Genomic DNA, 44,163 nt, shown 5'->3' with positions numbered 1-44,163 from the left:
AGCTTCCAGGGTCTGCCGGCCCGTATCTGCTGGGTCGGCCTGGGCCTGCGCGCCAAGCTCGGTCTGGCGTTCAACGAAATGGTCCGCAGCGGCGAGCTGTCGGCACCGATCGTGATCGGTCGTGACCACCTCGACTCCGGCTCGGTCTCCAGCCCGAACCGCGAAACCGAATCGATGCAGGACGGCTCCGATGCCGTCTCCGACTGGCCACTGCTCAACGCCCTGCTGAACACCGCGAGCGGCGCGACCTGGGTGTCGCTGCACCACGGCGGTGGCGTGGGCATGGGTTTCTCCCAGCACTCGGGCATGGTGATTGTCTGCGACGGTACTGACGAAGCGGCCGAGCGTATTGCGCGCGTGCTGCACAACGACCCGGCCACCGGCGTCATGCGCCACGCCGATGCCGGTTACCAGATCGCCATCGACTGTGCCAAGGAGCAGGGCCTGAACCTGCCAATGATCACCGGTAAATAAACGCAAAAGTCGTGGGAATTGCTGTTGGTGGGAGTGGGCTTGCTCACGAATGCGTTGGATCAGTCAGCACATGTTTTGAATGTGTCGACCCCTTCGCGAGCAAGCCCGCTCCCACCAACAGCAGCCCGCGCAAGACGCTCAGTGAACTCGAATAACAATCCACAGAGGTTGAATCATGGCTGTTAACCCCGATCGTGCAGGCAACAAACCGTTGATCGAAAGGCGTTCGATCGACTACATCCCGGAAGCGGAAAGACACGGTCGTCTATTCAGTCAGTTCACCCTGTGGATGGGTGCCAACCTGCAAATCACCGCAATCGTCACCGGGGCCTTGGCCGTGGTGCTGGGCGGTGATGTGTTCTGGTCGCTGATCGGTCTGTTGATCGGTCAACTGCTGGGCGGCGGTGTCATGGCGCTGCACGCGGCACAAGGTCCGAAGCTGGGCCTGCCGCAGATGATCTCCAGCCGTGTGCAGTTCGGGGTTTATGGCGCAGCGATTCCGATCGTGCTGGTGTGCCTGATGTACCTGGGCTTCACCGCGACCGGCACCGTGCTGTCGGGTCAGGCGCTGGGCCAGTTGTTTGGTGTCAGCGACACTGTCGGCATTCTTCTTTTCGCCAGCGTCATCGTCGTGGTCACGGTGCTCGGCTATCGGGTGATCCACTGGATCGGCCGGATCGCCAGTGTCATTGGCGTGATCGCTTTTGTTTATCTGTTCAGTCGCTTGGTGAGTCAGGTGGACGTCGGCGCACTTCTGGAAATCCGTCACTTCAGCTGGAGCAGCTTCCTGCTGGCGGTGTCCCTGGCGGCGTCCTGGCAGATCGCCTTCGGCCCTTACGTGGCGGACTACTCACGCTACCTGCCGAGCAAGGTTTCCTCGGTGAAAACCTTTTTCGCCGCTGGTGCCGGTTCAGTGATCGGCGCGCAGGTGGCGATGATCCTCGGTGTGTTCGCGGCGGCTTCGGCCAACGGGCAATTTGCCGGCCATGAAGTGGCTTACATCGTCGGTCTGGGCGGCACCGGTGCCACCGCTGCGCTGCTGTATTTCAGCATCGCGTTCGGCAAGGTGACCATCTCCACCCTGAACTCCTACGGCAGCTTCATGTGCATTGCGACCATCATCAGCGGTTTCCGTGGTGACCTGAAAGTAACGCGCCTGCAGCGTCTGGTGTTCGTGCTGGTCATCGTCGGTGCGGCGACGCTGATGGCGCTGCTCGGCCAGCACTCGTTCCTCGGAGCGTTCAAGTCTTTCATCCTGTTCCTGCTGGCGTTCTTCACGCCATGGAGCGCGATCAACCTGGTGGACTACTACTGCATCACCCGTGAGCGCTATGACGTACCGGCGCTGGCCGACCCGAATGGTCGCTATGGCCGCTGGAACCTGCTCGGGATCAGCGTCTATGTGTTCGGCGTGCTGGTGCAGCTGCCGTTCATCTCCACCAAGTTCTATACCGGCCCGCTCGTAGCGGCCCTCGGTGACGTGGACATCTCCTGGATCATCGGTCTGGTGCTGCCTGCCGCCCTGTATTACGTGTGCGCAAAAAAATGGCACGGCTCGGTGCCCGATCAACTGATTCTGCCGGTCGAGCAGAACAGCGTTGTACAACCTAAAGCAAGTGGGGCCGGTCGCGCTGCGGCGCAGGCCTGATTGGACGTGGACAGGGCTGGATGCCTCTTGACTGCCGTAAGCCAACTCATGATTAGGAGCGTCACAACAATGAAATCGAACAAGACCCTGCTGACCACATTGCTGTCCATGGGCCTGCTGGCCAGTGCCGGTGCGACGCAAGCCGCCGGCTGGTGCGAATCGGGCAAACCGGTGAAATTCGCCGGGCTGAACTGGGAAAGCGGCATGCTGCTGACCGACGTGCTGCAAGTGGTGCTGGAGAAAGGTTACGACTGCAAGACCGACAGCCTGCCGGGCAACTCCATCACCATGGAGAACGCCCTCAGCAGCAACGATATTCAAGTGTTCGCCGAAGAATGGGTCGGCCGCAGCGAGGTCTGGAACAAGGCCGAGAAGGCCGGCAAGGTCGTCGGTGTCGGTGCGCCGATCGTCGGCGCGGTCGAAGGCTGGTACGTGCCGCGCTACGTGATCGAAGGTGATGCCAAACGCAAGCTTGAACCAAAAGCGCCGGACCTGAAAAACATCGCTGATCTGGGCAAATACGCAGCCATTTTCAAGGACGCTGAAGAGCCGTCCAAGGGCCGTTTCTACAACTGCCCGGCCGGCTGGACCTGTGAGCTGGACAACAGCGAAATGCTCAAAAGCTACGGCCTGGAAAATACCTACACCAACTTCCGTCCGGGCACCGGCCCGGCGCTGGATGCGGCGGTGCTGTCGAGCTACAAGCGTGGCGAGCCGATCCTGTTCTACTACTGGTCGCCAACCCCGCTGATGGGCCAGATCGACGCGGTCAAACTCGAAGAGAAACCAGGCGTCGACAAGACCGTGAGCATCAAGGTCGGCCTGTCGAAAACTTTCCACGAGCAAGCCCCGGAGCTGGTGGCCGTGCTGGAGAAGGTCAACCTGCCGATCGACCTGTTGAACCAGAACCTGGGACGCATGGCGAAGGAACGTATCGAGTCGCCAAAACTGGCGAAAATCTTCCTCAAGGAACATCCTGAAGTCTGGCACGCATGGGTGAGCGACGACGCAGCCAAGAAAATCGACGCGGCCTTGTAGGTTGAGCTTCTCCGGCTGTCGGCAACGGCAGCCGGGTGCTTGATCGCAACCCCTTGATTGAGAGTCTCTTATGTTTCCCGAAAGCTTTACCTTTTCCATCGCCGACTGGGTCAACGGTTGGGTCGATTCGCTGGTCACCAACTACGGTGATGTGTTCCGCCACATCTCGGACACCCTGCTATGGGCCATCGTCAACCTTGAGGGTTTGCTGCGTGCAGCGCCGTGGTGGTTGATGCTGGCGATCGTCGGCGTCGTTGCCTGGCACGCCACGCGCAAAGTAGTGACCACCGCCGTCATCGTCGGTCTGCTGTTCCTGGTGGGCGCTGTCGGCCTGTGGGACAAACTCATGCAGACGCTGGCGCTGATGATGGTCGCGACGATCATTTCGGTGTTGATCGGCATTCCGCTGGGGATTCTCTCGGCGCGCAGCAATCGCCTGCGTTCGGTGCTGATGCCGCTGCTCGACATCATGCAGACCATGCCCAGCTTCGTGTACCTGATCCCGGTGCTGATGCTGTTCGGCCTAGGCAAGGTCCCGGCGATTTTCGCCACCGTCATTTACGCCGCGCCACCGCTGATTCGCCTGACCGACCTGGGTATTCGCCAGGTCGACGGCGAAGTCATGGAAGCGATCAACGCGTTCGGTGCCAACCGCTGGCAGCAACTGTTCGGTGTGCAACTGCCGCTGGCCTTGCCAAGCATCATGGCCGGGATCAACCAGACCACCATGATGGCCCTGTCGATGGTGGTGATCGCCTCGATGATCGGCGCCCGCGGTCTGGGTGAAGATGTGTTGGTGGGGATTCAGACCCTCAACGTCGGGCGCGGCCTCGAAGCCGGTCTGGCGATCGTGATTCTCGCAGTGGTCATCGACCGCATTACTCAGGCGTACGGTCGGCCACGGCATGAGGTGAGCAAATGAGCAACGCAACCGTGAGCAAGATCGAAGTCAAAAACGTCTTCAAGATTTTCGGCAACCGCGCCAAGGACGCACTGGCGATGGTCGGCCAGGGCAAGACCAAGGATCAGGTGCTGAACGAGACCGGTTGCGTGGTGGGGGTCAACGACCTGTCGCTGAGCATCGGTACCGGTGAGATCTTCGTGATCATGGGCCTGTCCGGCTCCGGCAAATCGACCCTTGTGCGTCACTTCAATCGCCTGATCGACCCGACCAGCGGTGCGATCCTGGTCGATGGCGTGGACATCCTGCAATACGACATGGACGCCTTGCGCGAATTTCGCCGGCACAAGATCAGCATGGTGTTCCAGAGCTTCGGCCTGCTGCCGCACAAGACCGTGCAGGAGAACGTCGCCTATGGCCTGAAAGTGCGCGGCGAGAGCAAGCAGATGTGCGCCGAACGTGCGTTGCACTGGATCAACACCGTCGGCCTCAAGGGCTACGAAAACAAATACCCGCACCAGCTCTCCGGCGGCATGCGTCAGCGTGTGGGCCTGGCCCGGGCACTGGCGGCAGACACCGACATCATCCTGATGGACGAAGCGTTCAGTGCGTTGGATCCGCTGATCCGCGCCGAGATGCAGGACCAGTTGCTGGAGCTGCAAAAGACCCTGCACAAGACCATCGTCTTCATCACCCACGACCTCGACGAGGCCGTGCGCATCGGCAACCGCATCGCGATCCTCAAGGACGGCCGTCTGATTCAGGTCGGCACGCCGCGCGAGATCCTGCATTCGCCGGCGGATGAGTATGTCGACCGGTTCGTGCAGCGGCGGGCGGCGGTGGTTTAAGAGATTCGCGGCGTTTGTGCCGACCTTTTCGCGAGCAAGCCCGCTCCCACATTGGATAGTTGGTGTATTTAAAATTTGTGTTCGGCACAGATCCAATGTGGGAGCGGGCTTGCTCGCGAAGGCGTCGGCGGAGCTGCATCAATATTCGGGTAAGAGGTCAATGATGTCCCAGGCTGAAAAAATCGTTATCGCCGACGCCCCGATGCGTTGGCAGGATGTGGTCGCGGTAGCCCGTCACGGCGCGCAGCTCGAGCTGTCGGCCCAGACCTGGGCGCGCATCGAAAACGCTCAGGGCATCGTCCAGCGCATCGTCGAAAGCGGCGAGCGTGCTTATGGCGTCAACACCGGTCTGGGTGGTCTGTCCAACGTCTCGCTCAAAGACGAACAACTCAGCCAGTTGTCGCGCAACACCTTGCTCAGCCACGCCTGCGGCGTCGGCCCGGTGCTGCCCGATGAGCAGACCCGCGCGATCGTCTGCGCCGCGATCCACAACTACAGCCACGGCAAATCCGGCATTCATCGCCGCGTGGTCGAAGGGCTGCTGGCGTTGCTCAATCGCGGCATCACCCCGCAGGTTCCGTCGCAGGGCTCGGTGGGTTACCTGACCCACATGGCGCACATCGGCATCGCGTTGCTGGGTGTGGGTAATGTCAGCTATCGCGGACAAATCACCTCGGCGCAACAGGCGCTGGCCGAAGCGGGTCTGCAACCGGTGCAACTCGGTGCGAAAGATGGTTTGTGCCTGGTCAACGGCACACCGTGCATGACCGGCCTCAGCTGTCTGGCGATTGCCGATGCCACGCGGCTGGTGCAATGGGCCGATGTGATCGGCGCGATGAGCTTCGAAGCCCAGCGCGGTCAGATCGCCGCATTCGACGCCGAAATCATCGCGCTCAAACCGCATCCGGGCATGCAGCAGGTCGGCAGCAATCTGCGCGCGTTGCTCGATGGCAGTGAAGTGATCGCGGCGAGCAAAGGCATTCGCACTCAGGATGCGCTGAGCATCCGCTCGATCCCGCAGGTGCATGGCGCGGCGCGCGATCAACTGGATCACGCGATCAAGCAGGTCGAAGCCGAACTTAACGGCTGCACCGACAACCCGTTGCTGTTGGGTACGCCGGAGAGTTTCCGGGTGATGTCGCAAGCCAACCCGCACGGCCAATCCGTGGCGATGGCAGCGGACGTACTGGCGATTGCCATGGCTGAAATCGGCTCGATCGCCGAGCGTCGTCTCGACCGTCTGGTGAACCCGCATGTCAGCGGTCTGCCAGCTTTTCTGGTGGCCAACCCGGGGGTGAACTCGGGGATGATGATCGTGCAATACGTCGCCGCCTCGCTGTGTGCGGAAAACCGCCAGCTGGCGCAACCAGCCGTGCTCGACAACTACGTCACCTCGGGCCTGCAGGAAGACCACCTGAGCATGGGCACCAGCGCCGCGCTGAAGCTGCACCGTGCCCTGGAAAACTGCACGCAGATCCTCGCCATCGAGTACCTGCTGGCGGCGCAGGCCTTTGAATTCCTCAAGGAGCAGCGCTTTGGCGCGGGCACTGACCGGGCGTGGCGACTGCTGCGCGAAACCGTCCCGGCTTACGATCAGGATCGCTGGCTGGCGCCGGATATCGCCGCCGCCGCGAGCGTCTTGAAAGACTCGAATTCGCTGCACAACGTGTTACCGAATCTGCACTGACAATACCCATACCAGCGTGCCAAGGCGCGGATCGTCCACAAGACGAGAAGCGACGGATAACGGAATGCTCCGGAGCGACTGGTAGTTAATAACAATGCCTAAACAGGAGCATTTTAATGACTGCGCTGAACCTGATCCCCGGCCAACTGAGCCTGGCGCAACTGCGTGACGTCTACCAGCAACCGGTCAAGCTGAGCCTCGATAACAGCGCCGCCGCGCAGATCGAAGCCAGCGTCGCCTGCGTCGAGCAGATCCTTGCCGAGAACCGCACCGCCTACGGCATCAACACCGGTTTCGGCCTGCTGGCCTCGACCCGCATCGCCAGCGAAGACCTGGAAAACCTCCAGCGTTCGCTGGTGCTGTCCCATGCTGCCGGCGTCGGCCAGCCGATCAGCGATGAGTTGGTGCGTTTGATCATGGTGCTCAAGGTCAACAGCCTCAGCCGTGGTTTCTCCGGCATTCGTCGTGTGGTGATCGACGCGCTGATCGCCCTGATCAACGCCGAGGTTTACCCGCACATTCCGTTGAAAGGTTCGGTCGGCGCGTCCGGCGACCTCGCACCGCTGGCGCACATGTCGCTGGTGCTGCTGGGCGAAGGCAAGGCGCGTTACAAGGGCGAGTGGATGGAAGCGACCGAAGCGCTGAAAGTCGCCGGCCTGACCCCGCTGACCCTCGCGGCGAAAGAAGGTCTGGCGCTGCTCAACGGCACGCAGGTGTCCACCGCATTTGCGCTGCGCGGCCTGTTTGAAGGTGAAGACCTGTTTGCCGGCGCGCTGGCGCTGGGCGGCCTGACTGTTGAAGCCGTTTTGGGCTCGCGCTCGCCGTTCGACGCGCGCATCCACGCTGCCCGTGGTCAGAAAGGCCAGATCGACACCGCTGCTGCCTATCGCGATCTGCTGGGTGAGCGCAGCGAAGTCTCCGATTCGCACCAGAACTGCGAAAAGGTCCAGGACCCGTACTCGCTGCGCTGCCAGCCGCAAGTCATGGGCGCCTGCCTGACCCAGTTCCGTCAGGCCGCTGAAGTGCTGGTGATCGAAGCCAACGCCGTGTCGGATAACCCATTGGTGTTCGCCGCTGAAGGCGACGTGATTTCCGGCGGCAACTTCCACGCCGAACCGGTGGCCATGGCCGCTGACAACATGGCGCTGGCCATCGCCGAAATCGGCTCGCTGAGCGAACGCCGTATCTCGCTGATGATGGACAAGCACATGTCGCAACTGCCGCCGTTTCTGGTGGCCAATGGCGGCGTGAACTCCGGTTTCATGATTGCCCAGGTGACCGCGGCGGCACTGGCCAGCGAGAACAAGGCACTGTCCCATCCGCATTCGGTGGACAGCCTGCCGACCTCGGCCAACCAGGAAGACCACGTGTCGATGGCCCCGGCGGCCGGCAAGCGGCTGTGGGAAATGGCCGAAAACACCCGCGGGATTCTCGCGGTGGAATGGCTGGCGGCAGTGCAGGGCCTGGACCTGCGCAACGGTCTGAAGACCTCGACCAAACTGGAACAGGCCCGGGCGATTTTGCGTCGCGAAGTGCCGTTCTACGAGAAGGACCGCTTCTTTGCCCCGGACATCAATGCGGCGACCGAGTTGTTGGCTTCGCGGTGTCTGACCGAGCTGGTTCCAGGCAAGCTTTTGCCTAGCCTGTGATGGCCTCTTCGCGAGCAAGCCTGCTCCCACAGTTGGAATGCGTACCTCTGTGGGAACGAGCCTGCTCGCGAATCGATTTTGAACAAGACGAGGACTTGGGATGAAAACCCTCTGGCAACACTGCCACGTCGCAACCATGGCGCAGGGCGTCTACTCGATCATCGAGGATGCGGCCATCGTGACGTCCGGTGCACACATCGAGTGGATCGGCCCGCGTAATCAATTGCCCTCCGGCGAATACCCGGCGGTCAACGACCTGCAAGGCGCGTGGGTCACCCCCGGCCTGATCGACTGCCACACCCACACGGTGTTTGGCGGCAACCGCAGCGGCGAATTCGAGAAACGTCTGCAAGGCGTCAGCTACGCCGAGATCGCCGCGCAGGGCGGCGGCATCGCCAGCACGGTACGCGCCACCCGTGAAGCGACTGAAGACGAGCTGTTCGCCAGCGCCGCCAAGCGCCTGAAAAGCCTGATGCGCGACGGCGTGACCACGGTCGAAATGAAGTCCGGCTACGGTCTGGACCTGGCCAGCGAACGCAAGATCCTGCGGGTCATTCGTCGCCTTGCCAATGAGCTGCCGATCAGCGTGCGCAGCACCTGTCTGGCCGCCCACGCGTTGCCGCCGGAATACAAGGATCGCGCTGACGCTTACATCGATCACATCTGCGCTGAAATGCTCCCGTCGCTGGCTGCCGAAGGGCTGGTCGATGCCGTGGATGCGTTCTGCGAATACCTGGCGTTCTCGCCGGAACAGGTCGAGCGGGTGTTCATCACCGCGCAAAAACTCGGTCTGCCGGTGAAGCTGCACGCCGAGCAATTATCGTCACTGCATGGCTCCAGTCTTGCCGCGCGCTACAAGGCTTTGTCCGCCGATCATCTGGAGTTCATGGACGAAGACGACGCCATCGCCATGGCCAAATCCGACACCGTCGCCGTGCTGTTGCCGGGCGCGTTCTACTTCCTGCGCGAAACCCAGTTGCCGCCGATGGACGCCTTGCGCAAACACAAGGTGAAAATCGCCATCGCCAGCGACCTCAACCCTGGTACCTCACCGGCGCTGTCGTTGCGCCTGATGCTGAACATGGCCTGCACCTGTTTCCGCATGACTCCGGAAGAAGCCCTGGCCGGTGCAACCATTCATGCCGCGCAAGCGCTGGGCATGGCCGACACTCATGGCTCGCTGGAAGTCGGCAAGGTGGCGGATTTCGTCGCCTGGCACATCGATCGTCCGGCGGACCTGGCTTACTGGCTCGGTGGTGATCTGGACAAACGCGTCGTGCGTCACGGCGTTGAATCAAGTCTGTAGGAGAGCGGTTGTGGATAAGGTTCTGAGTTTTAAACAAGGTCGCGTGCCACTGCTGATCAGCATGCCGCATGCCGGCGTGCGCCTGACACCTGCGGTGGAGGCCGGGCTGATCCCGGACGCGAAAAGTTTGCCGGACACCGACTGGCACATACCGCAGCTCTACGATTTTGCCGAGGAACTGGGCGCCAGCACGTTGGCCGCCGAGTACTCGCGGTTCGTCATCGACCTGAACCGTCCGTCCGATGACAAGCCGTTGTACGTCGGCGCCACCACCGGCCTGTACCCGGCAACGCTGTTCGATGGCATTCCTCTGTTTCGCGAGGGACACGAGCCCTCGAAAGCAGAACGTGCGACCTATCTGGAACAGGTCTGGACGCCGTATCACCGCACCTTGCAGCAAGAGCTGGCGCGCTTGAAGGCTGAATTCGGTTACGCGCTGTTGTTCGACGCGCACTCGATTCGCTCGATCATCCCGCACCTGTTCGACGGCAAACTGCCGGACTTCAACCTCGGTACCTTCAACGGTGCCAGTTGCGATCCGCAGCTTGCGACGCAACTGGAAGCCATCTGCGCGCGCCACAGCAATTACAGCCACGTGCTCAACGGACGCTTCAAGGGCGGCCACATCACCCGCCATTACGGCAACCCGGCCGAGAACATCCACGCCGTGCAACTGGAGCTGGGCCAGTGCACCTACATGGAAGAGTTCGAACCGTTCCGCTACCGCGCCGATCTCGCGGAGCCGACGCGGGTGGTGTTGAAGGAGTTGTTGCAAGGGTTCCTCGCGTGGGGCAAATCCCGCTATACCGTCTAACCAATGGTGGCAGCGGGCTTGCTTGCGAAGGCGATGGGTCAGCCTCAAAGGGTGACTGACCCCTTCGCGAGCAAGCCCGCTCCCACAAGGGCTTGGGTTTTCACAGGATCCGCGTTCCAACAGGGTCGCCGCTGTGCAAGTCCCGGTCGCCACAGTTCATCTTTCCCTCTCGTCGCCTGCGTAATGTTGCGGCCACGGTGCACAGACACCGACCTGACAATAATCCGCTGCCGCACGAGAACTCCCGAATGAAAAAACTCTTCACTCGTTGTGCGTTAATCCTCACCGGCAGCGCGCTGCTGAGCGCCGGCGTCATGGCCAATGACGACGCGTCCTGCAAAACCGTGCGCATGGGCGTGGTCAACTGGACCGATGTGATCGCCACCAGCGGCATGGCCGACGTGTTGCTCAATGGCCTCGGCTATGAGAGCAAGCAGACCAGCGCGGTGCAGCAGATCATCTTTGCCGGCATTCGCGACAAGCGCCTGGACATCTTCCTCGGCTACTGGAAACCGGCGATGGACAACAACATCGCGCCGTTCGTCGCTGCCAACCAAGTCAAGGTTATGAACAAGCCGAGCCTTTCGGATGCTCAGGCGACGCTGGCGGTGCCGGATTACGTGGCGGCGGCCGGGCTGAAAACCTTTGCCGACATCGCGAAGTTCAAGGATCAGCTCGGCGGCAAGATTTACGGCATTGAACCGGGCAGCGGTGCCAACACCACCATCAAAACCATGATCGAGACCAACCACTTCGGCTTGAAGGACTTCAAGATCATCGAGTCCGGCGAGGCCGGCATGCTCGCCGCCGTGCAGCGCGCGGTGAACCGCAAGGAGTTCGTGGTGTTCGTTGGCTGGACCCCGCACCCGATGAACATCAACATGAAAATCACCTACCTGACCGGCAGTGAAGACGTCTACGGCCCCAACGAAGGCGCCGCAACCGTGTCCACCGTCACCGCGCCGGATTACGCCCAACGTTGCCCGAACGTGCATCGGCTGCTGGAAAACCTGACCTTCACCGCCGCCCAGGAAAGCCAGTTGATGGTGCCGATCATGGAGCGCAAGACCCCGCAGGAAGTGGCGAAGAACTGGCTGCGTGAACACCCCGAGGATCTGCAGCGCTGGCTGGCCGGAGTCAGCAGTTTCGAGGGCAAGGATGGCGCGGGCGCGGTTCAGGCCAGCCTGAAAAAATGATCAGTCGTTATCTGCTTTCTCCGGCGATGGCAGCCTTCGTCGCGAGAACTGAAGGCTACGCCAGTGATGACACTGGCCTTGCGGGACTGCGTCTCGCCTATGACGCCATGTGTCGGGCTTTCACGCCTGAGCGGCCGGCAGGGCTGGAGGTCGTCGACTTCCAGTTGCGCGGCGTACCCGTGCGCTCGTACCGTCCGCCGGTTACCCCACCGGCCAGCGGCTGGCCCTGCGTGCTGTACCTGCACGGCGGCGGTTGGATGGTCGGTGGGCTCGACTCCCACGACTTCATCTGTTTCGAACTGGCCATGGCGTTGGGCGCGATGGTGGTGGCGGTGGATTATCGGCTGGCGCCGGAGCATCCATACCCGGCCGGGTTCGAGGATTGCCTGAGTGTCTGGCGGGCGTTGCGCAGCGGGCCGTTCTGGTTTGACCCGCAGAAACTGTTGGTGGCCGGCGACAGCGCCGGTGGCAATCTCGCCGCCGCGTTGTGCCTGGCGTTGCGTGATGCCGGCGAGTCGATGCCGGCGGCCCAAGTGCTGATCTACCCGGGGTTGGGTGGTGGCGATCACTTGCCGTCGCGCAGCGAGTGCGCCGATGCGCCCTTGCTCGGCAGCACTGACGTTGAGTACTACCGCGCGCTGTACCTGCGTGGCAGCCATCAGCCGGACGCTTATGCCATGCCGCTGCTCGCTGACGATTTCAGCGGCTTGCCACCAGCCTGGCTCGCCGTGGCGCAATTCGATCCGCTGCGCGACGATGGCGTGCGCTACGTTGAGCAACTGTCCGCCGCCGGTACAGACGCCTCGCTTTATTACGGCGAAGGGCTGGTGCACGGTTGTTTGCGCGCGCGTGGCCAGGTCGCCGAGGTCGAGCGGCTCTACGAAAACCTGCTGAGGTTCATGGCTGACAAATTGTGACTGCGTACGAGCATGCTCATTGACGTAAATCGGGTTTATGATGCCGGACGGCAGAATAATAGAAGTCCCCCCAGGGATGACCTCGACCCCTTACGGAGCGCGCAATGCAGACATTGTTTCCGCAGATCAAACCCCATGCCCGGCACGATCTGGCTGTCGATGACACCCACACGCTGTACGTCGACGAAAGCGGTTCGCCGGAAGGCCTGCCGGTGGTGTTCATCCACGGTGGTCCCGGCGCCGGTTGCGACGCCCAGAGCCGTCGCTATTTCGACCCGAACCTGTATCGCATTGTCACCTTCGACCAGCGCGGCTGCGGACGCTCCACACCGCATGCCAGCCTGGAAAACAACACCACCTGGGATCTGGTCGCCGACCTTGAGCGCATCCGCAAGCACCTGGGCATCGACAAATGGGTGCTGTTCGGCGGCTCGTGGGGCTCGACCCTGGCGCTGGCTTATGCGCAAACCCACCCGGAGCGCGTGCACGGTCTGATCCTGCGCGGGATCTTTCTCTGCCGTGCGCAGGAAATCGAGTGGTTCTACCAGGCCGGTGCCAGCCGTCTGTTCCCCGATTACTGGCAGGACTACATTGCGCCGATCCCGCTGGATGAACGCGACGATCTGCTCAGCGCTTTCCACAAGCGCCTGGTGGGCAACGACCAGATCGCCCAGATGCACGCGGCCAAGGCCTGGTCGACATGGGAAGGGCGCACGGCGACGCTGCGCCCGAACCCGCTGGTGGTTGATCGCTTCTCCGAACCGCAGCGCGCACTGTCGATAGCGCGGATCGAATGTCACTACTTCACCAACAACGCGTTCCTGGAACCGAATCAACTGATCCGCGACATGGGCAAGATCGCCCATCTGCCAGGGGTGATTATTCATGGTCGCTACGACGTGATCTGTCCGCTGGACAATGCCTGGGAATTGCATCAAGCGTGGCCGAACAGCGAGCTGCAGGTGATCCGCGATGCCGGTCACGCCGCCTCCGAACCGGGTATCACCGATGCGCTGGTGCGTGCTGCGAGCAACATGGCCCGACGCCTGCTCGACCTGCCGCCCGAAGAAGCATGAAGGGGCTTTTACAGCGCGTGCGCGGAGCACGCGTCGAAGTCGCGGGAGAGACCGTCGGCGCGGTAGATCAAGGTTTGCTGGTGCTGGTGGCAGTCGAACCCGACGACACGCGTACCAGCGCCGACAAACTTCTGCATAAGCTGCTTAACTATCGGGTATTCAGTGACGCCGAGGGCAAGATGAATCTGTCCCTGGCGGATGTGGGCGGCGGGTTGCTGCTGGTCTCTCAGTTCACCCTGGCTGCCGACACCAAGAGCGGGTTGCGTCCGAGTTTCTCGAGCGCGGCCCCTCCGGCATTGGGCGAGGAATTGTTCGACTATCTATTAAGCAAAGCGAAACAGATGCATGGCACTGTGGCATCAGGTAGATTCGGCGCGGATATGCAGGTGCACCTGGTCAACGATGGCCCGGTAACCTTCCTGTTACAGACATGAAAGCCCTTGAAACATCTTTTCAAGGGCTTTTCGACTGAAAACAGGCGTTTTTCGCGATAAATACTTTGTTACCCCTGATGCGTTGTCACGCGGGCTACTAGATAATCGCGCGCTATGGGGATCAGCGTTCGTTGGTCCATTTTTGACTTAGGTAGAGACTTGTCTGGATCCGATTGGGGAATCATTTTGCCCCAGCGGAGTCGGAACAATGCTCGCCAACCTGGCATATAGATAGCTGGCCGTTGGTTTTTTGATCTGTTTTCGGCGAGGGTTGCTCGTGATTGTTAGTCCCTGTAATGCAGCAAAAATGTCTGCCAAACGCATGCGAAGTGCCCTGGTAGCGGGCTCGGCGCTCCTGTGCCTGCTTAGCGCCGGCCAGCTTTGGGCGTTCAATCTTGACGATGTATCGGCCAAGGCTAAAGAGCTGGCCGGGCAGAAGTTCGAAGCCCCGCGCAGCAACCTGCCGACAGAATTTCGTGAGATGAAATTCGCGGACTATCAGAAAATCCGCTTCCTCACCGAGAAGGCTGAGTGGGCTGATCAGAAGACCCCGTTCAAGCTGTCCTTCTATCACCAGGGTATGCACTTCGATACGCCGGTGAAAATCAACGAAATCACCGCGAACACCGTCGAAGAGATCAAATACGATCCGACCCGCTTTGATTTTGGCGACCTCAAGTTCGATCCGAAGGCCACTGAGCAACTGGGCTACGCCGGTTTCCGTGTGCTGTACCCGATCAACAAGGCCGACAAGCAAGACGAAATCATGACCATGCTCGGCGCGAGTTACTTCCGCGTTGTCGGCAAGGGCCACACCTACGGCCTCTCGGCGCGTGGTCTGGCGATTGATACCGCGCTGCCGTCGGGCGAAGAGTTCCCGCGTTTTCGCGAGTTCTGGATTCAACAGCCGAAGCCGGGTGACAAGCATCTGGTGATTTTCGCGCTGCTCGACTCGCCGCGTGCCACCGGTGCCTATCGTCTGATCCTGCGTCCGGGCAGCGACACCATTGTTGACGTCAAGGCGCAGGTGTTCCTGCGTGATAAGGTCGGCAAACTGGGCATCGCGCCGCTGACCAGCATGTTCCTGTTCGGTGCCAACCAGCCGTCGAAAGTTCTCAACTACCGTCGTGAACTGCACGACTCCAGCGGTCTGTCGATCCATGCCGGCAACGGCGAGTGGATCTGGCGTCCGCTGAACAACCCGAAACACCTGGCCGTGAGCAACTTCAGCGTCGAGAACCCGCGTGGTTTCGGTCTGCTGCAACGTGGCCGCGACTTCAGCCACTACGAAGACCTCGACGATCGCTACGACAAGCGTCCAAGCGCCTGGATCGAGCCGAAGGGCGAGTGGGGCAAGGGCACTGTTGATCTGGTAGAGATTCCGACCGCCGACGAAACCAACGACAACATCGTTGCGTTCTGGAGCCCGGAAACCATGCCAGAGCCAGGCAAGCCTCTGGACTTCGCCTACCGCCTGCACTGGACCATGGACGAAGCGGCGATTCACGCGCCGGACAGCGCCTGGGTTTCGCAGACACTGCGTTCGACCGGTGACGTCAAGCAATCGAACCTGATCCGTCAGCCGGATGGCAGCGTTGCCTACCTGGTCGACTTCGAAGGTCCATCGCTGGCCGCTCTGACCCCGGACGCCGACGTGCGCAGCCAGGTCAGTGTTGGCGACAACGCCGAACTGGTTGAGAACAGTGTGCGCTACAACCCTGAAACCAAGGGCTGGCGTTTGACTCTGCGGATGAAAATCAAAGACGCGAGCAAGTCGACCGAGATGCGTGCCGCGCTGGTACAGCCAGTCGTGACCGCTGATCTGGCGAAATCGGTGCCGGCGTCCAATTCGTCCGTCGCCAAGGCCGACAAGGTCGCTGCCAAGCAACAAGAGAAACTCGACAAGGAAGCCAAGGCCGCCGAGGCCAAACAGGCTGACGCCAAGCCTGTAGCTGATGCCAAGGACAAGGCCAACAAAGACGCCAAGCAGCCAGCGGCTGCGGACGCGGCCCCTGCCACACCGGAATCGGCACCGACTGAAGAAGTCCTGACCGAGACCTGGAGCTATCAGTTGCCTGCCGATGAGTAACTCTCAAGTACAGCCAGAGACTCTGTCCGAGTATCTGGCGCATCTGCCGATGACCGACGAGCAGCGCGCGGAACTCGCGGGCTGCCAGTCCTTCAGCGAACTGCACCAGCGCTTGTCGTCGCCGACGTTCGACGCCCCTGCCGAAGCCGCTCAGGCTTCGGTGGGCAAGCGCCTGACCCTGAGCACCGCCGAAGAGCTGGAAGATGCGGAAATGCTGGTGCTCGACGCCAGCGGCCGGGTCGCGATGAAGGCGACGCCGCCGATCCGTCGGACCAAAGTCGTGCCGGAACCATGGCGCACCAACATTCTGGTGCGTGGCTGGCGTCGTCTGACCGGGCGCACCAACCCGCCACAGCCGCCAAAGGACGAGAACGTGTTGCCGGCCGCGCGCTGGCGCACCGTCGGTTCGATCCGTCGCTACATCCTGTTGCTGCTGATGCTGGGTCAGACCATCGTCGCCGGCTGGTACATGAAAGGCATCATGCCGTACCAGGGCTGGTCGTTCGTCGATCTGGAAGAAGTCCTGCACCAGCCGCTGCTGCAAACCGCCACGCAAGTGCTGCCCTATGCGCTGCAAACCAGCATCCTGATCCTGTTCGGGATTCTGTTCTGCTGGGTCTCGGCCGGTTTCTGGACCGCGCTGATGGGCTTCCTCGAGTTGCTCACCGGCCACGACAAATACCGTATCTCCGGCAAAAGCGCCGGCAACGAGCCGATTGCCAAAGACGCACGCACTGCCCTGGTGATGCCGATCTGCAACGAAGACGTACCGCGCGTGTTTGCCGGTCTGCGGGCGACGTTCGAGTCGGTCGCAGCCACGGGTGATCTGGATCGCTTTGACTTCTTCGTTCTCAGCGACAGTAACGACACCGATATCTGCGTTGCTGAGCAACAGGCCTGGCTGGATGTTTGCCGCGAAGCCAAAGGCTTCGGCAAGATCTTCTATCGCCGTCGTCGCCGTCGTGTGAAACGTAAAAGCGGCAACCTCGACGACTTCTGCCGTCGCTGGGGCGGTGACTACAAGTACATGGTCGTGCTCGACGCCGACTCGGTAATGAGTGGCGAGTGCCTGACCAGTCTGGTGCGCTTGATGGAAGCCACGCCGGACGCCGGGATCATCCAGACCGCGCCGCGTGCGTCGGGCATGGACACTCTCTATGCGCGCATGCAGCAGTTTGCGACCCGCGTTTATGGCCCGCTGTTTACCGCCGGTCTGCACTTCTGGCAGTTGGGTGAGTCCCACTACTGGGGTCACAACGCGATCATCCGCATGAAGCCGTTTATCGACCACTGCGCCCTGGCGCCGTTGCCGGGTAAAGGTGCGTTCTCGGGTGCGATCCTGTCCCACGACTTTGTTGAAGCCGCGCTGATGCGCCGTGCCGGTTGGGGCGTGTGGATTGCCTACGACCTGCCGGGCAGCTACGAAGAACTGCCGCCGAACCTGCTCGACGAACTCAAGCGTGACCGTCGCTGGTGCCACGGCAACCTGATGAACTTCCGCCTGTTCCTGGTCAAAGGCATGCACCCGGTGCACCGCGCGGTGTTCCTGACCGGCGTGATGTCGTACCTGTCGGCGCCGCTGTGGTTCTTCTTCCTGGTGCTGTCGACCGCGCTGCTGGCGGTGAACACGTTGATGGAGCCGCAGTACTTCCTTGAACCGCGTCAGCTCTATCCGCTGTGGCCACAATGGCACCCGGACAAGGCGATCGCGCTGTTCTCGACGACCATCGTGCTGCTGTTCCTGCCGAAATTGTTGAGCATCATCCTGATCTGGGCCAAAGGCGCGAAAGAGTTCGGCGGCAAGTTCAAGGTGACCCTGTCGATGCTGCTGGAGATGCTGTTCTCCATGCTGCTGGCGCCGGTGCGGATGATTTTCCACACCCGTTTCGTGCTCGCCGCGTTCCTCGGCTGGGCCGCGACCTGGAACTCGCCGCAGCGTGACGACGACTCCACGCCATGGAGCGAGGCAGTCAAGCGCCATGGTCCGCAGACCCTGCTGGGCTTTTGCTGGGCGCTGCTGGTGATCTGGTTGAACCCGAGCTTCCTGTGGTGGCTGGTGCCGATCGTTGGTTCGCTGATGCTGTCGATCCCGGTCTCGGTGATTTCCAGCCGTGTCGGTCTGGGCCTCAAGTCCCGTGACGAGAGCCTGTTCCTCATCCCTGAGGAATACAATCCGCCGCAGGCATTGCTGGCGACCGACCAGTACACCCACGAGAACCGCTGGCACGCGCTGAACGACGGCTTCATTCGCGCCGTGGTCGATCCGCAGCAGAACGCCCTGGCGTGCTCGCTGGCGACGGCCCGTCACGGTCAGGCCGAGCCGATCGAGTGGCTGCGTCAGGAGCGTGTACGCCACGCCTTGAAGGCGGGTCCGGCGGCGCTGAGCAACCATGATCGCCTGCAACTGCTGAGCGATCCGGTAGCCCTGGCGCGTCTGCACGAACTGGTCTGGGCCGAAGGTCACAACGAGTGGCTGGATGCCTGGCGTGCGTCGGTGAAAGCCGATCCGCATGCGCCGTTACTGCCGCTGCGGCCGGTGAGCATGCAGGCTCAGCCGGCCTGAAAGAGAAGCCCCGCCCTCCAGCGGGGCTTTTTTATTGTTAAACAAATCGTCCATAACCCTTGTGCAAAAGAACGAGTGCGTTAGCATCCGTCCCCGAATTGGCGCACCCGGGCATTTTTGCCCATCACTGCTGGTTTTCGCGCCGCACATGCAATGGTTTTGGGGACTTGAAGATGAAGAAGTATCTGTCGATGCTGCTGGTCGGCGTCACGGCACTGGTTGCAGTCAATGCGGCGCACGCCGGTGCAATCGATGACGCGGTCAAACGCGGCACGCTGAAAGTCGGTATGGATCCGACCTACATGCCGTTCGAAATGACCAACAAGCGCGGCGAGATCATCGGCTTCGAAGTGGACATCCTCAAAGCCATGTCCAAGGCCATGGGCGTCAAGCTGGAGCTGGTCTCCACCGGTTACGACGGCATTATCCCGGCCTTGATGACGGACAAGTTCGACATGATCGGCAGCGGCATGACCCTGACCCAGGAGCGTAACCTGCGCCTGAACTTCAGCGAACCGTTCATCGTTGTCGGCCAGACCCTGCTGATCCGCAAGGAGCTGGAAGGCACCATCAAGTCCTATAAAGACCTGAACACCGCCGACTACCGCATCACCTCCAAGCTCGGTACCACTGGTGAAATGGTCGCCAAGAAGTTGATTGCCAGAGCCAAATACCACGGCTACGACAACGAGCAGGAAGCGGTGCTCGACGTGGTCAATGGCAAGGCTGACGCCTTCATCTACGACGCACCATACAACGTGGTCGCGGTGAGCAAGGTCGGCGCCGGCAAACTGGTGTTCCTCGACAAGCCGTTCACCTATGAGCCGCTGGCCTTCGGCCTGAAGAAGGGTGACTACGACAGCATCAACTTCATCAACAACTTCCTGCACCAGATCCACGAAGACGGCACCTACGATCGCATCCATGACAAGTGGTTCAAGAGCACCGATTGGCTCAAGGACATGGAATAACACTGGGTCAGTCAGACCGAGTCGCCCCATTTGCGAGCAAGCCCGCTCTCACAGGGATTGTGTGAACACCACAAATCCACTGTGGGAGCGGGCTTGCTCGCGAAGAGGGCCTCCAAGGCAACACAAAATCCGGAACCTGCAATGAAACAGAAAAAAGCCCAATGGCCCTGGCACGTCCTGACCGTGCTGGTGCTGGTCGGCCTGGCGGGCGCGTTGTATTACGCCACGTCGCTGATGTCCTACGAATGGCGCTGGAACCGCGTGCCGCAGTACTTCGCCTACCAGGCCGAAGAAACCCAGCGCGCGACCGATATCTCCACCGTCACCGAACTGATACGCAAGGGCGGCAGCGCGCAAGTCACCCTGCGCAACGACGCCGGTGACGAGCAACACCTGACCGTCGACGAGAACAGCCTGCAATTCGCTCAGGGCGACGATGTGGCCGAAGGCGACGTCGTGGGTGTGACCCGGCATTGGGCGGCAGGGCCGCTGTTGTGGGGGCTGTGGACCACGTTGTGGCTGTCGGTGGTGTCCGGCGTACTCGGTCTGCTGATCGGTCTGGTCACCGGGCTGTGCCGCCTGTCGAGCAATCCGACCCTGCGCGACCTGTCGAGCATCTACGTTGAGCTGGTGCGCGGCACGCCGCTGCTGGTGCAGATCTTCATTTTCTACTTCTTCATCGGCACGGTGATGAACCTGTCCCGGGAGTTCGCCGGGATCGCCGCGCTGTCGCTGTTCACGGGCGCTTATGTGGCCGAGATCATCCGTTCCGGCGTGCAGTCGATCGCCCGTGGGCAGAACGAAGCGGCGCGTTCGCTCGGTCTGAGCGCCGGCCAGTCGATGCGCCACGTGGTGCTGCCGCAAGCGTTAAAGCGTGTGCTGCCGCCGTTGGCCGGACAGTTCATCAGTCTGGTCAAGGACACCTCGCTGGTGTCGGTGATTGCGATTACCGAGTTGCTGAAAAGTGGCCGCGAAGTCATCACCACCTCGTTCTCGCCGTTCGAAATCCTGTTCTGCGTCGCCGGCCTGTACCTGTTGATCAACCTGCCGCTGTCGAAAATCGCCAGCCGGCTTGAGCGGAGGCTCGCGCAAAGTGATTGAAGTCCGCGATCTGGTAAAAGTCTTCGACACCCGTGGCCAGGTAGTACGGGCTGTGGATAACGTCACCACTTCCGTCGCCAAGGGCGAAGTGCTGGTGGTGATCGGCCCGTCCGGTTCCGGCAAGTCGACCTTCCTGCGTTGCCTCAATGGCCTGGAAGCGTTCGACTCGGGCTCGGTGAGCATCGACGGCCTGCAACTGGCCGATCCAAAAACCGACGTCAACGCCTACCGCCGCGAAGTCGGCATGGTGTTCCAGCATTTCAATCTGTTCCCGCACATGACCGTGCTGGAAAACCTCTGTCTGGCGCAGAAAGTCGTGCGCAAGCGCGGGCAGAAGGAAAGCGAGGCCAAGGCTCTGGCGTTGCTGGAGAAGGTCGGTATTGCGCAGAAGGCTCGCGAATATCCGTCGCGCCTGTCCGGCGGTCAGCAACAGCGCGTGGCGATTGCCCGGGCGCTGGCGATGGACCCGAAAGTGATGCTGTTCGACGAACCGACTTCGGCCCTCGACCCGGAAATGGTCGGTGAAGTGCTGGATGTGATGAAGAACCTGGCCGTGGAAGGCATGACCATGGTCTGCGTCACCCACGAAATGGGCTTCGCCCGGGAAGTGGCGGATCGGGTGCTGTTCTTCGATCACGGCAAACTGCTGGAAGATGCGTCGCCGGCGCAGTTCTTCGATGCACCGAAGGACCCGCGCGCTCAGGCCTTTCTGCGTCAGGTCCTGTAATTTCAGCGCCTGTCAGTAAGCCTTCGCGAGCAAGCCCGCTCCCACCGTTGGAATGCGTTCCCCTGTGGGAGCGGGCTTGCTCGCGAAAGCATCACCTCAGACTTTGAACCGCCCCACCAGCATCTGCAGATGCGTCCCCAACCGCGCCAGCTCAACACTCGACGCCGCCGTCTCTTCACTCGCGGCCGAGGTCTGATCCGACACATCCCGCACATTCAGCACGCTACGGTTGATCTCCTCGGCCACGGCACTCTGCTGCTCGGCTGCTGCGGCAATCTGCTGGTTCATCGCCTGAATCGCAGAGACCGTGCGTGTAATGCTTTCCAGCGAACCGCCAGCACGACGGGTCAGCTCCACACTGCTGTCGGTCAGGCTGCGGCTGTTGTCCATGATCGTCGCCACTTGCTGGGTGCCGTTCTGCAGGCCGACGATCAGCTCTTCGATCTCTTCGGTGGACTTCTGCGTGCGCTGGGCGAGGCTGCGCACTTCATCGGCGACCACCGCGAAACCACGTCCGGCCTCACCGGCACGCGCCGCTTCGATCGCCGCGTTGAGCGCCAGCAGGTTGGTTTGCTGGGCCACGGACTTGATCACGTCGAGCACGCTGCCGATCTTGTCGCTTTCGCGCTTGAGTTCGCCCATGGCCTCGGTGGAGTGGCCGACTTCGACCGCCAGACGCTCGATCTGCGCGATGGCTTCACCGACCACCTTGTCGCCTTCGCGGGCCTGCTGGTCGGCGGCCACGGCGGCTTCGGAAGCCTCCTCGGCGTTGCGCGCGACTTCCTGCACGGTGGCGGCCATTTCGTTCATGGCGGTGGCGACCTGATCGGTCTCGATCTTTTGATTGTTGACCCCGGCGCTGGTCTGTTCGGTGACCGCCGACAGTTCCTCGGCAGCGCTGGCGATCTGCGTGACGCCATCGCTGATGCCGCCGATCAGGTCGCGCAGGCCCTGAGTCATGCTCTGCATCGAGCGCTGTAACTGGCCCAGTTCGTCGCGGCGCTGCGACACCAGGTTGTGGGTCAGGTCGCCGGCGGCGACGCGCTCGGCAACTTTCAGGGTCTGGTTCAGCGGAATGATGATCTGCCGGGTGATCGCCCACGCAGCCAGCAAGCCGAAGGCCACGGCCAGCAGGGTGGCGATGATCAACTGGTTCTTGGCACTGGCGGCGTCGGTGTCGCGCACCACGGTCTGCGATTCGGTGAGTTGCCTGCTGACGTCGAGCAGGATGTCGCCCTGGGTCGACATGCGGGCCAGGGCCTTGGCACTGGCGACCTGCGAATCGCGGAACTGGCTGACCGCCGCGCGGTAGGCCTTGAGCGAGTCGGTGGCCTGCTGCAGGTTGGCGATGTGCTGCTCAGGCAGTTTGGCGGGCAGGGTGTCGAGGTTCTTCAGAGCATTGTCGATGGCGTCGAGCGCAGGCTGCTCGGCTTCGGTCTTGCCGCTGTAGGTGTAGCCGCGCACCTGGAAGCGCGCTTGCTGGATCAGTTTGCTCAGGTCGATCACTGCGTTGAACTGCGCAACGCTGTCGCCCTGGAGCATGGATTTCTCCACCTCGGCGACCTTGGCCACGGCGTTGTCGGCGGTGGCGCCGAGTTTGCTGCGGGCGTCTTCGCGGTTGGCGCCGGCCTGCACCATGTCGGCGAAAGCGCGCTTGTATTCGGCGACGGCGGCCAGTTGTTGGTCGACCTTCGCGGCGTCGGCCGGTTGTTCGATCAGGCCACGTGCGGTTTGCAGACCGCTGTCGAGTTTGCCCAGCAGGTCGTTGACCGCGCCCGGGCCTTGCTCGCCACGGCGCGCTTCATAGTCCAGACGCGCCAGGCGCAGGTCCTTGGTCAGTTCGTTGAGGCTGGAGATGAAACCCAGCTTGTCGCCACGGCTGATGATGCCGCTCATGCCGGTCCAGCCGGTGAAGGTGATCAACAGCGTCAGCAACAGCACCAGGCCGAAACCGATCCCCAGCTTGCGTTTGACGCTGACGTTCCCAAGATTCTCGGCTAACCAACGGTACATGCGACGACTCCCCTCGGACCACTAATTGGACTTATGGGAACTGTATCGGCTGGGTGATGGCAATCTGTAACCCGATTTGTCGGGTTAGAACAGGCGGGCGAGGAGGGCGGTGACGGCGGTTTCGACGCGCAGGATGCGCTCGCCCAATTGCACCGGTTGCAGTCCGGACTTGCCCAGCAGATCGATTTCGTAGGGGATCCAGCCGCCTTCAGGGCCGATCGCCAGGGTCACCGGTTCGCTCAGGGCGCGCGGGCAGGGCGGGTAGTTGCCGGGGTGGCCAACCAGACCGAGGGTGCCTTTGCTGATCGCCGGCAGACGGTCTTCGACGAACGGCTTGAAGCGCTTCTCGATGATGATCTCCGGCAGGACCGTATCGCGAGCCTGTTCGAGACCGAGGATCAAATTCTCGCGAATCGCTTCCGGCTCCAGAAACGGCGTCTGCCAGAAGCTCTTTTCGACGCGGTAGCTGTTGACCAGAATCACCTTCGACACGCCCATGGTCGCCACGGTCTGGAACACCCGCCGCAGCATCTTCGGGCGCGGCAGGGCCAATACCAGAGTGAGCGGCAGCTTGGCCGGTGGTAGCTGATCGAGGGTGACCCGCAGTTCGGCTTCGCCCGCTTCCAGACGCAGCAGCTCGGCCGAGCCCATCAACCCGCCGATGCGCCCGACCCGCAGGCTGTCGCCGACTTCCGAGCGGTGGACTTCCTGCATGTGCGTCAGGCGCCGATCACGCAGCACGACGCGGTCGGCCGCAATGAAATCGGCCTCTTCGAGCAACAACAGGTTCATGGCTGCGTCGCTGGCGGCTGGTCGTTATGGTCGTCGACGGTTTCGTCCGGGCGCTCGCGCTTGCTGACCAGGCTGCCGAACAGGATGCCGATTTCAAACAGCATCCACATCGGCACGGCCAGCAGGGTCTGGGAGAAGATGTCCGGCGGCGTGAGGATCATGCCGACCACGAAGCAGCCGATGATCACGTACGGGCGGATCTTCTTCAGGTATTTGACGTCGACCACGCCGATCCACACCAGCAGCACCACGGCCACCGGGATTTCGAACGCGACGCCAAAGGCGAAGAACAGCGTCATCACAAAGTCGAGGTAACTGGTGATGTCGGTCATCATTTCCACGCCGGCCGGGGTGGCGGCGGCGAAGAACTTGAAGATCAGCGGGAACACGAAGTAATAGGCGAACGCCATGCCGGTGTAGAACAGCAGGATGCTCGACACCAGCAGCGGCACCGCGATGCGCTTCTCGTGCTTGTACAAGCCCGGCGCGATGAAGCCCCAGATCTGATGCAGGATCACCGGGATCGCGAGAAACAGCGAAACCATCATCGTCAGCTTCAGCGGCGTCAGGAAGGGCGACGACACATCAGTGGCGATCATCGTCGCGCCGACCGGCAGGTACTGGCGCAGCGGCGTCGAGACGAAGGTGTAGATCTGCTGGGTGAAGGCGAACAACCCGGCGAAGATGATGAAGACTGCCGCCACACAACGCAGCAGGCGGGTGCGCAACTCGGTGAGGTGCGATACCAGCGGCATGTGCTGGTCGTTTTCGGGGAGATCGCTCATGGGGCTCGCGGCGGCAGTGTTGGGTCGTGAGGGGCCGGTGTTGTCGGCGCGGCGGGTGCAGCTACGTGTTCAACCGAATGTTCTGCAACTGCGGACACAGGTTCTGTCGCCGCTACAACGGATGCAGGTGCAGGTGTCGGCGCGACAGGCGCGCTTGGCGCATGAATCGTCTGCTCACCCACGTGTTCAACCGGCGTCGGCTCCTGCTGAACCGGTGGCGTGAAAATCTTCCGCGCCTCCTGCTCCAGAGACAGAATGTGCTCGTTGTGCAGTTGCCGACGGATCTCGTCGGCACCGATTTCACGCTCAACTTCCTGTTTGATCGCGTTGAAGCTGCGCTTCAGCCGCCCGACCCACAGGCCAGCGGTGCGCGCAGCGCCCGGCAGACGCTCGGGGCCCAGCACCAGCAGGGCAACGAGGCCGACGAGCAGCAGTTCAGAGAAGCTGATACCAAACATTAGTCAGTGCTCACACGTCTTTGCGGATCGGCTCTTCGACTTTCTGCGCCTGCACGTCGATGGTGTGCGGCGGGTTGGCCTGAGCGGTGGCTTGCGGCTGCACCGGTGGTACCGGTTGCGCAGGCGTTACGGTCGGATCGGCGGCCGCTTTCTCGTCGTCGTTCATGGCTTTACGGAAGCCCTTGATCGACTCACCGACGTCGGTGCCGAGGTTTTTCAGTTTCTTGGTGCCGAACACCAGCACCACGACAACCAGAATGACGATCCAGTGTTTCCAGTCAAAAATGCCCATGTTGCTGTTCCTCTCTAAAAATTGTTCAGGCGGATGGACGCGAGGCTTTCTCGACGTGTCCCGACAGGCCGAAGCGGCGATCCAGTTCATCCAGCACAGCCTGTGGATGCTGCCCCAGTTGGGCGAGCATGACCATGCTGTGGAACCACAGGTCGGCGGTCTCGTAGATCACGTCGCTGCAGTCGCCGCTGATGGCAGCGTCCTTGGCGGCGATAATGGTTTCGACCGACTCTTCGCCGACTTTCTCCAGAATCTTGTTCAGGCCCTTGTGATACAGACTAGCTACATATGAGCTGTCGGCCGCTGCGCCTTTGCGCTCTTCGAGCACTTCGGCCAGACGAGTCAGGGTGTCACTCATGTTTGTGTCCTGCGGAGTAGATTGCGTGCGGGTCTTTCAGAACCGGATCGACCGTTTTCCAGTCGCCGTTTTCGAAGACACGGTAAAAGCAGCTTTGACGGCCAGTATGGCAAGCGATGTCGCCGATCTGTTCGACCATCAGGATGATCACGTCGGCGTCACAGTCCAGACGCATTTCATGCAGGGTCTGCACATGGCCGGACTCTTCGCCCTTGCGCCACAGCTTGCCACGGGAACGTGACCAGTAGATGGCACGGTTTTCGGATGCGGTCAGCTCCAGGGCTTCGCGGTTCATCCAGGCCATCATCAGCACGCGTCCGGTCTTGTGATCCTGGGCAATCGCCGGCACCAGGCCATCGGCGTCCCACTTGATCTCGTCCAGCCAGTTTTTCATCTTCGACTCCGACAGCGAACCCACACTTCAATAGTCGGGTTCAGGCGTTGAAACAGTGTGCCAGCCGATCACGCAACTGGCTATCGGCGAACGACCAGATACAAGCCGACTGCCACCATGATTCCGGCGGGCCAATGCCCCAGTTCGTGCATCGGGCCACCGGCGGCGAGAATGGTGCCGCCCGCCAGATGAGCACTGCCGAGCAGACGCAGGAACCAGTCGTCCTTGCGCTTGTGCCACGGCGGTGGCGGGTCGTTGGCGTGTGGCTGGGACATGCGTTCGAGCAGGTCGCGGGCCATGTTGGCCAGGTGCGGCAGCTGTTCGAACTGGCTCTGCACGTTGCCGATCAAGGCTTTCGGGCTGACGCGCTCGCGCATCCAGCGTTCGAGGAACGGCTGCGCGGTGTTCCACAGATCCAGGTCCGGGTACAGCTGACGGCCGAGGCCTTCGATGTTCAGCAGGGTCTTTTGCAGCAGCACCAGCTGCGGCTGGACTTCCATGTTGAAGCGTCGCGCGGTCTGGAACAGGCGCATCAGTACCTGGCCAAATGAAATATCTTTTAACGGTTTTTCGAAGATCGGCTCGCACACAGTACGGATTGCCGCTTCGAACTCGTTGAGTTTGGTTTCTGCCGGCACCCAGCCCGAATCGATGTGCAACTGCGCCACGCGGCGATAGTCGCGCTTGAAGAAGGCAAACAGGTTGCGTGCCAGATAGTCCTGGTCTTCCGGGGTCAGGCTACCGACGATGCCGCAGTCGATCGCGATGTACTGGGGGCTCCACGGGTTGACGGTACTGACGAAGATGTTGCCCGGGTGCATGTCGGCGTGGAAGAAACTGTCGCGGAACACCTGGGTGAAGAAGATCTCCACGCCACGCTCGGCGAGCATTTTCATGTCGGTGCGCTGGTCGGCGAGGGTCGCCAGATCGGTGACCTGGATTCCGTAGATGCGCTCCATCACCAGCACTTTCGGCCGGCACCAGTCCCAATAGACTTGCGGCACATAAAGCAGTGGCGAGCCCTCGAAGTTGCGCTTCAACTGGCTGGCGTTGGCCGCCTCGCGCAGCAGGTCGAGCTCGTCGTAGATGGTTTTTTCGTAGTCCTGCACCACGTCGACCGGGTGCAGCAGGCGCGCGTCGGCCGAGACTTTTTCGGCGGCGCGGGCGAGGATGAACAGCCACGCGAGATCCTGCGCGATGATTGGCTTCAGGCCTGGGCGGATCACCTTGACCACCACTTCTTCGCCGGTTTTCAGCTGCGCGGCATGCACCTGCGCCACCGAGGCCGAGGCCAGCGGCTCGACGTCAAAGCGGCTGAACACTTCGCTGATCTTCTTGCCCAGCTGCTCTTCGATCAGTTTGACCGACAGCTGCGAATCGAACGGCGGCACGCGGTCCTGCAACAGCATCAGCTCATCGGCGATGTCTTCCGGCAGCAGGTCGCGGCGGGTCGAGAGAATCTGCCCGAACTTGATGAAAATCGGCCCCAGATCCTGCAGGGCCAGACGCAGGCGCGCGCCACGGCTCAGGTCCAGCGGCTTGCGCGGGAACCAGCGCCACGGCAGCACATAGCGCAGCGCCAGGAGAAACCAGGGCAGCGGCAGATCGAACAGCAGGTCATCGAGGCGGTAGCGGATCACGACGCGCTGGATGCGCAACAGACGGCGGACGGCAAGCAGCTTCATGCGTTATCGCTTGGGTCGAGGGATCGGGAAAGGCGCTCGAAACGCGCCTCGAGACGTTCCAGATCAAGTTTGATCCGGTCCAGTTCGCTGAACCGAGCTTCGGCTTCGCGCTGCCCGACAAGGGTGCGTGATTCTTCGGCGAGGTACTCGGCGAGGTTCTGGTTGAGGCTGGCAAATCCTTGTTGATACCAGCGTGCGCGGCTGCGCAGATGACCGCCGACCAGTTGCGTGGCGACCGGGCCGAGCCAGCGCGAGAGTTCGTACTCCCAGTCCAGCTCAAGATCCTGCAGCACGCCGGCCAGTTCCAGCAGCACGCCGCTGTCGCCATCGAGTTCGACTTCCGGGGCATGCAGCACCGCGGTCTTGTCCTTGCTCACGGCCAGTTTCACCAGGCTTGAAGCCGGGGCGCGCAGGGTGCAGTCGACACCGGTCTCCCAGTGCGAGGCCAGCATCAGGCCTTCGTCGCTCGGCAGGATGAACAGCTGCAGCGCCGGACTGCGGCAATCTACGGCGATTACCTTGCCGGTCAGATGCGCCAGCCGCGGCAGCGCCGTGCTGTCGAGATGCAGCACCCGGTTGAGGCCGAGTTCGACGCTGGCGAGCAGCCCGGTGAGCAGCATCAGGGCTTGATGCCGCGGTGCAGGGCGACGATGCCTGCGGTCATGTTGTGATAGGTCACACGGTCGAAGCCGGCGTCGACCATCATCGACTTCAGGGTTTCCTGATTCGGGTGCATGCGGATCGATTCGGCCAGGTAGCGATAGCTTTCCGAGTCGTTGGTGATCAGCTTGCCCATCAGCGGCATGAAGGCGAACGAGTAGGCGTCGTAGGCCTTGGACATCAGCGCATTGGTCGGCTTGGAGAACTCCAGCACCAGCAGACGGCCGCCCGGCTTGAGCACGCGCAGCATCGAGCGCAGGGCGTCTTCTTTATGCGTCACGTTGCGCAGGCCGAAGGCGATGGTCACGCAGTCGAAGTGGTTGTCCGGGAACGGCAGTTTTTCCGCGTCCGCCTGAACGAATTCGACGTTGCCCGACACACCCAGGTCCAGCAGGCGGTCACGACCGACCTTGAGCATCGATTCGTTGATGTCGGCCAGCACCACCTGACCGGTCGGGCCGACCAGGTGCGAGAATTTCTTGGTCAGGTCACCGGTACCGCCGGCGATGTCCAGCACGCGGTTGCCGCTGCGAACGCCCGACAGTTCGATCGCAAAACGCTTCCACAGACGGTGCATGCCGCCCGACAGAAGGTCGTTCATCAGATCGTATTTGGCGGCTACCGAGTGGAAAACCTCAGCGACTTTTTCCGCTTTCTGGCTTTCCGGAACGTTTTTGAAGCCGAAGTGTGTGGTGGGTTCGGCATCGCTGCCTTTGCGCTGATCAGTCATATCGCTGTCACCAAAAGAGAATGCGCGACATTCTAATCCCCAAGCCATGCTTTGTCTTGGAATGGCTAAAGGTAAGATGGGCAACCTTCGGGACGATTTGCCGCAGAGGTGGTCAAGATTTACCGACACGTATTCACAGCCCCATTCAAAAAGCAGGAGTCATTCAATGGCCAAAATCAGTGTTGAGCGTGCACACAACCTGGGCAAGGAAGCCGCCCGCGAGAAGGCTGACAAGCTGGCGCAAAAACTCTCCGATCAATATGGCCTGGAGCCGCAATGGTCGGGCGACACCCTCAACCTCAAGCGCTCGGGCGTGAAAGGCGCGGTGCACGTGGCCGACGATTCGATCAAGGTCGATGTCGAGCTGGGCATCATGATGTCGGCCATGAGCGGCATGATCAAAGCCGAGATCGAGAAGGCGCTGGATAAAGCGCTGGTCTGATCGCGATTTTTCGGTAACCCGAGATCCCCTGTGGGAGCGGGCCTGCTCGCGAAAGCGGTGTGTCAGTCGACTCGAATATTGACTGTTCCACCGTATTCGCGAGCAAGCCCGCTCCCACATTTGTTTTGGGGTGTGCCCATCTGTTTATGTCAGTTGTTAGGGTGCCGTTTCTAATTTTTCTCCCTACTTTGTGCCTGAGCCCGACACATCTGCGGGCAGTTCCTCAAACCTTCTGCGCGTGAGGTGCACCATGGCCAAAGTAATTCTGAAGAAAAAAATCGATGCTTCGACTTCTGCTCTGAGCGACGTCAAATCCTATGCCCGCAAGATCTGGCTGGCAGGCCTGGGTGCCTACGCCAAGGTTGGCCAAGAGGGCAGCGAGTACTTTCAGGAATTGATCAAGGCTGGTCAAACTGTTGAAAAGAAAGGCAAAAAAGCCGTCACTGAAAAACTCGAAGCGGCCAATGCCGAGATCGATGAAGCCAAGAGCGAAGTGAGCTCATTCAAAGGCCGGGTCGAAGTTCAGCTCGACAAGGTCGAGAAGGCGTTCGACTCCCGTGTAGCAAGCGCCTTGAATCGTATCGGCATTCCGTCTAAACATGACGTTGAGACACTCTCTGCTAAGCTCGATGAGCTGACGGCATTGCTCGAACGCGTCGCGCGTAAATCTTAAGGAGAACGGGATGGCTGGTAAAAAGAACACCGATAAAGAAGGCAGCTCGTGGATCGGGAAAGTCGAAGACTACTCCCGCAAAATCTGGCTGGCTGGTTTAGGCGTGTACTCGAAGATCGACACTGACGGCAGCAAGCTCTTCGAGACACTGGTCAAAGACGGCGAGAAAGCCGAGAAGCTCACCAAGTCTGCAGTCGGCAAGAAAGTCGATGCCGCCAAGGACTCCGCTTCTTCGGCCAAGTCGCGCATCAGCGGCGTGAAAGATCGCGCACTGGGCAAGTGGGACGAGTTGGAAGGGGCTTTCGACAAGCGCCTGAACAGCGCGATTTCGCGCCTGGGTGTGCCAAGCCGCAATGAAGTGAAAGCGCTGCACAGCAAGGTTGAAACCCTGACCAAGCAGATCGAGAAACTCACCGGTCTGAAAACCCAGCCTGTAGCGGCGAAAACCGCTGCGGCCAAACCGGCTGCCAAGACTGCCGCAGCCAAACCTGCGGCTAAAACGGCTGCCAAGCCGCTGGCCAAGGCGGCTGCTAAACCTGCAGCCAAGCCTGCTGCCAAGACCGCAGCCGCCAAACCTGCCGCCAAAACCGCCGCCGCCAAGCCAGCAGCAAAAGCTGCAGCCAAACCGGCAGCCGCCAAAGCTGCTGCGAAACCTGCAGCAAAACCAGCCGCCAAGCCAGCAGCGAAAACCGCTGCCGCCAAACCGGCTGCCAAGCCTGCGGCCAAACCGGCGGCGGCGAAAAAGCCTGCAGTGAAAAAACCGGCCGCACCGAAAGCCGCAGCAGCGAAACCGCCAGTAGCTGCTGCAGCCAAGCCCGCTACCCCGGCAGCGCCGGTCAGCGCGTCGAATTCGGCCGCTGCTCCGACTCCGGTGGCAACCCCGACTGCTGCATCGACCCCGTCGACGCCAACCAGTCAGTCCTGATTCTTCAGGGCAAAACAAAACGCCCGGCCTGTGAAGGTCGGGCGTTTTTTGTTGGTGTAGACACTCGTCAGCACACCCCCCCAATCTCCCGGTGGGAGCGAGCCTGCTCGCGAATGCAGGCTGTCAGTCAGGCAGATATCGACTGACACACCGCTTTCGCGAGCAGGCTCGCTCCCACAGGGGATATTCGTTGCTGCAGAGATCCGGGTCAGTCGTGATCTTCGAGGTACTGCAGGGCCATTCGCTCTGTTGCCACCTTCACCGGCGGCAACAGATGCGGCGCCACCAGCATCATGATCTGGTACACGACGAGTCTGACCTCGCCCTCCCGATCCAGAATCCGCTGATAGTCCAGCGAGAACAGCAGGGTCATGGTGATCTGCTCGACCAGTTGCCCCAGCGCCTGGGTATCACTGACCAACTGCCCCGACGCTTTCAACCGTGCGAGCAAGGCCGCGAGCGTGCGCTTGAGGGCGTTGAGCAGGTTGCGAATGCCCTTGGCCAGTTTCGGCAGGCGCCCGGCGAGGTTCGACAGGTCCTGGAACAGAAAGCGGTACTGCGCCAGGCGCTCGACGATCAGGTGCAGAAACAGCCAGTAATCCTCCGGCGCCAACTCGACATCCGGCGGTGGGTCGAGCAGCGGCGCCAGTTCATTCTGGAAGCGTTCGAACAGGCCGAGAATCAATGGCTCCTTGCCGTGGAAGTGGTAGTAGAGGTTGCCGGGGCTGATCCCCATTTCGTTGGCAACTTCCATGGTGGAGACGTTGGGCTCACCCTTTTCGTTGAACAGTTGCAGGGCACATTCGATGATCCGGTCGCGGGTTTTCATCCAGTCTTCTTAGAAAAGTACGGTTAAGCGTCAGCGCACATGCACGTAGGTGCCGGGTGCCGCCTCCATCGGTGGATAGTTCAGGTTGCCGAGGGTCATCAGGGTCTCGTGCTGGGCGCCGGAGCGTTGCTGAATCCATTCCAGCCACTGTGGCCACCAACTGCCGTCGACGCGTTTGGCGTCGTAATACCAGGCGCGTGGGTCGCTGCTCAGCTTGCCGTTTTCGACGTAACTGGCTTTGGGGTTGCTTGGCGGATTGAGGATGCTTTGCACATGGCCGCTGCTGGACAACACGAAGCGCCGCTCGCCACCGAGCAGCAGGGTTGAGCGATACACCGCATCCCACGGCGTGATGTGGTCGTTCATGCCGGCCACGCTGAAGCTGTCGACGGTAACTTTCTGCAGGTCGATCGGCGTACCGCAGACTTCCAGGCCGCCCGGGTGGGTCAGCGGGTTGTGCTTGAAAAAGTCCAGCAGGTCGCCATGGAACGCGGCGGGCAGGCGCGTGTTGTCGTTGTTCCAGTAGAGGATGTCGAAGGCCGGCGGCTCTTTACCCAACAGGTAGTTGTTGACGAAGTAGCTCCAGATCAAATCGTTGGGCCGCATCCAGGCGAACACCTTGGCCATGTCGCGACCGTCCAGTACGCCTTTCTGATAGGAGCGGCGCTTGGCCGCTTCGATGGTCTGTTCGTCGGCGAACAGCGTGGTCGGGGTTTCGATCTGACTGTCGAGCAGGCTAACCAGATAGGTCGCACTGGAGATCCGCCGCAGTTGGCGTTTGGCTTGCAGATGACCTTGCAGCGCGGCGATGGTCAGGCCACCGGCGCAGGCGCCCATCAGGTTGACGTCGCGGGCGCCGGTGATCGCCCGGCAGATGTTCATCGCTTCTTCCACCGCCTCGACATAGGTCGACAGACCCCATTCGCGATGGCGCACGTCCGGGTTGCGCCAACTGATCATGAAGGTCTGCAAACCGTTTTTCAGTGCGTACTGGACGAAGCTGTTTTGAGGGCTGAGGTCGAAAATGTAGTACTTGTTGATTTGCGGCGGCACCACCAGCAGCGGCTTGGCGTACTGTTTTTCGCTCATCGGCTTGTACTGGATCAGCTCGAGCATCTCGTTGCGAAATACCACTGAGCCGGTGGTCGTGGCGACAGTCTTGCCGACTTCGAATGCCTGCTTGGTCACCTGGCGCGGCAGGCCGTCGTTGTGCAGCAGATCGTCGAACAGATGGCTCAGGCCGCGCACCAGGCTGTGACCGCCGGAGTTGAACAGCTCCTTGATCGCCAGCGGATTGAGCAGGGTGTTGGAGGGCGCCACGGCGTCGTTGAGCAGCGTGAACGCGAAGTGCGCGCGGGCGCGGTCGTCCTCGCTCATGCTGCTTTCGTCAATCCAGCTCTTGACCTGTTTCTGCCAGGCCAGATACGCCTGCAGGCTGCGTCGGTAGAAGGGGTTGAGGCTCCATGCCGGGTCGGTGAACCGCGTGTCCTGCGGGTTGATCGGGTGCAGGGTTTCACCGAGCAACACGCGACCGAGCTGGCCGCCGAGTTTCAAGGCGTGCCTGGCACTGTGGAGCGGGTTGCGCAGGCCGTGGGCTGCGACACTGCGCAGCGTCGAGATCAGGTCGCGGCCACGCAGGCCGGTCATTGCACTTTGTGCATTGATGAACACGGCGGGACTGGGCACTACGCCCGTCGCAGGTTTGTCGCGCATGACTCAACACTCCTTCGTCTTCAGGTCAAAAACAAACTCACCGAACCAGAACACCATAGTCGCTGTTACGGGTTGCTGCCTGCGCGGCGTCCTGCCACGCATTTTGTATAAAACCCTGCATAAAGCCTGCCGTGGCGGTTTACCCGCCCAGCGGTGTCGGATGCGGGTGCATCACGGCGCGCTGCCGCTCCTCCTCAAGGAATTTCATGATGATCGGCGCCACCGCTTCGGCGCGGGTGATCAGGAACAGATGACCGTCGTCGATGATGTGCAGCTGGGCGTTGGGAATTCGCCAGGCGAGCATGCGCATGTTGATCAGCGGGATCAGTGGATCGTCGTCGCCGGCCAGTACCAGCGTCGGCTGATGGATCTTGTGCAGCCAGTGAATGCTGGTCCAGCCCAGGCCCGCGAACAGTTGCCAGTAGTAACCGAGCTTGCCCGCCGAACGCACCTTGGCCGCATGGCTGGCGGCCAGCGTCGGGTCGCGGCGGAACGAGCCGCCGTAGATCAGCGGCGCGATGCGGATCACGTGCGATGGCTGGATGTAGCGTCGCGGGCTGGCCATCATCCACAGCACCTTCGGCTTGCCCGGCACCATGAAGGCACCCGCTGCGGTCGCCGCCAGCACCAGTTTCTTGCAGCGTTCGGGGTAGTCGTGGGCGAACTGCTGCGCCAGCGCTCCGCCCCAGGACACGCCGATCACGTTGACCTGACCGTAGTCGAGGTAATCGAGCATCCGTGAGGTCAGTTTCGCCAGTCCGGGAAAGCGATATGGCCGACTCGGCGTCGACGAGCCGCCGACACCGGGCACGTCGAAGGCGATCACTTCCAGATCCGGGTCCAGCGCCGCGACGAACGGAAACACCAGCTCCAGGTTGGCGCCGATGCCGTTGAATATCAGCAAGGGCGTCAAATGAGGCTTGCCGGGGCGTACCGCGGTGCGGAGGGTCTGCCCATCCAGATCGACGGTACGGAAAATGAACGGTTGCGGCATGCTTCAGGCCCTTCGGGTTAGAGTGGAGCAGTTACAAGCCGCAAGCCTCAAGCAGAACCTGCTCAGCTTGCGGCTTGTAACTTATGGCTTGCCGCTATCTTTCATGTACGTAAGTGCCCGGCGAAGCTTCACCTGCCGGATACGCCTTGTTGCCCAGTTTCAGTGGCGCTTTTTTCAGCTCGCCAGAGCGCTCGGCCTGCCACGCCTGCCAGTACAGCCACCAGGAATCAGTGTGCTTGGTTGAGTTCGCTTGCCAGTCATCGGCATTGGCGGCCGTGCCTTCACTGGTCATGTAACGCGATTTCGGGTTGCCCGGCGGATTCAGAATGCTCTGGATATGCCCGCTGCTCGACAGCACGAATTCAACCTTGCCGCCAAACAGCTGCGCCGACTTGTAGCAGGACTTCCACGGGGTGATGTGGTCGTTGGTGCCAGCCAGCGAGAAAATGTCGGCCGTGACCTGCTTGAGGTCGATCGGTGTGCCGCACACTTCCAGTGCATTGGGGCGAATCAGTGGGTTGTTTTTGAACATCTCGATCAGGTCGCCGTGGAACGCTGCCGGCAACCGGGTGGTGTCGTTGTTCCAGAACAGAATGTCGAAGACCGGCGGCTCGTTGCCGAGCAGGTAGTTGTTGACCCAGTAGTTCCAGATCAGGTCGTTGGGGCGCATCCACGCGAAGACCTTGGCCATGTCCTTGCCTTCGAGCACGCCGGCCTGATACGAGTGGCGCTTGGCGGTCTCCAGGGTCTGCTCGTCGACGAACAGGGCGACGTCGCTGTCCAGGGTGGTGTCGAGCACGCTGACCAGCAGGGTCAGGGCGTTGACCTTCTTTTCGCCGAGGGCGGCGTAGTGGCCGAGCAGGGCGGTGCAGGTAATGCCGCCGGAGCAGGCGCCGAGCATGTTCACGTCTTTGCTGCCGGTGATCGCCGTGACCACGTCGACCGCTTCCTTGAGCGCATCGATGTAGGTCGACAGGCCCCACTCGCGCTGGGCCTTGGTCGGATTGCGCCAGCTGACGATGAACGTCTGCACGTTATTGCGCAGGCAGAAACGCGCCAGACTTTTGTCCGGGCTCAAATCGAATACGTAGAACTTGTTGATCTGTGGCGGAACGACGAGCAACGGGCGCTCGTGGACCTGTTCGGTGATCGGCTTGTACTGGATCAGCTCCAGCACGTCGTTGCGAAACACCACTGCGCCTTCGGTCACGCCCAGGCTCTTGCCGACCTCGAACGCGCCCATGTTGACCTGGCTCGGCATGCCGCCGTTGTGCACCAGATCCTTGGCCAGATGCGAAAGGCCGTCGAGCAGGCTTTTGCCGCCGGTCTCGAAGAAACGTTTGACCGCCGCGGGGTTGGCCGCCGTGTTGGTCGGGGCCATGGCTTCGGTCATCAGGTTGATCACGAAGTGGCCGCGGGCGATGTCTTTGGGTGACAGGCTGCTGTCGTCGATCCAGGAATGGAGCTCCTTGCGCCACGCAAGGTAGGTTTGCAGATAACGTTTGTAGAGCGGGTTCTGGCTCCAGGCCGGATCAGCGAAGCGACGGTCATCGCTGGCCGGTTGCAGTTCGGATTTGCCGAACAGCACGTTCTTCAGTTCGAGACCGAAATGGGTCACGTGCTTGACGCTATGGATCGGTTGTTTGATGGCCTGGGTCAGCACCATACGAGCAGAGGCCAGCAGATCCTTTCCGCGCAGCCCAACGACGGGATTAAGCCCCAGGGTGTTTTCCGAGGCTTGGTACTTCAGGTCATCGTTATTCTTGTTACTCATCTACGACGCTCCATTGTCCTGAGACGAGTACCCGGTTTTCTGCTGTGCAGTTCCACAGCCAATGCCAGGTACTACTGCTCGGGTGACCGTTAATTCTGCATAGCTGCTTTACAGTTCATAGAGCACTGCAGGGAACTTGCCAGCTCCATTGGTTACCCGAGTTTAATTTTTTTCGCAAGCAGGCCGATCCTCGGCCACACAGCAGAGCATTCAAACAGATGAATTTAGAAAATGCCCTCTAAAGAGCAAGAGGCTCGGACTAGAGCATCAGCTTGACGATCGACTCGTCCGGATCGCGGGTTTTCCCGGCCGCTTTGAGCTCAGCCAGATAATCGGCCCAGAGTGCGTCATAACGTCGCCCCAGCTCGTAGAGATAATCCCAGGTGAACAGGCCGCTGTCGTGGCCGTCGTCGAAGGTCAGTTTCAGTGCGTAGTGACCGGCCGGTTCCAGCTTGCTCAGACCGACGTTGAGCTTGCCGAATTGCAGGATCGGTTTGCCGTGGCCCTGGACCTCGGCGGAAGGGGAATGCACGCGCAGGAATTCTGCGGGCAGGGTGTATTCCTCGCCGGACGCGTAAGTGAGCGTCAGGGTTTTCGAGGCTTTGTGCAGTTTGATGTCGGTAGGGATCATGATCAGGTATCCGTCTGGTGCGGAACCTTGTGGGAGCGAGCCTGCTCGCGAATGCGGTGGTTCAGTCAACACAAGGGTTGAATGTACTGCCGTCTTCGCGAGCAGGCTCGCTCCCACAGTTCCATTACATCTGTAAGAGTTGTTTACAGGATATAACGGGACAGATCTTCGTTCTGCGCCAATTCGCCCAAGTGGCTGTTGACGTATTCGGCGTCGATCAGGATCGGCTTCTCATCGTGCGTGCTGGCCAGGTCGCCGGCACTGAACGACACCTCTTCCAGCAGACGCTCAAGCAGCGTGTGCAGGCGACGGGCACCGATGTTCTCGGTCTTCTCGTTGACCTGCCAGGCTATCTCGGCAATGCGCTTGATACCTTCAGGCTGGAACTGGATGTTCAGGCCTTCGGTCTTCAGCAACGCGCAATATTGCTCGGTGAGCGAGGCGTGCGGTTCGCTGAGGATGCGCTCGAAGTCTTCCGGGCTCAGGGCCTTGAGTTCGACGCGGATCGGCAGACGGCCTTGCAGCTCCGGCACCAGATCGCTCGGCTTGCTCAGGTGGAACGCACCGGAAGCGATGAACAGGATGTGGTCGGTCTTGACCATGCCCAGCTTGGTGTTGACGGTGCAGCCCTCGATCAGCGGCAGCAGATCGCGCTGTACGCCTTCACGGGACACATCGGCACCGCCGACATTGCCGCGCTTGGCGACCTTGTCGATCTCGTCGATGAACACGATGCCGTGCTGTTCGACCGCTTCCAGCGCCTTGGCCTTCAGCTCTTCTTCGTTGACCAGACGGCCAGCCTCTTCGTCGCGCACCAGCTTCAGCGCTTCCTTGACCTTGAGCTTGCGGGCTTTTTTCTTGCCCTTGCCCATGTTGGCGAACAGCGACTGCAGCTGGTTGGTCATCTCTTCCATGCCGGGTGGCGTGGCGATCTCGATGCCGGACACTTCGGCGACTTCGATCTCGATTTCCTTGTCGTCCAGCTGACCTTCGCGCAGGCGCTTGCGGAACAGTTGGCGGGTGTTGGAATCCTGAGCCGGCTCCTCGTTGCTGAAGCCCATGCGCGCCGGTGGCAGCAGCGCGTCGAGGATGCGGTCCTCGGCGGCGTCTTCGGCACGGTGGCGCACGCGGGTCATTTCCTGCTCACGGAGCATCTTGATCGCGGCGTCGGCCAGATCACGGATGATCGATTCGACGTCACGGCCCACGTAGCCGACTTCAGTGAACTTGGTCGCTTCGACCTTGATGAACGGCGCGTTGGCCAGTTTCGCCAGGCGACGGGCGATTTCGGTTTTACCGACACCGGTCGGGCCGATCATCAGGATGTTCTTCGGGGTCACTTCAACACGCAGCTCTTCAGGGAGCTGCATGCGGCGCCAGCGGTTGCGCAGGGCGATCGCGACGGCGCGCTTGGCATCGTCCTGGCCGATGATGTGGCGGTTGAGTTCGTGGACGATTTCGCGGGGAGTCATGGACATAATAATTGGCGGTCCTCAAGCAGAAACAAGCCGTGGCACACAGGCCGCGTCAGGCTTATTCAGCGAGATCCTGCTCCTCAATGGTCTGAGTGTGGTTGGTGAATACACAGATATCGGCGGCGATGCCGAGCGCGGTTTCGACGATCTCGCGAGCCGACAGGTCAGTCTTTTTCAGCAGCGCGCTGGCTGCGGCTTGCGCGTAGGCGCCGCCGGAACCCATGGCAATCAGGCCGTCTTCGGGTTCGACCACGTCACCGTTGCCAGTGATGATCAGCGAGGCGTCCTTGTTGGCTACCGCGAGCATGGCTTCGAGGCGGCTCAGCGAGCGGTCGGTGCGCCATTCTTTGGCGAGTTCGACAGCGGCGCGGATCAGGTGGCCCTGATGTTTCTCGAGCTGGCCTTCGAAACGTTCGAAGAGCGTAAAGGCATCGGCAGTGGCACCGGCAAAACCGGCGATGACCTGGCCGTGGTACAGGCGGCGAACTTTCTTCGCGTTGCCTTTCATCACGGTATTGCCGAGAGAAACCTGGCCGTCGCCGCCCATGACGACTTTGCCGTGGCGGCGGACTGAAACGATGGTGGTCAAGGGAAGAGTCTCCACACAGCGGGGCGAAAGTGCCTTATGCCCATTCATATGGGGGTGCTGGAGAGAATTTCAACCGGGGAGGGTGTAGAGGGACGAACGGCGGGGACTGATCAGGAAAATGTGGTGTTGCAATCATTGCCTTCGCGAGCAGGCTCGCTCCCACAGGGACTGCGTAAATCCTGTGGGAGCGAGCTTGCTCCGGGCGGCGTTCCGACGAAGAACGATGACGCGGTGATTCTGGCGAAATCAGCGGCTTTGGCGTTGTTGTAACAACAGATTGCTGAAGCCGCTGCCCGCCAGTTGCTTCTGCGCGGTGGTCAGTTGTTCGCGGTTGCTGAACGGGCCGACCAGGACGCGGTACCAGGTTTCGTCCTTGACCGTGCCCGACTCAACCGAAACGGCCTGGCCGAGCAGAATGATCTGCGCCCGAACCTTGTCCGCATCCGCCTCTTTGCGGAACGAGCCGGCCTGGAGGAAGAACTTGGTCACAGGTGCGGCCTTGCTCACCGGGGGGGCTGGCGGCGGGGTGATACCAGCCAGGGCCGCCTGAGCGCGCGCGGTGTCGATCTTCGCCGCTTCCGCAGGCGTGACCGGCGTGGTCGGAATGGTCGGCACTTGTGGTGTCGGCAGGGTTTTCTCCGGCACGGCGTCCGGCGGCACGATCACTTCCGATTCCGGCAGCAGCGTGTAGAAATCGTACTTCGGCTTCACCGGTTGCGTCGGGCTCGGCGGGTTCTTGTTGGCCTCGGCGATCTTCGACGCTTTCTGCTGTTGCGCTTGCTCGACCTTCTCGCGCTTGACCGTGTCGCTGCCCTTGCCCGGCTCCAGTTTCATCAGGAACACGATGAACGCACCGACCGTCAGGCCGATGGCCATCCACAGCCAACCCGGGATCGGTTGCTTTGCAGGAGCTTGGTAACGGCTGGCGCCACGCTTGGGTGCAGGTTTTTTCTTGGCAGCCAACTTACATGCGCTCCAGAGTTTCCAGGCCCAACAGTTCCAGGCCTTGCTTGAGAGTACGACCGGTCAGCGCGGCCAGACGCAGACGGCTCTGCATCTGGGCCGGCGTTTCGGCGGCGAGGATCGGGCAGTTCTCGTAGAAGCTGGAGAACAGGCCGGCGACGTCATACAGATAGGTGCAGAGGATGTGCGGGGTGCCTTTTTCCGCGACGCTGTTCAGCACTTCGCCGAACTGCGCCAGCTTCGCCGCCAGCTCTTGCTCGTGCGCGGCTTCGAGGACGATCTGGCCATCGACTTCGCTGAAGTCCTTGCCCAGTTTGCGGAACACACCGGCCACACGGGTGTAGGCGTACAGCAGGTACGGCGCGGTGTTGCCTTCGAAATTCAGCATCAGGTCGAAGTTGAAGCTGTAGTCGCTGGTGCGGTGCTTGGACAGGTCGGCGTATTTCACCGCACCGATGCCGACGACCTTGGCGATGTTGCGCAGTTCGTCTTCGGCAAGCTCCGGATTCTTCTCTTTCACCAGGTTGTAGGCGCGCTCCTGCGCTTCGGTCAGCAGGTCGATCAGCTTCACGGTGCCGCCGTCACGGGTCTTGAACGGACGGCCATCGGCGCCGTTCATGGTGCCGAAGCCCATGTGCTCCATCTCCATCGGATGGGTCACAAAGCCGGCCTTGCGCGCCACGGCGAACACTTGCTGGAAGTGCAGGGCCTGACGCTGGTCGACGAAGTACAGCGCGCGGTCGGCCTTGAGCTTGCCACTGCGATAGCGCACGGCTGCCAGGTCGGTGGTGGCGTACAGGTAGCCGCCGTCAGCCTTGACGATGATCACCGGCAGCGGGTCGCCGTCGGCGTTCTTGAACTCGTCGAGGAACACGCACTGGGCGCCGTTGCTCTCGACCAGCATGCCGGCGGCTTTCAGGTCGTTGACCACGTTGATCAGGTCATCGTTGTAGGCGCTTTCGCCCATTACGTCGGCCATGGTCAGTTTGACGTTGAGCAGTTCGTAGATCTTCTGGCAGTGCGACAGCGAGATGTCCTTGAACTTGGTCCACAGCGCCAGGCAGTCGGCGTCGCCAGCCTGCAGTTTGACCACCAGGCCACGGGCGCGGTCGGCGAACTCTTCGGACTCGTCGAAACGCTGTTTGGCGGCGCGGTAGAAGTTTTCCAGGTCCGACAGCTCGTCGCTGGTGATCGGGTTTTCCTGCAGATATGCCATCAACATGCCGAACTGGGTGCCCCAGTCGCCCACGTGGTTCTGGCGGATCACTTCGTCGCCGAGGAACTCGAGAACACGGGCCACGCCGTCGCCGATGATGGTCGAGCGCAAGTGGCCGACGTGCATCTCTTTGGCCAGGTTCGGTGCCGACAGGTCGACCACAGTGCGTTGTGCAGGACCGGCCTTGCGTACGCCGACGTGCGCGTCGGCCAGGGCGGCGTCAAGGCGCGAGGCCAGGGCCTGGGTGTTCTGGAAGAAATTGATGAAGCCCGGGCCGGCGATTTCGGCCTTGGTGACGTTTTCGTCGGCCGGCAGCGCGGCGATGATTTTCTCCGCCAGATCGCGCGGCTTCATGCCCGCAGGCTTGGCCAGCATCATGGCGATGTTGCTGGCGAAGTCGCCGTGGGTCTTGTCACGGGCGTTCTCCACCTGAATCGCCGGCGACAGGCCTTCAGGCAACACACCTTCGTTGACGAGTTGGGTGAGGGCTTGTTGGATCAGCTGGCGAATGGTGTCTTTCATGGTCTTCTCTTTCGACCGCAAGCGCGGCGGCGCATCGATGCGCGGGTGGAAAAACTGGGCATTATCCGTTGCGAAGACGGGCTTGCCAACCTTAGCAGGCAGCTTATGGATATGTGGTGACAATTCGGGCCTTTTCGCGAGCAAGCCCGCTCCCACAAGGGATTGTATGAACACCGCAGATCCAATGTGGGAGCGAGCCTGCTCGCGAAGGCGATGTTCAGATCAATACAAATCGACCGGATCGACATCCAGCGACCAGCGTACCGCCCGTCCGCTCGGCATTTGCTCAAGCTCAAGCAGCCAACTGGCAAGCAACCGATGCAGCGGCGCCCGCGCCGTCGCCTGCAACAACAGTTGCGCGCGATAGCGCCCGGCACGGCGTTCCATTGGCGCCGGCACCGGCCCGAGCAGCTCGATACCGGTCAGATTCTGCTCGGCCAGCAAACGCTCGGCCGCGCTGCACGCTTCATCGAGAAAGCCTTCGGCCTGTCCCGGCTTGTGCGCTTCGGCGCGCAACAAGGCCAGGTGCGAGAACGGCGGCAGCCCTGCTGCACGGCGCTCGCTCAATGCCTGCTCGGCGAACGCGAAGTAGCCCTGCTCGGTCAACTGCACCAATAAAGGATGGTCGGCCAGGTGCGTCTGGATGATCACCTTGCCCGGCTCTTCAGCGCGTCCGGCACGCCCGGCCACCTGCACAATCAATTGCGCCATGCGCTCGCTGGCGCGGAAGTCGCCGGAGAACAGCCCGCCGTCGGCATCCAGAATCGACACCAGCGTGACCCGGGGGAAATGGTGCCCCTTCGCCAACATCTGCGTGCCGACCAGAATGCACGGCTGACCCTTCTGAATCGTCGCGAACAACTGATTCATCGCATCCTTGCGCGAAGTACTGTCGCGGTCGACGCGCAATACCGGGTAATCCGGGAACAGAATCGCCAGCCGTTCCTCGGCGCGCTCGGTGCCGGCCCCCACCGGGCGCAGATCGACCTTGTTGCACTTGGGGCACTGGCGCGGTACGCGTTCGACGTAGCCACAATGGTGGCAGCGCAACTCGCCATAGCGCTGGTGCACGGTCATCCGCGCATCGCAACGCGAGCACTCGGACATCCAGCCGCAATCGTGGCACAGCAGGGTCGGCGCAAAACCGCGACGGTTGAGAAACACCAGCACCTGCTGGCCGGCGGCAAGGGTCTGGCCGATGGCTTGCTGCATCGGCCCGGAAATTCCGCTGTCCAGCGGACGGCTTTTCACATCCAGACGCAAGAAGCGTGGTTGCTTGGCACCGCCTGCGCGCTCGTTGAGGCGCAGCAGGCCATAGCGGCCGGTGTAAGCGTTGTGCAGGCTTTCCAGCGAAGGCGTGGCGGAGCCGAGGACGATCGGGATGTTTTCCTGGCGCGCACGCACCAGCGCCAGATCGCGGGCGTGGTAACGCAGGCCTTCCTGCTGTTTATAAGAGCCGTCGTGTTCTTCATCGATGATGATCAGCCCCGGGTTCTTCATCGGGGTGAACAGCGCCGAGCGGGTGCCGATAATAATGTCGGCCTCACCGTCCCGGGCGGCGAGCCAGGCGTCGAGACGCTCGCGGTCGTTGACCGCCGAATGCAGCAGGGCGATGCGTGCGTTGAAGCGTTGCTCGAAACGTGCCAGGGTCTGCGGGCCGAGGTTGATCTCCGGGATCAGCACCAGTGCCTGCTTGCCGGCTTCGAGGGTTTCGCGGATCAGTTGCAAATAGACTTCGGTCTTGCCGCTGCCGGTAACCCCGGCCAGCAGAAAGGCGTGATAACTGTCGAACCCGGCGCGAATCGCTTCGT

At 61.4% G+C, this 44,163-nt stretch carries 40 protein-coding genes and 2 pseudogenes (1 of these 42 running past the window's edge); 21 read left to right on the top strand and 21 right to left on the bottom strand.

What is annotated here, in order from left to right; translation table 11 throughout:
* The 18 genes and pseudogenes from U862_RS0110160 to U862_RS0110075 all read left to right on the top strand — a co-directional run.
* Nucleotides 1-474 (top strand): annotated as a pseudogene (locus tag U862_RS0110160) (urocanate hydratase); the annotation flags it as partial.
* Nucleotides 475-649: 175 nt separating this feature from the next.
* On the top strand, nt 650-2,122 hold the full coding sequence (locus tag U862_RS0110155) for a cytosine permease (protein ID WP_025110306.1): 1,473 nt from the start codon (nt 650-652) through the stop codon (nt 2,120-2,122).
* Between the two features lie 69 nt (nt 2,123-2,191).
* Nucleotides 2,192-3,160, top strand: a complete 969-nt coding sequence (locus U862_RS0110150) for an ABC transporter substrate-binding protein (RefSeq protein WP_025110305.1) — start codon at nt 2,192-2,194, stop codon at nt 3,158-3,160.
* A 70-nt stretch (nt 3,161-3,230) separates the two neighbouring features.
* On the top strand, nt 3,231-4,082 hold the full coding sequence (locus U862_RS0110145; protein ID WP_007949591.1) for a proline/glycine betaine ABC transporter permease: 852 nt from the start codon (nt 3,231-3,233) through the stop codon (nt 4,080-4,082).
* Nucleotides 4,079-4,909, top strand: a complete 831-nt coding sequence (locus U862_RS0110140; protein ID WP_049827999.1) for a glycine betaine/L-proline ABC transporter ATP-binding protein — start codon at nt 4,079-4,081, stop codon at nt 4,907-4,909. Before U862_RS0110145 ends, U862_RS0110140 begins: the two co-directional genes overlap by 4 nt.
* Nucleotides 4,910-5,072: 163 nt before the next feature.
* A complete protein-coding gene (gene hutH / locus U862_RS0110135) occupies nt 5,073-6,596 on the top strand; it encodes a histidine ammonia-lyase (RefSeq protein ID WP_025110303.1) in 1,524 nt (507 codons plus the stop codon).
* Nucleotides 6,597-6,712: 116 nt separating this feature from the next.
* Nucleotides 6,713-8,245, top strand: coding sequence for a histidine ammonia-lyase (hutH, locus tag U862_RS0110130; protein WP_025110302.1), 1,533 nt, complete (start codon nt 6,713-6,715; stop codon nt 8,243-8,245).
* Between the two features lie 100 nt (nt 8,246-8,345).
* Nucleotides 8,346-9,551, top strand: coding sequence for an imidazolonepropionase (gene hutI, locus U862_RS0110125; RefSeq protein WP_025110301.1), 1,206 nt, complete (start codon nt 8,346-8,348; stop codon nt 9,549-9,551).
* A 10-nt stretch (nt 9,552-9,561) separates the two neighbouring features.
* Nucleotides 9,562-10,365: an N-formylglutamate deformylase gene (gene hutG, locus U862_RS0110120; RefSeq protein WP_025110300.1), complete on the top strand. Its 804-nt coding sequence runs from the start codon at nt 9,562-9,564 to the stop codon at nt 10,363-10,365.
* 248 nt (nt 10,366-10,613) lie between these two features.
* Nucleotides 10,614-11,561 (top strand): choline ABC transporter substrate-binding protein, encoded by a 948-nt coding sequence (locus U862_RS0110115; protein WP_025110299.1) that lies wholly within the window; start codon nt 10,614-10,616, stop codon nt 11,559-11,561.
* Complete coding sequence (locus U862_RS0110110) at nt 11,561-12,478, top strand: alpha/beta hydrolase (RefSeq protein ID WP_025110298.1); 918 nt, start codon at nt 11,561-11,563, stop codon at nt 12,476-12,478. The genes U862_RS0110115 and U862_RS0110110 overlap by 1 nt, the downstream gene beginning before the upstream one ends.
* Before the next feature lie 104 nt (nt 12,479-12,582).
* Nucleotides 12,583-13,554 carry a prolyl aminopeptidase gene (pip, locus tag U862_RS0110105; RefSeq protein WP_025110297.1) on the top strand — a complete coding sequence of 324 codons (972 nt, stop codon included), beginning with the start codon at nt 12,583-12,585 and terminating at the stop codon, nt 13,552-13,554.
* Nucleotides 13,551-13,988: a D-aminoacyl-tRNA deacylase gene (dtd, locus tag U862_RS0110100; RefSeq protein WP_025110296.1), complete on the top strand. Its 438-nt coding sequence runs from the start codon at nt 13,551-13,553 to the stop codon at nt 13,986-13,988. Before pip ends, dtd begins: the two co-directional genes overlap by 4 nt.
* A 307-nt stretch (nt 13,989-14,295) precedes the next feature.
* Entirely contained in the window at nt 14,296-16,077 is a 1,782-nt protein-coding gene (locus tag U862_RS0110095; RefSeq protein ID WP_177327326.1) for a glucan biosynthesis protein G, read from the top strand.
* The gene (gene mdoH / locus U862_RS0110090) at nt 16,070-18,640 is read left to right on the top strand and encodes a glucans biosynthesis glucosyltransferase MdoH (protein ID WP_025110294.1); all 2,571 of its coding nucleotides are present in this window, start codon (nt 16,070-16,072) and stop codon (nt 18,638-18,640) included. Before U862_RS0110095 ends, mdoH begins: the two co-directional genes overlap by 8 nt.
* A gap of 173 nt (nt 18,641-18,813) precedes the next feature.
* Complete coding sequence (locus tag U862_RS0110085; protein ID WP_025110293.1) at nt 18,814-19,611, top strand: transporter substrate-binding domain-containing protein; 798 nt, start codon at nt 18,814-18,816, stop codon at nt 19,609-19,611.
* Nucleotides 19,612-19,752: 141 nt separating this feature from the next.
* Nucleotides 19,753-20,712, top strand: a complete 960-nt coding sequence (locus U862_RS0110080) for an amino acid ABC transporter permease (protein ID WP_025110292.1) — start codon at nt 19,753-19,755, stop codon at nt 20,710-20,712.
* Nucleotides 20,705-21,439, top strand: a complete 735-nt coding sequence (locus U862_RS0110075; protein ID WP_025110291.1) for an amino acid ABC transporter ATP-binding protein — start codon at nt 20,705-20,707, stop codon at nt 21,437-21,439. The genes U862_RS0110080 and U862_RS0110075 overlap by 8 nt, the downstream gene beginning before the upstream one ends.
* Nucleotides 21,440-21,535: 96 nt before the next feature.
* Here the strand turns inward: U862_RS0110075 and U862_RS31450 are convergent, their stop codons facing one another.
* The 11 genes and pseudogenes from U862_RS31450 to ubiE form a co-directional block, all read right to left on the bottom strand.
* Entirely contained in the window at nt 21,536-22,249 is a 714-nt protein-coding gene (locus U862_RS31450; RefSeq protein ID WP_371262571.1) for a methyl-accepting chemotaxis protein, read from the bottom strand.
* Nucleotides 22,250-22,390: 141 nt separating this feature from the next.
* Nucleotides 22,391-23,335, bottom strand: a pseudogene (locus U862_RS31445) (methyl-accepting chemotaxis protein); the annotation flags it as partial.
* 201 nt (nt 23,336-23,536) lie between these two features.
* Complete coding sequence (locus tag U862_RS0110065) at nt 23,537-24,244, bottom strand: 16S rRNA (uracil(1498)-N(3))-methyltransferase (RefSeq protein ID WP_025110289.1); 708 nt, start codon at nt 24,242-24,244, stop codon at nt 23,537-23,539.
* Complete coding sequence (gene tatC, locus U862_RS0110060; protein WP_025110288.1) at nt 24,241-25,029, bottom strand: twin-arginine translocase subunit TatC; 789 nt, start codon at nt 25,027-25,029, stop codon at nt 24,241-24,243. Before tatC ends, U862_RS0110065 begins: the two co-directional genes overlap by 4 nt.
* Entirely contained in the window at nt 25,026-25,487 is a 462-nt protein-coding gene (gene tatB, locus U862_RS29505) for a Sec-independent protein translocase protein TatB (protein WP_081794867.1), read from the bottom strand. Before tatB ends, tatC begins: the two co-directional genes overlap by 4 nt.
* A 10-nt stretch (nt 25,488-25,497) precedes the next feature.
* Nucleotides 25,498-25,779, bottom strand: a complete 282-nt coding sequence (locus U862_RS0110050; RefSeq protein ID WP_025110286.1) for a twin-arginine translocase TatA/TatE family subunit — start codon at nt 25,777-25,779, stop codon at nt 25,498-25,500.
* A gap of 25 nt (nt 25,780-25,804) precedes the next feature.
* Nucleotides 25,805-26,137: a phosphoribosyl-ATP diphosphatase gene (locus U862_RS0110045; RefSeq protein WP_007909355.1), complete on the bottom strand. Its 333-nt coding sequence runs from the start codon at nt 26,135-26,137 to the stop codon at nt 25,805-25,807.
* Nucleotides 26,130-26,531, bottom strand: coding sequence for a phosphoribosyl-AMP cyclohydrolase (gene hisI / locus U862_RS0110040; protein ID WP_025110285.1), 402 nt, complete (start codon nt 26,529-26,531; stop codon nt 26,130-26,132). Before hisI ends, U862_RS0110045 begins: the two co-directional genes overlap by 8 nt.
* Before the next feature lie 80 nt (nt 26,532-26,611).
* Nucleotides 26,612-28,216, bottom strand: coding sequence for a ubiquinone biosynthesis regulatory protein kinase UbiB (gene ubiB / locus U862_RS0110035; RefSeq protein WP_025110284.1), 1,605 nt, complete (start codon nt 28,214-28,216; stop codon nt 26,612-26,614).
* The gene (locus U862_RS0110030) at nt 28,213-28,836 is read right to left on the bottom strand and encodes an SCP2 domain-containing protein (RefSeq protein WP_025110283.1); all 624 of its coding nucleotides are present in this window, start codon (nt 28,834-28,836) and stop codon (nt 28,213-28,215) included. Before U862_RS0110030 ends, ubiB begins: the two co-directional genes overlap by 4 nt.
* A complete protein-coding gene (ubiE, locus tag U862_RS0110025) occupies nt 28,836-29,606 on the bottom strand; it encodes a bifunctional demethylmenaquinone methyltransferase/2-methoxy-6-polyprenyl-1,4-benzoquinol methylase UbiE (RefSeq protein WP_003220857.1) in 771 nt (256 codons plus the stop codon). Before ubiE ends, U862_RS0110030 begins: the two co-directional genes overlap by 1 nt.
* Nucleotides 29,607-29,772: 166 nt before the next feature.
* Here ubiE and U862_RS0110020 point away from each other — a divergent pair, with 166 nt between their 5' ends.
* The 3 genes from U862_RS0110020 to U862_RS0110010 all read left to right on the top strand — a co-directional run bounded on the left by U862_RS0110020 (nt 29,773) and on the right by U862_RS0110010 (nt 31,646).
* Nucleotides 29,773-30,048, top strand: a complete 276-nt coding sequence (locus U862_RS0110020) for a polyhydroxyalkanoic acid system family protein (RefSeq protein ID WP_025110282.1) — start codon at nt 29,773-29,775, stop codon at nt 30,046-30,048.
* A 250-nt stretch (nt 30,049-30,298) separates the two neighbouring features.
* Nucleotides 30,299-30,721, top strand: a complete 423-nt coding sequence (locus tag U862_RS0110015; protein ID WP_025110281.1) for a phasin family protein — start codon at nt 30,299-30,301, stop codon at nt 30,719-30,721.
* A 10-nt stretch (nt 30,722-30,731) separates the two neighbouring features.
* A complete protein-coding gene (locus U862_RS0110010; protein ID WP_025110280.1) occupies nt 30,732-31,646 on the top strand; it encodes a phasin family protein in 915 nt (304 codons plus the stop codon).
* 208 nt (nt 31,647-31,854) lie between these two features.
* Here the strand turns inward: U862_RS0110010 and U862_RS0110005 are convergent, their stop codons facing one another.
* The 10 genes from U862_RS0110005 to U862_RS0109960 all read right to left on the bottom strand — a co-directional run.
* Nucleotides 31,855-32,475, bottom strand: coding sequence for a TetR/AcrR family transcriptional regulator (locus U862_RS0110005; protein ID WP_025110279.1), 621 nt, complete (start codon nt 32,473-32,475; stop codon nt 31,855-31,857).
* Nucleotides 32,476-32,505: 30 nt separating this feature from the next.
* Nucleotides 32,506-34,188: a class II poly(R)-hydroxyalkanoic acid synthase gene (phaC, locus tag U862_RS0110000; RefSeq protein ID WP_025110278.1), complete on the bottom strand. Its 1,683-nt coding sequence runs from the start codon at nt 34,186-34,188 to the stop codon at nt 32,506-32,508.
* 139 nt (nt 34,189-34,327) lie between these two features.
* Nucleotides 34,328-35,182 (bottom strand): poly(3-hydroxyalkanoate) depolymerase, encoded by an 855-nt coding sequence (phaZ, locus tag U862_RS0109995; protein ID WP_025110277.1) that lies wholly within the window; start codon nt 35,180-35,182, stop codon nt 34,328-34,330.
* Nucleotides 35,183-35,276: 94 nt separating this feature from the next.
* Nucleotides 35,277-36,956: a class II poly(R)-hydroxyalkanoic acid synthase gene (gene phaC, locus U862_RS0109990; protein ID WP_025110276.1), complete on the bottom strand. Its 1,680-nt coding sequence runs from the start codon at nt 36,954-36,956 to the stop codon at nt 35,277-35,279.
* Nucleotides 36,957-37,215: 259 nt separating this feature from the next.
* Nucleotides 37,216-37,590 carry a gamma-butyrobetaine hydroxylase-like domain-containing protein gene (locus U862_RS0109985; protein WP_177327328.1) on the bottom strand — a complete coding sequence of 125 codons (375 nt, stop codon included), beginning with the start codon at nt 37,588-37,590 and terminating at the stop codon, nt 37,216-37,218.
* A gap of 140 nt (nt 37,591-37,730) precedes the next feature.
* Nucleotides 37,731-39,065, bottom strand: coding sequence for an ATP-dependent protease ATPase subunit HslU (hslU, locus tag U862_RS0109980; protein WP_025110274.1), 1,335 nt, complete (start codon nt 39,063-39,065; stop codon nt 37,731-37,733).
* Nucleotides 39,066-39,120: 55 nt separating this feature from the next.
* The gene (gene hslV / locus U862_RS0109975) at nt 39,121-39,651 is read right to left on the bottom strand and encodes an ATP-dependent protease subunit HslV (protein ID WP_025110273.1); all 531 of its coding nucleotides are present in this window, start codon (nt 39,649-39,651) and stop codon (nt 39,121-39,123) included.
* Between the two features lie 246 nt (nt 39,652-39,897).
* Nucleotides 39,898-40,614, bottom strand: a complete 717-nt coding sequence (locus U862_RS0109970; protein ID WP_025110272.1) for an SPOR domain-containing protein — start codon at nt 40,612-40,614, stop codon at nt 39,898-39,900.
* A 1-nt stretch (nt 40,615) separates the two neighbouring features.
* A complete protein-coding gene (gene argS, locus U862_RS0109965) occupies nt 40,616-42,352 on the bottom strand; it encodes an arginine--tRNA ligase (RefSeq protein WP_025110271.1) in 1,737 nt (578 codons plus the stop codon).
* A gap of 222 nt (nt 42,353-42,574) precedes the next feature.
* On the bottom strand, nt 42,575-44,163 hold the 3' portion of the coding sequence (locus U862_RS0109960) for a primosomal protein N' (protein WP_025110270.1). The gene runs 631 nt beyond the window's last position; only the last 1,589 of its 2,220 coding nucleotides appear in the window; its start codon lies off the right edge, out of view — the gene reads right to left on this strand; it ends in the stop codon at nt 42,575-42,577.

It is taken from the genome of Pseudomonas sp. H1h, assembly GCF_000633255.1.
Taxonomy (GTDB): Bacteria; Pseudomonadota; Gammaproteobacteria; order Pseudomonadales; family Pseudomonadaceae; genus Aquipseudomonas.
Note: the sequence above shows the minus strand (reverse complement) of the source record. Positions and strands in the feature narration are given on the sequence as shown.

Coding starts and splice junctions, on each gene's coding strand:
- U862_RS0110155 (WP_025110306.1), top strand. CDS start 650: ATGGCTGTTAACCCCGATCGTGCAGGCAACAAACCGTTGATCGAAAGG.
- U862_RS0110150 (WP_025110305.1), top strand. CDS start 2,192: ATGAAATCGAACAAGACCCTGCTGACCACATTGCTGTCCATGGGCCTG.
- U862_RS0110145 (WP_007949591.1), top strand. CDS start 3,231: ATGTTTCCCGAAAGCTTTACCTTTTCCATCGCCGACTGGGTCAACGGT.
- U862_RS0110140 (WP_049827999.1), top strand. CDS start 4,079: ATGAGCAACGCAACCGTGAGCAAGATCGAAGTCAAAAACGTCTTCAAG.
- hutH (WP_025110303.1), top strand. CDS start 5,073: ATGTCCCAGGCTGAAAAAATCGTTATCGCCGACGCCCCGATGCGTTGG.
- hutH (WP_025110302.1), top strand. CDS start 6,713: ATGACTGCGCTGAACCTGATCCCCGGCCAACTGAGCCTGGCGCAACTG.
- hutI (WP_025110301.1), top strand. CDS start 8,346: ATGAAAACCCTCTGGCAACACTGCCACGTCGCAACCATGGCGCAGGGC.
- U862_RS0110115 (WP_025110299.1), top strand. CDS start 10,614: ATGAAAAAACTCTTCACTCGTTGTGCGTTAATCCTCACCGGCAGCGCG.
- pip (WP_025110297.1), top strand. CDS start 12,583: ATGCAGACATTGTTTCCGCAGATCAAACCCCATGCCCGGCACGATCTG.
- dtd (WP_025110296.1), top strand. CDS start 13,551: ATGAAGGGGCTTTTACAGCGCGTGCGCGGAGCACGCGTCGAAGTCGCG.
- U862_RS0110095 (WP_177327326.1), top strand. CDS start 14,296: ATGTCTGCCAAACGCATGCGAAGTGCCCTGGTAGCGGGCTCGGCGCTC.
- mdoH (WP_025110294.1), top strand. CDS start 16,070: ATGAGTAACTCTCAAGTACAGCCAGAGACTCTGTCCGAGTATCTGGCG.
- U862_RS0110085 (WP_025110293.1), top strand. CDS start 18,814: ATGAAGAAGTATCTGTCGATGCTGCTGGTCGGCGTCACGGCACTGGTT.
- U862_RS0110080 (WP_025110292.1), top strand. CDS start 19,753: ATGAAACAGAAAAAAGCCCAATGGCCCTGGCACGTCCTGACCGTGCTG.
- U862_RS31450 (WP_371262571.1), bottom strand. CDS start 22,249: ATGAACGAAATGGCCGCCACCGTGCAGGAAGTCGCGCGCAACGCCGAG.
- U862_RS0110065 (WP_025110289.1), bottom strand. CDS start 24,244: ATGAACCTGTTGTTGCTCGAAGAGGCCGATTTCATTGCGGCCGACCGC.
- tatC (WP_025110288.1), bottom strand. CDS start 25,029: ATGAGCGATCTCCCCGAAAACGACCAGCACATGCCGCTGGTATCGCAC.
- tatB (WP_081794867.1), bottom strand. CDS start 25,487: ATGTTTGGTATCAGCTTCTCTGAACTGCTGCTCGTCGGCCTCGTTGCC.
- U862_RS0110050 (WP_025110286.1), bottom strand. CDS start 25,779: ATGGGCATTTTTGACTGGAAACACTGGATCGTCATTCTGGTTGTCGTG.
- U862_RS0110045 (WP_007909355.1), bottom strand. CDS start 26,137: ATGAGTGACACCCTGACTCGTCTGGCCGAAGTGCTCGAAGAGCGCAAA.
- hisI (WP_025110285.1), bottom strand. CDS start 26,531: ATGAAAAACTGGCTGGACGAGATCAAGTGGGACGCCGATGGCCTGGTG.
- ubiB (WP_025110284.1), bottom strand. CDS start 28,216: ATGAAGCTGCTTGCCGTCCGCCGTCTGTTGCGCATCCAGCGCGTCGTG.
- U862_RS0110030 (WP_025110283.1), bottom strand. CDS start 28,836: ATGCTGCTCACCGGGCTGCTCGCCAGCGTCGAACTCGGCCTCAACCGG.
- ubiE (WP_003220857.1), bottom strand. CDS start 29,606: ATGACTGATCAGCGCAAAGGCAGCGATGCCGAACCCACCACACACTTC.
- U862_RS0110020 (WP_025110282.1), top strand. CDS start 29,773: ATGGCCAAAATCAGTGTTGAGCGTGCACACAACCTGGGCAAGGAAGCC.
- U862_RS0110015 (WP_025110281.1), top strand. CDS start 30,299: ATGGCCAAAGTAATTCTGAAGAAAAAAATCGATGCTTCGACTTCTGCT.
- U862_RS0110010 (WP_025110280.1), top strand. CDS start 30,732: ATGGCTGGTAAAAAGAACACCGATAAAGAAGGCAGCTCGTGGATCGGG.
- U862_RS0110005 (WP_025110279.1), bottom strand. CDS start 32,475: ATGAAAACCCGCGACCGGATCATCGAATGTGCCCTGCAACTGTTCAAC.
- phaC (WP_025110278.1), bottom strand. CDS start 34,188: ATGCGCGACAAACCTGCGACGGGCGTAGTGCCCAGTCCCGCCGTGTTC.
- phaZ (WP_025110277.1), bottom strand. CDS start 35,182: ATGCCGCAACCGTTCATTTTCCGTACCGTCGATCTGGATGGGCAGACC.
- phaC (WP_025110276.1), bottom strand. CDS start 36,956: ATGAGTAACAAGAATAACGATGACCTGAAGTACCAAGCCTCGGAAAAC.
- hslU (WP_025110274.1), bottom strand. CDS start 39,065: ATGTCCATGACTCCCCGCGAAATCGTCCACGAACTCAACCGCCACATC.
- argS (WP_025110271.1), bottom strand. CDS start 42,352: ATGAAAGACACCATTCGCCAGCTGATCCAACAAGCCCTCACCCAACTC.